47 protein-coding genes and 3 pseudogenes (1 of these 50 cut by a window edge) are annotated in these 57,671 nt (G+C 33.2%); 16 read left to right on the top strand and 34 right to left on the bottom strand.

Features of this window, described 5'->3' with window-relative positions; genetic code table 11:
• Positions 1-177: 177 nt before the first annotated feature.
• Together IGI43_RS09095 and IGI43_RS09100 are read right to left on the bottom strand one after the other, a co-directional pair.
• Positions 178-783, bottom strand: a complete 606-nt coding sequence (locus IGI43_RS09095; RefSeq protein WP_438757477.1) for a class I SAM-dependent methyltransferase — start codon at positions 781-783, stop codon at positions 178-180.
• Positions 784-793: 10 nt separating this feature from the next.
• Positions 794-1,384: a GDSL-type esterase/lipase family protein gene (locus tag IGI43_RS09100; protein WP_438757478.1), complete on the bottom strand. Its 591-nt coding sequence runs from the start codon at positions 1,382-1,384 to the stop codon at positions 794-796.
• A gap of 277 nt (positions 1,385-1,661) precedes the next feature.
• Between IGI43_RS09100 and IGI43_RS09105 the strand changes: the two genes are divergently transcribed.
• From IGI43_RS09105 to guaA, 4 genes are all read left to right on the top strand, one after another.
• Positions 1,662-1,787: a hypothetical protein gene (locus tag IGI43_RS09105; RefSeq protein ID WP_438757479.1), complete on the top strand. Its 126-nt coding sequence runs from the start codon at positions 1,662-1,664 to the stop codon at positions 1,785-1,787.
• Positions 1,788-1,853: 66 nt separating this feature from the next.
• A complete protein-coding gene (locus IGI43_RS09110) occupies positions 1,854-2,891 on the top strand; it encodes a hypothetical protein (protein WP_438757480.1) in 1,038 nt (345 codons plus the stop codon).
• Between the two features lie 106 nt (positions 2,892-2,997).
• Positions 2,998-3,921 (top strand): type I pantothenate kinase, encoded by a 924-nt coding sequence (gene coaA, locus IGI43_RS09115; protein WP_086279667.1) that lies wholly within the window; start codon positions 2,998-3,000, stop codon positions 3,919-3,921.
• 105 nt (positions 3,922-4,026) lie between these two features.
• Entirely contained in the window at positions 4,027-5,583 is a 1,557-nt protein-coding gene (gene guaA, locus IGI43_RS09120; RefSeq protein WP_438757481.1) for a glutamine-hydrolyzing GMP synthase, read from the top strand.
• Positions 5,584-5,636: 53 nt separating this feature from the next.
• On the opposite strand, the gene IGI43_RS09125 is transcribed toward guaA, so the two are convergent.
• Complete coding sequence (locus tag IGI43_RS09125) at positions 5,637-6,893, bottom strand: hypothetical protein (RefSeq protein WP_438757483.1); 1,257 nt, start codon at positions 6,891-6,893, stop codon at positions 5,637-5,639.
• The gene (locus IGI43_RS09130) at positions 6,877-7,293 is read right to left on the bottom strand and encodes a hypothetical protein (RefSeq protein ID WP_438757484.1); all 417 of its coding nucleotides are present in this window, start codon (positions 7,291-7,293) and stop codon (positions 6,877-6,879) included. Before IGI43_RS09130 ends, IGI43_RS09125 begins: the two co-directional genes overlap by 17 nt.
• Before the next feature lie 138 nt (positions 7,294-7,431).
• On the opposite strand from IGI43_RS09130, the pseudogene IGI43_RS09135 reads away from it, so the two are divergent.
• A pseudogene (locus tag IGI43_RS09135) lies at positions 7,432-7,773 on the top strand (glutamine-hydrolyzing GMP synthase); the annotation flags it as partial.
• A 115-nt stretch (positions 7,774-7,888) separates the two neighbouring features.
• On the opposite strand, the gene IGI43_RS09140 reads toward IGI43_RS09135, so the two are convergent.
• Entirely contained in the window at positions 7,889-8,734 is an 846-nt protein-coding gene (locus IGI43_RS09140) for a hypothetical protein (protein ID WP_438757485.1), read from the bottom strand.
• Between the two features lie 187 nt (positions 8,735-8,921).
• Here IGI43_RS09140 and IGI43_RS09145 point away from each other — a divergent pair, with 187 nt between their 5' ends.
• The 6 genes from IGI43_RS09145 to IGI43_RS09170 all read left to right on the top strand — a co-directional run bounded on the left by IGI43_RS09145 (position 8,922) and on the right by IGI43_RS09170 (position 12,617).
• A complete protein-coding gene (locus IGI43_RS09145) occupies positions 8,922-9,326 on the top strand; it encodes a hypothetical protein (protein WP_438757487.1) in 405 nt (134 codons plus the stop codon).
• A 671-nt stretch (positions 9,327-9,997) separates the two neighbouring features.
• On the top strand, positions 9,998-10,216 hold the full coding sequence (locus IGI43_RS09150; protein WP_438757488.1) for a helix-turn-helix domain-containing protein: 219 nt from the start codon (positions 9,998-10,000) through the stop codon (positions 10,214-10,216).
• A gap of 183 nt (positions 10,217-10,399) precedes the next feature.
• Positions 10,400-10,816: a hypothetical protein gene (locus IGI43_RS09155; RefSeq protein WP_438757489.1), complete on the top strand. Its 417-nt coding sequence runs from the start codon at positions 10,400-10,402 to the stop codon at positions 10,814-10,816.
• Entirely contained in the window at positions 10,816-12,012 is a 1,197-nt protein-coding gene (locus tag IGI43_RS09160) for a hypothetical protein (RefSeq protein ID WP_438757490.1), read from the top strand. The genes IGI43_RS09155 and IGI43_RS09160 overlap by 1 nt, the downstream gene beginning before the upstream one ends.
• A gap of 14 nt (positions 12,013-12,026) precedes the next feature.
• Positions 12,027-12,335, top strand: coding sequence for a hypothetical protein (locus IGI43_RS09165; RefSeq protein WP_438757491.1), 309 nt, complete (start codon positions 12,027-12,029; stop codon positions 12,333-12,335).
• A 12-nt stretch (positions 12,336-12,347) separates the two neighbouring features.
• Positions 12,348-12,617 (top strand): hypothetical protein, encoded by a 270-nt coding sequence (locus IGI43_RS09170; RefSeq protein ID WP_438757492.1) that lies wholly within the window; start codon positions 12,348-12,350, stop codon positions 12,615-12,617.
• A 240-nt stretch (positions 12,618-12,857) separates the two neighbouring features.
• On the opposite strand, the gene IGI43_RS09175 is transcribed toward IGI43_RS09170, so the two are convergent.
• Positions 12,858-13,313: a hypothetical protein gene (locus IGI43_RS09175; RefSeq protein ID WP_438757493.1), complete on the bottom strand. Its 456-nt coding sequence runs from the start codon at positions 13,311-13,313 to the stop codon at positions 12,858-12,860.
• A 215-nt stretch (positions 13,314-13,528) separates the two neighbouring features.
• Here IGI43_RS09175 and IGI43_RS09180 point away from each other — a divergent pair.
• Positions 13,529-13,725: pseudogene (locus tag IGI43_RS09180) on the top strand (glutamine-hydrolyzing GMP synthase); the annotation flags it as partial.
• Positions 13,726-13,940: 215 nt separating this feature from the next.
• Here the strand turns inward: IGI43_RS09180 and IGI43_RS09185 are convergent.
• The 4 genes from IGI43_RS09185 to IGI43_RS09200 form a co-directional block, all read right to left on the bottom strand.
• Complete coding sequence (locus tag IGI43_RS09185; protein WP_438757494.1) at positions 13,941-14,981, bottom strand: DNA-methyltransferase; 1,041 nt, start codon at positions 14,979-14,981, stop codon at positions 13,941-13,943.
• The gene (locus tag IGI43_RS09190) at positions 14,951-15,739 is read right to left on the bottom strand and encodes a restriction endonuclease (protein WP_438757495.1); all 789 of its coding nucleotides are present in this window, start codon (positions 15,737-15,739) and stop codon (positions 14,951-14,953) included. The genes IGI43_RS09185 and IGI43_RS09190 overlap by 31 nt, the downstream gene beginning before the upstream one ends.
• Before the next feature lie 860 nt (positions 15,740-16,599).
• The gene (locus tag IGI43_RS09195) at positions 16,600-18,039 is read right to left on the bottom strand and encodes a T7SS effector LXG polymorphic toxin (RefSeq protein WP_438757496.1); all 1,440 of its coding nucleotides are present in this window, start codon (positions 18,037-18,039) and stop codon (positions 16,600-16,602) included.
• A gap of 15 nt (positions 18,040-18,054) precedes the next feature.
• Positions 18,055-18,417: a hypothetical protein gene (locus IGI43_RS09200; RefSeq protein ID WP_438757497.1), complete on the bottom strand. Its 363-nt coding sequence runs from the start codon at positions 18,415-18,417 to the stop codon at positions 18,055-18,057.
• A 322-nt stretch (positions 18,418-18,739) separates the two neighbouring features.
• Here IGI43_RS09200 and IGI43_RS09205 point away from each other — a divergent pair, with 322 nt between their 5' ends.
• A complete protein-coding gene (locus tag IGI43_RS09205; protein ID WP_438757498.1) occupies positions 18,740-19,090 on the top strand; it encodes a hypothetical protein in 351 nt (116 codons plus the stop codon).
• 591 nt (positions 19,091-19,681) lie between these two features.
• Here the strand turns inward: IGI43_RS09205 and IGI43_RS09210 are convergent.
• The 10 genes from IGI43_RS09210 to IGI43_RS09255 all read right to left on the bottom strand — a co-directional run bounded on the left by IGI43_RS09210 (position 19,682) and on the right by IGI43_RS09255 (position 31,459).
• Entirely contained in the window at positions 19,682-20,080 is a 399-nt protein-coding gene (locus tag IGI43_RS09210; RefSeq protein ID WP_438757499.1) for an LPXTG cell wall anchor domain-containing protein, read from the bottom strand.
• Positions 20,081-20,161: 81 nt separating this feature from the next.
• A complete protein-coding gene (locus IGI43_RS09215) occupies positions 20,162-20,749 on the bottom strand; it encodes a hypothetical protein (protein WP_438757500.1) in 588 nt (195 codons plus the stop codon).
• Positions 20,742-21,710 (bottom strand): WxL protein peptidoglycan domain-containing protein, encoded by a 969-nt coding sequence (locus tag IGI43_RS09220; RefSeq protein WP_438757501.1) that lies wholly within the window; start codon positions 21,708-21,710, stop codon positions 20,742-20,744. Before IGI43_RS09220 ends, IGI43_RS09215 begins: the two co-directional genes overlap by 8 nt.
• A gap of 493 nt (positions 21,711-22,203) precedes the next feature.
• Complete coding sequence (locus IGI43_RS09225) at positions 22,204-26,325, bottom strand: hypothetical protein (protein WP_438757502.1); 4,122 nt, start codon at positions 26,323-26,325, stop codon at positions 22,204-22,206.
• Positions 26,326-26,371: 46 nt separating this feature from the next.
• Positions 26,372-27,358, bottom strand: coding sequence for a DUF916 and DUF3324 domain-containing protein (locus IGI43_RS09230; RefSeq protein ID WP_438757503.1), 987 nt, complete (start codon positions 27,356-27,358; stop codon positions 26,372-26,374).
• 206 nt (positions 27,359-27,564) lie between these two features.
• Complete coding sequence (locus IGI43_RS09235) at positions 27,565-28,308, bottom strand: WxL domain-containing protein (protein WP_438757504.1); 744 nt, start codon at positions 28,306-28,308, stop codon at positions 27,565-27,567.
• A gap of 306 nt (positions 28,309-28,614) precedes the next feature.
• Positions 28,615-28,929, bottom strand: coding sequence for a hypothetical protein (locus tag IGI43_RS09240; RefSeq protein ID WP_438757505.1), 315 nt, complete (start codon positions 28,927-28,929; stop codon positions 28,615-28,617).
• Between the two features lie 12 nt (positions 28,930-28,941).
• Entirely contained in the window at positions 28,942-30,021 is a 1,080-nt protein-coding gene (locus tag IGI43_RS09245) for a DUF916 and DUF3324 domain-containing protein (RefSeq protein WP_438757506.1), read from the bottom strand.
• A gap of 10 nt (positions 30,022-30,031) precedes the next feature.
• On the bottom strand, positions 30,032-30,706 hold the full coding sequence (locus IGI43_RS09250) for a hypothetical protein (protein WP_438757507.1): 675 nt from the start codon (positions 30,704-30,706) through the stop codon (positions 30,032-30,034).
• Between the two features lie 54 nt (positions 30,707-30,760).
• Positions 30,761-31,459, bottom strand: a complete 699-nt coding sequence (locus tag IGI43_RS09255) for a DNA-binding response regulator (RefSeq protein ID WP_438757508.1) — start codon at positions 31,457-31,459, stop codon at positions 30,761-30,763.
• A gap of 193 nt (positions 31,460-31,652) precedes the next feature.
• Here IGI43_RS09255 and IGI43_RS09260 point away from each other — a divergent pair, with 193 nt between their 5' ends.
• The 3 genes from IGI43_RS09260 to IGI43_RS09270 all read left to right on the top strand — a co-directional run bounded on the left by IGI43_RS09260 (position 31,653) and on the right by IGI43_RS09270 (position 35,104).
• Entirely contained in the window at positions 31,653-32,414 is a 762-nt protein-coding gene (locus tag IGI43_RS09260) for a LytR/AlgR family response regulator transcription factor (protein ID WP_438757509.1), read from the top strand.
• Positions 32,404-33,714: a GHKL domain-containing protein gene (locus IGI43_RS09265; RefSeq protein ID WP_438757510.1), complete on the top strand. Its 1,311-nt coding sequence runs from the start codon at positions 32,404-32,406 to the stop codon at positions 33,712-33,714. Before IGI43_RS09260 ends, IGI43_RS09265 begins: the two co-directional genes overlap by 11 nt.
• Positions 33,715-34,000: 286 nt before the next feature.
• Positions 34,001-35,104, top strand: a complete 1,104-nt coding sequence (locus IGI43_RS09270) for a hypothetical protein (protein WP_438757511.1) — start codon at positions 34,001-34,003, stop codon at positions 35,102-35,104.
• Between the two features lie 282 nt (positions 35,105-35,386).
• Here IGI43_RS09270 and IGI43_RS09275 read toward each other — a convergent pair.
• The 14 genes and pseudogenes from IGI43_RS09275 to IGI43_RS09340 all read right to left on the bottom strand — a co-directional run.
• A pseudogene (locus tag IGI43_RS09275) lies at positions 35,387-36,568 on the bottom strand (ISL3 family transposase).
• A 318-nt stretch (positions 36,569-36,886) separates the two neighbouring features.
• A complete protein-coding gene (locus tag IGI43_RS09280) occupies positions 36,887-39,064 on the bottom strand; it encodes an immunoglobulin-like domain-containing protein (RefSeq protein WP_438757512.1) in 2,178 nt (725 codons plus the stop codon).
• 605 nt (positions 39,065-39,669) lie between these two features.
• Complete coding sequence (locus tag IGI43_RS09285) at positions 39,670-44,616, bottom strand: toxin Cry1Ac domain D-VI-related protein (RefSeq protein ID WP_438757513.1); 4,947 nt, start codon at positions 44,614-44,616, stop codon at positions 39,670-39,672.
• 828 nt (positions 44,617-45,444) lie between these two features.
• Positions 45,445-46,200 carry a LytR/AlgR family response regulator transcription factor gene (locus tag IGI43_RS09290; protein WP_438757514.1) on the bottom strand — a complete coding sequence of 252 codons (756 nt, stop codon included), beginning with the start codon at positions 46,198-46,200 and terminating at the stop codon, positions 45,445-45,447.
• A gap of 309 nt (positions 46,201-46,509) precedes the next feature.
• Positions 46,510-47,484, bottom strand: a complete 975-nt coding sequence (locus IGI43_RS09295; RefSeq protein ID WP_438757515.1) for an LCP family glycopolymer transferase — start codon at positions 47,482-47,484, stop codon at positions 46,510-46,512.
• 100 nt (positions 47,485-47,584) lie between these two features.
• A complete protein-coding gene (wecB, locus tag IGI43_RS09300) occupies positions 47,585-48,748 on the bottom strand; it encodes a non-hydrolyzing UDP-N-acetylglucosamine 2-epimerase (RefSeq protein ID WP_438757516.1) in 1,164 nt (387 codons plus the stop codon).
• A 17-nt stretch (positions 48,749-48,765) separates the two neighbouring features.
• Positions 48,766-49,647: an ABC transporter ATP-binding protein gene (locus IGI43_RS09305; RefSeq protein WP_438757517.1), complete on the bottom strand. Its 882-nt coding sequence runs from the start codon at positions 49,645-49,647 to the stop codon at positions 48,766-48,768.
• A gap of 12 nt (positions 49,648-49,659) precedes the next feature.
• Positions 49,660-50,469, bottom strand: coding sequence for an ABC transporter permease (locus tag IGI43_RS09310; protein WP_438757518.1), 810 nt, complete (start codon positions 50,467-50,469; stop codon positions 49,660-49,662).
• A complete protein-coding gene (locus tag IGI43_RS09315; protein WP_438757519.1) occupies positions 50,466-51,536 on the bottom strand; it encodes an accessory Sec system protein Asp2 in 1,071 nt (356 codons plus the stop codon). The genes IGI43_RS09310 and IGI43_RS09315 overlap by 4 nt, the downstream gene beginning before the upstream one ends.
• Before the next feature lie 35 nt (positions 51,537-51,571).
• Positions 51,572-53,713, bottom strand: a complete 2,142-nt coding sequence (locus IGI43_RS09320; RefSeq protein WP_438757520.1) for a glycosyltransferase — start codon at positions 53,711-53,713, stop codon at positions 51,572-51,574.
• 14 nt (positions 53,714-53,727) lie between these two features.
• Positions 53,728-55,851 (bottom strand): CgeB family protein, encoded by a 2,124-nt coding sequence (locus tag IGI43_RS09325; protein WP_438757521.1) that lies wholly within the window; start codon positions 55,849-55,851, stop codon positions 53,728-53,730.
• A 28-nt stretch (positions 55,852-55,879) separates the two neighbouring features.
• Positions 55,880-56,254, bottom strand: coding sequence for a hypothetical protein (locus tag IGI43_RS09330; protein ID WP_438757522.1), 375 nt, complete (start codon positions 56,252-56,254; stop codon positions 55,880-55,882).
• Between the two features lie 28 nt (positions 56,255-56,282).
• Positions 56,283-57,521 carry a glycosyltransferase gene (locus IGI43_RS09335; RefSeq protein ID WP_438757523.1) on the bottom strand — a complete coding sequence of 413 codons (1,239 nt, stop codon included), beginning with the start codon at positions 57,519-57,521 and terminating at the stop codon, positions 56,283-56,285.
• Positions 57,518-57,671, bottom strand: the end of a protein-coding gene (locus IGI43_RS09340) for a glycosyltransferase family 4 protein (protein ID WP_438757524.1). It continues 1,007 nt past the right edge of the window; only the last 154 of its 1,161 coding nucleotides appear in the window; its start codon lies beyond the right edge, outside the window; it ends in the stop codon at positions 57,518-57,520. The genes IGI43_RS09335 and IGI43_RS09340 overlap by 4 nt, the downstream gene beginning before the upstream one ends.

Here is a 57,671-nt window from a genome sequence, read left to right on the forward strand (position 1 = left end):
AGATAAGAATAAACAAAATATAGATATTGCTATAGAAAATATAGATGTTTGAATCATTTGACTAAAAAGCAAGCGTATTTAATCACTTTCTTCTATAATATAATTAAGAAAAAAGCCAATTGATCAGAAAAAAAAGCGAAACAACTCGTTAATTGTCTCACTTTTTTTCTACTCTTATTAAACTTCTTTCACGCTTTTCAAAATATAGTAACCTTTGTCTTTTGTCACGATTTCTACATTTCCAAAAACTTCAGCCATTTTTTTCTCAGCACTTGGCGCACCTTGTTTCTTTTGGATCACAACAGTCAACGTTCCGCCGGCAAGTAGTCTAGGATGCGCTTCACTTAAAATTTCATGCACTACTTTTTTCCCAGCTCGGATCGGTGGATTGCTAATGATTGCAGCGTATTGCTGTTCATGGGTATCAGCGTAGATATTTGATGTGTGGATATCGACATTTTCAACATGATTTTTCTTCGCATTTTCTTGCGCTAAAGCCACCGCTCGCTGATTAACATCGATCATTTCTACCGTTCTACCACTGAATGAAGCCAATGTTAAACCGATTGGGCCATAACCGCAGCCGACATCCAACAACTTACCTTCTGGAAGATCTTCCCACTCAAACGCATCAATTAACACACGAGAACCAAAGTCCACCGTATTACGAGAAAATACCCCACTATCGGTTAAAAACTGAAACTTCTTTCCTTTTAATTCAAATGACCACTGCTCTAAATCATGAGCTAAGTCTGGATTTTCTGTATAATAATGATTATTCATTTTCTTCTTCCTAACTATTTTCTTTTGTCATCAGTCTACCTTTTATTTCCCGAACAATCAAGGCAGCGAGTAAGTCATAACCCGTTTTAGAAAAATGTAGTCCATCTGCTTGTAAAAATTCATCCGTGCCAGGGTAAACCACCATTGCTTTATATAAATCGATGACAGGAATTTCATATTTAACGCCAATCACTTTTACTCGTTCTACATATTCACGAATCCGATCATCATCCCGCGTCGGTTTTCTAGCGCAATCTACATACGGCGGTGTGAGTACCACGACTTTTTCTTTACCGATTTCAGTGATCATTGTTTCGAGGTTTTCTGCGTATTCTTCTAAAGGAACTAAGTTGTCACTATTCGTATCATTGGCACCGAAAAAGATCGTTACGATATCAGCTTGTTCTGCTAAGACTTCTTTTTCCAAACGTTTCATTGCGTCTTGCGTAGTATCTCCTGGCATCCCAGCATTTACGATCATCACTTCTTCATAATGTCGATCCGCCAGATCTTCAGCGATCAGATTTTTTAAAATCGGCGTGATGGCTTCCTCGCCGTATCCTGCTGTGATACTATCTCCAAATAAAACGATTTTTTTCATTACGTATTTTCCTTTCTCAACTCGTTTTCTTTATTTATCATACCATTGAAAAGGCCGTTTTGCCGAGGCAGAAAATTATTTTAGTGTAGTTCCACTTTAAATGAGAATTCTTAATTCTATTTATGTTTAGTAGAATTAAAAAACAGACCTTAAAGATTTGTATTTCAGACAAAAAACAAATTAAAACAACTAATTTATTTGACATGACATTCACATTATTATATAATCAAATCCAACTGATTCGCGATTAGTAAAAAATATAATAGGTGGTTAAGATATGAAAAAAAGAAATTGGTTATTTGTTGGTATCGTTATACTTTCTACACACATTTTTTCTGCTACACAAGTCCTTGCAGTTGAAGATTCTGAAATCAGTACAACTTCAGAAGTGAATACTTTATAGGAAGAAATAAATCTGGATAAAAATGCTTTAAGAAAAATAGGGCTAACCTCCCTATTTTTCTTACTTATGCTTGGCGGATGCCAAAAGACAACTGCACTAAAAACAGAAGAGTACGATCTAGCTATTATTGATTCAAAAAACATCACAACCTTTCTTGAAAAAGACAATAAACTAGAAAAAGTGGAGCAACTTAAACGAACAGATGGAAATCTAAATTTTTGGCGCAATAATTTTTGGACAATGGATAATCATTACTACACAAAAACCTCTGAAAATCCCAAACTTGACGTTTCCTTAGCAAAAATTGGTCGTAACTTAGCCATTGACCTTGTCAAAGCCGAAGGAAATGATGCCTATACTTCAAATGTAGATGGAGAATTTTTCTATACTACCGCCTGTTTTAGTGATCGAACTGAATTTTATAAATATGATAAGAACCTGAAACTACAGTTGAAAAAAGAACTCCGCAAAAAAGAAAGTATCCTAACCAATCAATTGATCCCTCTGGGAGACTATCTCTATATTTTATGTGGCTACACTAACCCTGATGACGGATCAAGTAAAAATATGTTGGTGAAAATGACAAAGGAATTTGAAGTGATTGAAGAAACAGATTTAGGTGATGAAACAAGTGCATACATGAGAATGGTTCATTTTCAAAATAAACTTTATATTACAGAAGCCAATACTGGCATGAGTGCAACTGGTGAACCAGGAGAAGCAAATCGTGTACTTGTATATGATCTAGCAACAAAAAATCAAGCGTATCTCACTTTGACTTATCCTTATCCAATGGAAATATATGTAGACGAGCCCAACGAAAACCTAATCATTCGTCACTATGAGCTCTATGTAAAAAGCTATACATGGACCGTTTATAACTTGAAAAATCAATCAGAATCGTTCATTCATTTTCCTGAATACGAAAAATTGGAACAAGAAAAACATATAAATCCTCCATTTTTCACTCAGGATAGTGGTTATTACTATTTTATGTTCGATGATCAACTCACCAAATATGATCCTAAAACGAATACACCTATCAAACTAGACTTGTCAGATTATGACTTTGAAGATACAAGTGCTTTGATTATGAATAAATAAGAATACACAACAAAACTCTACTTTAACCACTCAGTAGGGTTTTGTTGTTTTATGAAAGATGCTATAATAAGCACAGAAATAAATGTTGGCTTTGGTGGAGGAACCGATGGACGATAAAATGAATTATTACCCCATTTCACGGAAGGAATGGCAGGGCTTCTATCATAACGGCAAGGCGCCGCTGACAGAAGAAGAATTAGAAGATATTAAAGGCTTCAATGATCAAATTTCATTGCAGGATGTTCAGGACATTTACGTGCCACTGACCCACCTGATTCATTTATATATGAAAGAATTTGAGTCTTTAACTGTTAGCAAAGGGCTGTTTTTGCATGAATATGTGCCTGTTCCGCCTTTTATCATCGGAATCGCTGGTAGTGTGGCTGTTGGGAAAAGTACCACCGCTCGCTTGTTGCAGCTGATTTTATCCAGAACCTTTAAACGCCGAAATGTCCAACTGATTACGACGGACGGCTTTTTGTATCCGAATAAAGTATTAGAAGAAAAGGGCATTATGGATCGGAAAGGTTTTCCAGAGAGCTATGACATGGAAAAGTTGATCGACTTTTTAAACCAAGTCAAAAATAGCCAAGATGAAATCAAAGCACCGCTTTATTCTCATAGTGTGTATGATATTATCGAAGGCGAATATGAAGTGATCCAACAACCAGATATTCTAATCGTTGAAGGAATCAACACACTGCAATTGCCTGCCAATCAGCAAATTTACGTCAGCGACTTCTTTGACTTTTCCGTCTTTGTGGATGCTGAACCGAAGTTGATCGAAAAATGGTACCTTGAACGTTTTGGTGCCTTACTTGATACGGCCTTTCTTGATCCAGATAATTACTATTATCAATATGCGATCGGCAATCGTGACGATGCCTTTGCGATGGCTAAAGAAGTATGGAAAACGGTGAATTTGAAAAACTTAGAGGAATATATCTTGCCAACTCGAGGCAGAGCGGATATTATACTTCATAAGACTGAAAATCATATTATTGATGAGATATTTATGCGGAAGTATTAATTCGTGAAGCTAGATCTCAAAACAACACTTAACTTGATTCTAAAAAGGTCAAAAATTCTTTTTGACCTTTTATTAGATAAATCTAAATGGATAGGGGTAATAAATGTGACCAATGTTGCCGATTTGACAACTGTCGAAAAAATTATTGTTTTAGACTTTGGTAGTCAATATAACCAATTGATTACTCGACGTATTCGTGAATTTGGCGTGTTCTCAGAATTATTGAGCCACCGAATCACAGCGGATGAAATTCGTGCCATGGCACCAAAGGGAATTATTTTCTCTGGTGGCCCAAATAGTGTTTATGATGAAAATGCGTTTAGTATCGATCCTGAAATTTATGAATTAGGCATTCCAATTCTAGGGATTTGTTACGGTATGCAACTGATGATGCATAATCTTGGTGGAAAAGTTGAGCCTGCTGGCAACCGTGAATACGGCAAGTCAGAGCTATCACTTTTGATTCCTGATTCACCTATTTTTAAAGGAACACCTGAAAAACAAATCGCTTGGATGAGTCATGGTGACCTCGTCGCTGCCATCCCTGATCGCTTTGAAACGGTGGCAACTAGCGCAGATTGTCCGTTTGCAGCAGTTCAAAATACAGACCGCAACCTTTACGGTGTGCAATTCCATCCAGAAGTCCGTCATTCAGAATATGGCAACGACTTATTACGTCACTTTACGTTTGATATTTGTCATTGCGAAGGCGACTGGACAATGGGCAACTTCATCGAAATGGAAATTAACAAAATCCGCGAACAAGTCGGCGATAAAAAAGTACTTCTTGGCCTTTCAGGTGGTGTGGATTCAAGCGTTGTTGGTGTGCTTTTACAAAAAGCTATCGGCGACCAATTGACATGTATCTTTGTAGATCATGGTTTATTGCGTAAAGGTGAAGCAGAACAAGTAATGGATAGTTTAGGCGGAAAATTCGGCTTAAACATTATTAAAGTAGATGCAAAAGAACGTTTCTTAGATAAATTAGCTGGCGTTTCTGATCCAGAGAAAAAACGTAAAATTATTGGAAACGAATTCGTTTATCTTTTCGATGATGAAGCGACAAAACTTGACGGCATCGACTTCTTAGCTCAAGGAACTCTTTATACAGATATCGTGGAAAGTGGAACTGAAACAGCGCAAACGATCAAATCTCACCATAACGTGGGCGGATTGCCGGAAGATATGCAATTTGAATTGATTGAACCGTTGAATACTTTATTTAAAGATGAAGTTCGTGCATTAGGAATCGAATTAGGCATGCCTGAAGCGCTAGTTTGGCGCCAACCATTCCCTGGTCCTGGTTTAGGGATTCGTGTGCTTGGTGAAATTACTGAAGAAAAATTAGAAATCGTACGTGATTCTGATGCGATTTTACGTGAAGAGATCGCTAATGCTGGTTTAGATCGTGATATTTGGCAGTACTTTACTGTGTTACCTGGCATCCGTAGTGTGGGTGTGATGGGTGATGGCCGTACGTATGATTATACTGTGGGAATTCGTGCAGTGACTTCGATTGATGGGATGACGGCTGATTTTGCGAGAATTCCTTGGGATGTTTTGCAGAAGATTTCTGTGAGGATCGTGAATGAAGTGGATCATGTGAATCGGATTGTTTATGATATTACGAGTAAGCCACCTGCTACTGTTGAGTGGGAATAAGAAAAAAAGCTTTGGAAATCCTTATTTATAGGAACTTCCAAAGCATTTTTATTCTACCAAAAAGCTGTCATGCAAGTATTAGTCATGTTCCCTCCATGAGCTGTAAAGTTGATGTATCTTGCTCCCATAGTCCAGCCATCTGCAATTATTAAAAAGTTTGAATTAACTGTAGTCTTTTTACCAATATGATAGCCTTGTACTACAACAGAATGACCCGAACCTTTTACAACGCTATAACCAAAAATAAAATTCCTATTATTTCGCAAATAAGATTTCATTTGAGAAAAAACAGGTTTCTGAATCTGAGCAGAATTTACAGTTTTACCTTTTGATTTTGCTAAACTGTTCATCGCGGGAATAAGTTTATTATCATATGTTGATCCATAAGAAACCTTTTTACCGTATTTAACTTCTGTCTTATAAGTTGATGTCCCTGAATCTTTCCAAAGCTTATTGTAAGTCGCATTAATCGTTTTAGGATCATATGTTGCTCCTCTTGCAATACCTAGCTTTTCTGCTAGAATACTCATTGCTGTGACTGAACAAGCAAACTTACCTGCGTGGACTTCTGCATCACCTTGTGACATAGGAATAAATGCTCCAACTCCAAAAGATTCAACATAAGAATAACCCGAATTGGAAGGATAGCTTGTCATAGCATCTCCTGAATGTCCATAAGAAGCTTGATTGCTATAGCTAGTATCTTGGCTTTCTAAATCTTCAATGAAACTCTCCGAGTCTTCAATACCTGTGGCTGTACTAGCAACCACATCTTCAATATTTATGCTATATACGGTAGCTTCATTTGAAATGATAACTTTCTCTTCAACTGAAACATTATTCGTATTGATATCCGTTTCTTCATCTATTACTTCAATCAAATTATTAAATAGACTAGTCGTATTTTCATTTAAATTGAATTCTGATATATAATCATCTTTCAATCGATTATCTACTATTACATATCCATGATCTTTATTATCCACCTGCATCCGACAATCATATCCAATAAAATTTTTGTCGCCATCATAAATAGGAATCATTTCTGAAATCTTAAAAATTTTTCCTGCATCCTTACTATTAGAAAATTCGAGTGCAATTTTTGCATATGCTTCTTTATTTTCAAAATTAAGTAATGGAGAATTTTTAACATCTTGCTCTGAAATTATTTCATTAGAATATTTCTCAGCTGTATCTTCATTTAAAAACTCTTGAAATTCACTTGCTTCGACATATCCAGTTCCCATGAGCGAACAAACACCCATTAACCCTGCTACCAACAACGTTAATCTCTTATTTTTCATTTTCATCCTTAACACTCCCCCTGATTATATTTGAAATTCTACTAATTTCTATTTGCTTTTTATTACTGATTCTATCCATCGGATAAAAAATCGTAACATGTTCTCCTATTCTAAGACTGTCAATATAAAAACGAATCTCCGAATCATTTAGCACTGCATTTGATTCATCAAGAACTTCATCAGAAAATTTAACTATGATAGATGTCCCCTTCTTTAAATCTTCTACGTCTTCCAACAGCTTAATGGAGAACTCATTATTTTCTTTTTCTTGAACTACTCCTTGAATTTGTAACGGGGGTAATTCATTTCGTGAAACTTCTTTTTGTCGATTTGTACTCCAAATAAAATAGACAACAGCAAACATAATGATAGTAACTGATACTATGCAAAAATTTTTTATATTCATCTACCCTCCTCCTTGAAGTTCATTCTAAATTTAATCTTGAGACAACAACAACTTGTCCATTTAGCGAACCATAACTTACATTTTATAAAATCAGAATATTCTAAAAAATAAATCGTGTCAAGTCTTTTTTTTATGTATCTTGGTGAAATCACCGAAAATAAATTAGAAATTGTGCGTAACTCTGATGCGATTTTACGTGAAGAGATCGCCAATGCTGGTTTAGATCGTGATATTTGGCAGTACTTTACTGTGTTACCTGGCATCCGTAGTGTGGGTGTTATGGGTGATGGTCGTACGTATGATTATACTGTGGGGATTCGTGCAGTGACTTCGATTGATGGGATGACAGCTGACTTTGCTAGAATTCCTTGGGATGTGTTGCAGAAGATTTCTGTGAGGATCGTGAATGAAGTGGATCATGTGAATCGGATTGTTTATGATATTACGAGTAAGCCACCTGCTACTGTTGAGTGGGAATAAGACAAACAGCTTTGGAAATCCTTATTTATAGGGAATTCCAAGGCTTTTCTTTTGTCTGTGATAACAGTTTGTATTATCTTTATTAAACTTCACAACACTTAAAACTAAATATAAATTACTTAAAAGAGGTAAAATCTGAACAAATAGATAATATTTGTTTTTTATTTTTAACAAAAGATTCTGAAATATTATTTGGAACTTCCACATCTAAGAAATCAAAAGAGTTTATTTGTTCAAATTTTACAGGAGATTGAAAAGGAGTTGGATTAATCGTGTTTAAAATGCTATGTCCATTTCCTGATAGTTGCTGTGAAACATGAGTACCTTGCACAGTAAATAATACAACACTAGAATTATTTTGATTATCTATAGTAAGCAAATAGATATCTTTTACTTTATTTTGTTCCATTGAACCATAGGAAAGCTCTGTAGATATTTCAGCATTCGCTAATATCTTTTCGTCACTAACTCCCCTAATCGTTATATCTAGAAGAGAAAATGCATTCAAATTTGATTGAAGATTAAAATCTAGTTTATTGAAATCTGTCCTAGATATTTCTTCATTATCGTGTTTTGTATAAACTAAATACGCATATTGTAATGATCCAGAACTAATATTTAAATTTAATGTCGTACCAAACGAATATTTATACTCTTCTCCATATCCTCTTTCAAGTTCAATTTCATTCTCATATATATATTTTGCACCAAAGTCTACTTTATAAGTAATCTCTTCTTTTTTTATTTTTAACAACTCTTGAATATGATATGTAGCAGGTACGGCAAATACTAAAGTCAAAATAATTGTAAGTAGTCGTGAGAAAATTGATTTAAAAAATTTTCTAATATCCATTTTGTTATACCATCTTTGATTGATTATTCTTGTATCCTTTGAAAAACTCAACTTAATATTTACAGTTTCTTGCTTTTCCATTTTTTCATTATTTGTTTTCTCATTCATTATCTTAGCTCCCATTAAAAAATATATATTAAATATCATTATAAATGATAAAAGAATTCTCCAGAGCGTACTTACGAATAAATAGCTTGCCGAATTTATAAAATTTATTTATTATTCACTATTCTGGTATAATGTAATCACGTACTTTTAAAACATATTTTATAAACTCAAAAAGGAGGTACTCAATTTGGACAGTACTAGCATATTCACTATATTAATTAGCATTTTGAGTTCATCTATATTTACCCTTATTTTATCAAGTTTGTTTTTTGACCCCTTCAAAGATAGAAAAAAATATATATTTGAAGAAAAGCAGAGGGTTTATGAATCAATTATTACTTTCGCTCAAATTGCGCTTTATCCAAAAGAAGCTAAATTTTCTTTAGGTGTAGCAAGATACAATATACAAGAGCTTTCAGAACAAGAACGTATTGAGAACGCAGTGAACGACTTAAAGATGGCTATTCCAAAACTACAGCTCATCACTAATAATTCCAAAGTTATCACACAAACGATGAATTTCATTGAACAAATAAATGAAGAATCTTTCAATCTGATGTTAAATGTTTTGAGAAAAGATTTATTTAAGTAACTTTTTTAGATTTATAACTACCGCACTTCCGTTTGCTATACTCGATTTTTTATAAAGAAATACAGCCCATTTCTTTACAAAAAATCAAGTGCAATTGGTTTGTTTTTATTTGAACGAAAAAGAGACACTCCATATCGGAATACCCCTCATATGATTATGCAGGTTACTTTTTCTTAATGTTAATCCCTTCCGCTTTAAATGAAAGATGGTAATTAGGTACAATAAAAGTTGCTAGTACTTGAAACTAGCATTTGTGGCAACCTATATTTATAGTGTACGCTATTTATATAGGTCTTCAATTTTTGGTTGGCGCTAAAGATTGAAGTGCCACTTTTTCTATACCCTAATTTTAAAACCAACAGTTAGCATTTCTTTATATAAACAAAAAGCGGTACTGGATACACTCCAACACCGCTTTTACCTGTATTTTTTATGTTTACTGTGTGATAAAAATATCACAAATAAACCTATTAATCTAGGAAAAATGCTTTCGTTGACAGTGTACGCTGTCCTACCTACTTCATTATTTAGTTGGCGCTAAATTGATGAAGTTTTTTCTATTTAAATATAAAGATTACTAAATACGTAACTTATAGTCTGTAGACTTAAAGTATACAACGATTATATCATGAAGATAATTTATAAGTCAATATTCAGGAGGAATATCGTCGATGTCTTCATTAAGAACAACTTTTGCGAATAACGTTAGACAAATACGTCAAGAGAAAAAATTATCCCAAGAAGAGCTGGCTTTTGCTTGTAATTTACATCGTACCTATATCTCTGATATTGAACGTGGGAGAAGAAATGTTTCTATTGATAACATTGAAAAAATAGCTATTGCTTTAGAAATAATACCGTGTCAATTACTTAAGAAAAACAACCTTTGAAGCTTTGCAATTTGTTTAGCCGAGAGGTTTCTTTTTTTTATTAATATTTCATTATCAAAAATAAAGATAGAAGATAATTGGATTATCTCCGAAAAACATCAAGTATATTTTTTCTTATTTTAATGATAAAATAAAGATCATGATAACTTACTTAATAAGCAGAAAATCAAATGAGGTATGAATTTGCGAAAAAAAATATGGATACTAATAGGAATTATTATCATTATTCTAATAGGAGGTGCTAGTGTGCTTTTTAATCAAAAAGAACATGAACAGCAGAGGAACGAAAGGCAAATTTTAAGAATGGAGAAAAAGATAGCCAAACAGATAAAAAATACATTTGTAGACGTTCAAAAAATTGAATTTATTCCAGAAATGTCTGGTGTATATAATGAAAAAACTGGTTTTTGGCATTTTTCTTCTAACATAACAACACAAAATGGAACAAAAGATACTGGTAATATCATATATAAGGATAACGAGGAAAAACTTACTAGTTTCGGACCTATAGATTCTGATTTTCGAGATATTATTAAGAGTGGAATGACTAGTACTCCAGTAAAGGTTATCTATTCTGATAAAAGTGAAGGAGAAATATGATGGCTACAGATAGGGAATTGGTTGATTTAAATGATTTTGTTTATGAAGTAGATCCTAATTATGTTCGCGATGACGGAAAGAAACAGAAGCAAATTAAACCTGGAGACATTCTCCCTCTGGGGAATTTTGATTACAAAGTTCTTTCAGTCAAAAATGGGGACTACGGGTTTCAAGGCATGGCAGTGGCTCCCATAGTGAATGGTACTCCAGACTATGGACAAGTAACAGTCGTTGCAGCTGGAACCTATCCTAGTGACTCTGACGATTTAAAAGCAGCTGTAAAAGGAATGTCTCCGAATGGTTCTCCTCAAGCAGACATCGCTTTACAGTACGTGGGAGAACTCATTGACAACAATCCGAATTGGACAATTAATCAGCTATCTGGCTATTCCCAATCAGCTTATATACTAAAAGTAGGCGCTCACTTTAAAATACCAACAACAGTTTTTAGTGGCTGGTTTCAATATCGTTCCTTAACACCAGCGGAGGAAAAATTTATGAAAGAAAATCCTCACTTATTTTTGAATTATCGCCAAAAAAATGATGATGTCACACTATGGAATGACTTTAATACTCGTTTTGGAAATAGTGATGATTTTGGAACAATTGTATGGATAGATGGTAATAGTCATAAATTAAATAGTTGGACATTTGATGAAAAAACAGGACAACTAAAAATTTCAGATAGTTTGGGCAATTCTGAAGGAGCCATGATACAAGCTAGTCATTTTCTGATGCGTGGATTTTTAACTCAATTGACTATGTTGGATCAACTAAAAGCCAAACTAACTACCAGTGGTGGTGGACTATCAAAGAATGAAAAAATTTATTTAGATGACCAACAGGCGTTACTAGCAGTTAACACAGGACGAGCAGCCTATCAAAATGCGATGGCTACTGCTATAAAAGTATATCAAAACGCAATTACAGATGCTGAAGATATCTGGCAAGAAACATTACGGGAAGCCCGTTCTCAAATAGAAGTACTGTCGGATAATGAAATGAAGGATAGCTTATCAGCGATAGGAGCTACTGAACAACGAATAGTTGGTGAACCAACCGAATTTTTTCAGCAAAAAATCAATAAAGCAAGAACGATGGATGAGAAATTCGAATCGTTATCTAAAGAAATCAAAAGTAAAATCAACGAAATGGTTCAAACAGATCAACAACTAGCGCAACAATTAAAGCCTTAAAAAGGAGCTAATAGATGAAAGAGGAACAGATTACAGCCGATTATCAGCGAAAACGCCGTGAACTCGAAGAGGATGAAGATATACTAAAAAATACACAACGAAAAGGGGAACAATTGATACAAGAAACGTTATCAGATATTTATCGAATTGTTCAACAATCAGCTGCAGATAGCGAGCCTTTTGATCGTGCCAAACAATCAATTATGCAAATAGAAAATGACTATCACGAAGAGTTATCAAGAGCAAAAAAACAGCTGTATCAACAACAAGAAAAACTTGAACAAGACTACCGAAATGACCTCCAAAAAGCAAATAAAGAATAAGGAGTTGTTCTATTGGAAGAATTAGCTAAAAAATTATTGAAAGAGTTAAAAAGGAATTTAGAAAAAATACGTGTACAAGCAATTGGCTCAGCCAAGATACAGAAATCTCGTACCATGAAACAAGAAGCTAAAAAGCAAGGTGAAACAGCAATAGAAAGTGCTAACAAGGCACTGTCTTCTTCCTCTCAAACATTAGAAGGTGCTGTTAAAGGTCAGTTTGGAAAAAAAGTAACAGAAGCTTTTGAGAAGCAACAACAAACTTTAGATAAGCTATCTTCTTAGCATTCAATGATTAAATTGATAACACTTTGATAACACTCTACTAAAATTAAGTACATTTTAAACAAACTCAAATCACTTAAAATGGCGTAAACTCAACTATTACGTACCGTGTAAAACTAATTTATTTTTGAGTGGGAATAAGAAAAAAAGCTTTTGAAATCCTTATTTATAGGGGATTCCAAAGCTTTTTATTTAATTATGATACGATTAACCATGGAAAGCTCAAGTAACTGCTCTTTGCTATTCTTCTCCATTAAATAGTTCTAAACCTAATTCTGCAACTTCTTTTTCTTGAAACTTAGTTAAAAACCAAAATGACATTTCTTCATGACCAACAAACCCTAACCATGGCTTTTCATTTTGAAAAAGAACTAAGTCTTCTGGTAGCTTTGGGCCACACCAGTCATTCATTGCATTGGAATATTTCAATAATTTAGCTAAAGAATGCTCATCAAAACGATATCTATATAAGGTAGATTCATCTTCTCGAGCAATAATCAATCCAGTTACCCAACTATTAGTTGGTTTTTCAGCTATCAAAAAAGGTTCTAACTCTTTTATTAGTCGATAGGCATTTTCTGAATATTGATAAGAACCATCCTCAGAAAAATCAATATCATGTCGAATACAAAACTCAAAATAGTTACAATCATTTTTCTTCGATAGTTCAAGTACTTTTTTGTAGATTCTTCCCACAATTATATATTTTTTGAATTCATCTTCTAAACTCTTGAAATTTGTTTTAAATTCAACGTTTCTGATTGGCTAATATCGCATTTAGGAAAATGTAAATTACATTATGTTTTTAGAATATTCTAAAAATTCCATATTGTCAAGTCTATTTTTTAAAGTCCAACTGATTCGTATAACAAAAAAATTAGAAATCGTGCGTAACTCTGATGCGATTTGAAGTGAGGGGTGATGCCCGTACGTACGATTATACTGTGAGGATTCGTACAGTAACTTTGATCGATGTGATGATAGCTGATTTTGCTATAATTCCTTGGAGGAGTTGCAGAAGATTTCTGTGAGAATCGTGAATGAAATGGATCATGTGAACCAGATTGTTTATGATATTACGAGTAAGCCACCTACTACTATGAAGTGGGTAAAGAGCCAACATAATATGAGTCGGAAATGTCGTCAAATCAACGTTTTTCAACTTATGAAACGTTTGATTTTCATAAAAAAGATATAGTTTCCTACTAAAAAGCCCCTTGCTAATTATTTTGAAAAGGGGCTTTTTTATTTGAGACGACATTTTCAATATAATTTTAAGGTAACAATTGAATTGGAAAGGTTCTGCAAAAGAATGCATTCGATTTAAGTAAACAGCTCATTCTGTTCTGCTTTTGGGATTTTCTTTGTAGAATTCAAGTAAATGTTATTTAACCTAGATTTAACTTTTTTTCCTGCTGAGTCAGCTGGGAAAGTCAACTCTTGTATAAATTCAATTTCAGGTAGGGTTATTTTTTTCTCATATTTATCTAAATACTCCAGAATGAAATCCGGTAATCTATTCAAGTGTTTAGATAGAAACCAATCTAAATGATTCTGAAGATAGTCAAAACGAATATTACTGTCATTTAAGTCGTTTGGAACACGAAGTAATCTTTCATCAATTGAGTCAAATCCATTAAAAACACTAGATAACCGCTCTTTTGTCATATCCGTGTATTCCTTTTCAACTTCAAACCCAATACATCGCCTATTTAGCTGTTGACATACTCTTGCGGTTGTACCACTACCTAGAAAAGGGTCTAACACTATATCGTTTTCATTCGAACTAGCCAAAATCATTCGTTCTATTAATCCTTCAGGCTTCTGAGTAGGATGCGGTTGACGATTAGGATTAGAGTAATGAACGTGACTATATTTCCATACATTGCCAGGATTTGCACCACGCATATTGTTTCTTGACCTGTAAAACTTTTGGGGTACTCTTATATCATCAATATTGAATTGAAATTTTTCCGTTTTTGTGAACATTAATATATCATCATGCCTAGGACTAAATCCTTTTGTTTTTCCGATGCCTTGAGTATAATGCCAAGTTATCCATGAGTTGAAATGCAAGTCCAAATCTTGTTCCATTATGGAGTATAAGTATGATATAAACCTAAAACCCATAAAAATGTACATAGTTCCATTTGGCTTCAATACTCGTTTTACTTCAGATAACCAAGCCTTAGAAAAATTAATATACTCATTAAACTCCATGTTATCCTTAGTAGAGATGTAATCCTTTGACAAGTTGTAAGGAGGATCTGCAATTATCAAGTTGATACTATCATCACTTAATTTTTTTATCTCGGTCATTGCATCACCGTTAATTATCTCGATTTTTTCATTCCTTTTATCCATTTATGTTGTTCAGCCTCCCTATACCATTGATTTATATCACGACGACTGCTCGCTAAATATTTTCTATCAAGCATCTGACAAAAATCCCAAGTGGTTCTAAATTCTTGTGTCACATAGTGGATATCCCTAATTTGAAACTGCCCAGTACCAAGCGCAGGATTATAATTTAAATCATTATCGCCTAAAAACTTAAAATCATAGGCATTAAAATCAGTTATTTCCATTATTCCATCCATCAATAATGTTTCATCATTTTGCTTTGAGATAACTTGATGTTTTATGCTTAATACAATAAAATAAAAATTTGGATCTTCCACGTAAGCAGTTCTTATCCGCGAAAAAGAAGTGATATTCGGCCCTTTTCCAGAATTTTTAATATCTGCCGAAGTAGCTTTTACATCAACATTAGCCGTAATACTTCTGTTGTCTGTATCACTTTTTTCAAATTGAAGAATCACATCAGCTAACCCTAGTCTAGTTTGAGCTTCGACATTAACTAAATTATAATGATTCTCACCTTCAGTTAAAACATCTTCAAAAATTTCTTGCGCCCATGCCTCAATTAGCGGTCCTGCAATTTTATTGATATTTTCTAAAGGCAATCCTTTTCGTAAGTTGGTATTTAATACAATTCGATGTCTATTATTGGCTAGTGCGTAATCTAGCATTGCCTCCATCCGTTCAGTAATGGCCTTTGAGTTTTCAAAGTAATCCGAATCCTCGCGAGGTATCTTAAAATCAAAGTCAGTATATTCCATAGTGTCCACCTTCTAAAATAATTTAACACTCAAAATTATATCACTTTTTTTCGTAAATATCTGACTTTTTTTACTAACATATAGCCAAAGATAGTGATATTTAACTTTCAAAAATAAATTACGCAAAATATTTAATTATAATTATTTAATTTTACATAGGGCACTCATGGGACAAAAAAGTTTACTTTTTTAAACTATCTGAAGTGGCTTGTGGATACTTGACAATGAACGTCATTTAATATTCAAAATAAATTCGTCTTTTTTGTCCTTTTATATAATGCTTATTTACTATTTGAACCTCTAAATTATCTAAAAATAGAACTACATAATCATCTAGATTTCCCATCTCTTCTAGTATTTTTATTTTTCGATTGAAGATAAATTCTTTTTCCAGTATATTTACCTCTTTTTAAAAAGAATTTTAATAAATAATATATTCACTTGTGCATAATTTTATACTATATTACTAATGCAATCAATTTACAACTTTAAGGTATTCAAAAAATAGTAATACTTATGTTTTTATTTATCACTCCGTTCTACGACATTTTAAGACAAGAAAATCGGTCTCAATAGAAACCGACATTTCTTTATTATGCAGATGACTAAGGTTGCCATTCTCCCCAGCCGTATACAGATAAACTATCGATGCCTCCAAGGACCTATCCGCAATACTGCTAGATTGAGCAGGAGGTATATATGTACCCCCTTTGATTGTGTAGCCGATTGATAATTTTGTTGAGCTGTTTCGTCATATGCTTGCTGATTAGATGATTGATCAACTACATCCGCTTGGCGTTGTGCTTTAGCTATTTCAGATTGCTGATGAGGATGCGTCAGCGTTGAGAAATCATCCATTTTTACATGATTTGAATCAAAAATTTGAAAATCATAGGTTGATATTTATATTCGCTTTGAACAGCATCAGAGTCTCGAGGTACTGCTACTACAAGATCATTAAACCTTTTCAAAACCGAGTAAAAATATTGTTTCGTACCATAATTCACTTTTAAGAAAATGTCATTATTTACCTTTTTTACAATTCTCAATAATGAGCCACTGCGAATGAGAATATCATTTTTTATAAATTTCACACTAATCTTTATATTCACCTGATATTGTCTAGTATCAACATGATATCCTGAAGCCCCTCTTTTTGTCAGTTCTCCTTCAAAAACATGCTCTAGAGACTTGTCTGTAAAAATATCTGTATTTTTCAATCGTTTCAAATCATCAAGTGTTTCAACATTTCTAATTATATTACCTGTATCTTTCCCTCTATCAACAGTCTTAACAACTCCTGCCGACTTCTCAAACTCTTTCAACGCTTCCCACTCTTTAACAGTCAACTTAACTGCATCCAGCGTATAATCGCCATTTCTAAGCAACTTAGCCGACTTCAAAATATCTTTCACTCGATCGATCGGCAATACAGCTAATAACAAGAAAACACCTGAAGATGAGCGTTGCATTTTTGTAGAATCTTTCGCAAGCAGGATCTCAATATCATCAATATTGGTAAGGATTTTAAAAATCTCTGGTCCATACTCTTTAAACAATTCAACATTATGAACACGAAACAGTTCATGTAGCTCTTTTATTTTTTGAACATCCAATTTCCCATTGCGATAAATCTGATATTCGACGCCATTCGATAATTCTTTGATGACCACATCAATTCGGTCTTTCGGTTGTGCTTTGTTAAAGTCCTTTAGTGCTTTATACCATTTTTGATTTTTAAAATCAATGGTTTTATAACCATCTTTCCCACCTGAAAAATTCCCGGCACTACCTAGAAAAGCTAATCCTTCGGCAATCGAAGCAATAACTGTTTGTACATCTGAGAAATCACTGCCATGCACTGCTTCAAAAGCGCTATATTTTTCGAGGATTTCAATTTTCTTGGCTGTTCCTAGCATACTTTGTTTATTAAAAAATTGATTGACAAATGGCACATCTTCAAAGGCTTTTGCCAAAGCTTCCATGATCACATCATTTTCTGCTTGTAAACGACGTAACTCAGCTTTCAGACTTTCCATTTTAGCAGTATCTAAATCATTTTCCGCTGGTCCAACTTCTGAGGTAAAGGCGCTCAAATAAGAGGTGAGCGCATCATCAAGGGTATTTAAGGCATTGCCCACTGTCGTTGATACTTCTGAGTAGGCATCAAAGTAACTTTTGGTCGAATCCCAACCTGTACCAGATAATTTCCCTGCACTTTGAATCGCTTGTTGCGCCTCTTTAAAGGAATTTAGTTGATCTAATACTGTTAAACGTAGCGTTTGGACTTCATCTGCCATTCAGTATATCTAAATTTAGACATCTTCCTTCTCCTTTTGTGTTTGTTTCTTTTTTTGCAGCCATAGGAGGTCGTCTTCTGCTTGGATTTTTTTACGTTCTGTTTCACTGACTAATTCTGTTAACTCTTCTTTGCCCGCATCAAAGGTTCTGAACGCTTCTGTTCGTTCATCTTCTAGCATTTCTAAATCTATTCTAGCTGAACGTTCTGCTTCTGTTCCTTTGCTGTAATAGAGAAATTCTTCTAATATCTCTGCTTGTTGTTGGTAAACACGTTGTAGATCATTGAGTAGAAAATCACTTTCGGTGTCTTTTTTCTTTAACTCTATTTTTCGATCTTCATATTCTTCGATTTTCACTTGTAGTTGTTTTTCTTCCATAAAGTACCTACTTTACTGCATTTTTTTCAGCCTGTTTGATGGCTTGATGTATTTTTTCTAAGTTTCCAATGTCTTTAGACGCGTTGCTTTTAAAGGTTGATACGATGGTACTAAGAGAAGAAACACTGCTTTTCATTGCACTAGCGGCACTACTTTCAGAAAAGCTCATGCTACTTGAAATTATTCAGTATACTTGTAACTTTTTGATAAACCATGTAGACACAAAAAAGAAAAGATAGATATGAAAAATTTACAAAATTTGTAGTTTGAAGCGCAACGATTAACGGCGGAATACAATAAAATTTTAACGCAATTAGCAGAGATGCCGATTATTGGAAAATTGTTTAACGAGTTTAATCTGACAAAAGTTATGAATGATATTGAGGTAGTACAGGATTTTCAGCAATTCGTTTCGGGTCACAGCAGTGATTTTGGTTTCGTTGATGAATTATTAAATAGCATTGAAATGGGTATCACTGAGTTAGGAAGCGATGCAAGTTTTTTAGGTGCAAATGTTGGCTTTGCGATGGGTGGAAGCGAAAGAGTTATGTTAACTATCACAAAGGACGTAACACTATTCACAGATAACTTTGATGATGTTTATGATACTATCGATAATTTACAATCTTTAAAAGTCCCTACAATTGATTTAAGAGATTTAATCGTTTGGTGAATTCAAGAAAGATCACGTTTAGAAAAAATTTCGAATGATAGTGGTTTATCTGCTGATGAACTATACGCTACAAGTGATAAGACAGACTTATAAAATAGTTAAAAATAAGGATGAAAAAGATAGTTAAACTATGAATATATTAAGATTTTTTTATTACAGTTTGGGGCCTTCTCGCTATTTTAATTTCATTTGGAGTATTATGGATAACAACTAAAGCAAGTTATGATAATTTTTCTGATAACGGTGCAATTATCTATTTTCTATCCAAAAAAATATTTACACTTTTTAGTTTTGCTCTCCATAATTGTATTGCTTCCCCTTTTTTCTATTAATTTATTTTCTAAATAATTTCAAAATATAATATATAAATAATCGTCTGAAATTATAGTTACGTTAATTTCAGACGATTATTTTTTATAAAAAAATTATTATAATTTATCTAGTACTTTTTTGAAATTACAGAGATCTGTGATGCTAAAATTTTGATAACAGTCTATAAAAAAGCTCCAGTCAACACACTTCAAAAACTCTCGAATCCTTTTATATTAGATAAAATTTCTTAAGGGGTCACAAAAGAACTTTTTTACAGGATTATGTGTCTTTCCTACTCGTTATACAATTTAACTTTTTAAAATTCTTTTGCTCTCGTCTTTTCTTCAAAGAAAAGACTAATAAAACAAGTAAGAGAGTATTCCCTACAATCAAACCTACTAGTGCCGAATGCTCTCCTGTATTTGGTAATCTTCCAACTGTTTTTTTCTGATTCAGTCTACCTTCTGGTTTACCGGTCAAGTCGATTTTTTCAGTATGATGATCCTCACCAACGTCATTCTCTTTTTGATTTGGAGTAGTTATAATAATAGACGCGTTACTTTGATTAATTGTTGAAACATCATGTGTTTCTTCTGCTTGTACAATCATTGTAAACAAAGGGAAAAACGAGAAAACTAAAATGATAGAAAGAATCATTTGTTTCTTTAAATCATTCACATTATCCACTCCCTTCTCTATTTTATTGTTGCATTCAGTTCATCATTTTCTTTATTCGATTTAGATTGTTAAGACTTACTCTTACTGCACAACAGTTGGAACTGCAGTCCATGTAATAGATGTACCATAATTTCCGGCCTTTAAATCCAGTGCATTTCCTGAAACATGCAATCGAGCATTCAAATCTTTCTCAATCGGAGTTTTCTTATCTCCCGTCGCAATGATTGTATCTTGAGCTCCATTTAAGTCAAAGGGATACGCCCCTTCACTTGTGTCGGTTCCCAACGATACATACATTCCATTTTGTAAAAAATTTTTATCACCATAATTTCCTTCAGTCATCTTAGCTGTTACGTAAAAAGTAGGATCGCCTTTTATATCCATTCGTTCATCAACTACTTTTAACTGTGCTTTCGTTCCGTCTTTTTCTCCAATTCCTTTTGTTTCAATTTCTTTTAACGTTTTTTCACTTATCTCCATATCTGCAAAGGTAATATTTAATTTTTCAGGTGTGTCAAATCTTAATGAACCACTTTCTTTCGCTTTTGTCACATTCAAAGTGGCATCACTTTTACTACTTGCTTCTGTTGCTTGTGCAAGTGTTGGGGAAAAACCTCCTAATACGCATACCGCGACTAAACTTGTTACTACATTTTTACTTTTAAACATCATCATTCCTACTTTCTTTTTTTAACTTGTCTATATCTCTTTTCTTATTATTTTGTTTTGCTATATTTAGAATCGTTTTTCGCTTCCATACTATAAGCCCCACGCATAACAAGAAAAGCCCTAGAACACAAAACAAAATCATTTCCCCATACTCAGTTGTTGTATTTTTTATCTGGAAACTTTTAGTTATTTCCTTTATTTCATCATTTTTTAACGTAATAGTTTGCTTCCATGTCTCAGAAAGTGTTTTTCCATTCACAGATACTTCTACTCGATACTTGCCTGGCCGTAATACTTTTTTATCCAGATAAATAGTAGGATAAAAACTGGTATTTGGAGCCACTTGACGGTTTTTTACCGTTTTTTCTACTAATGGTTTTTGCTCTTTTTCTTCGAATATTTTCGTTGTTACGGTCAAACCAGATAATAATATAGGCTGAGGATTTTGCAGAGACGCTCTTAGTTGTGTAGCATATTTATTTTTTTTGACAAGAATTTCTTTAAACACCAGTTCTTGTTGCCCTGGTTCTTCATTCATTCTCATTTCAATTGGTAAAACGTAGGAAAATAGATTCGTCACCCCAGCAGATGCTCGCTTTTCTTCGTTACCTTCTGTCACTCTAATACCACCTAGTACTATACCTTTAAAAGGCTTTTTTGGTGTTTTTATCGTAAAAGCAAGAATCTTCGTTTGATGAGGTTCCAATTCAGCTGTTGCTGGTACCGTGACTAAATCGGTTAATTTAATAGTTAGTGTGGGATCATATTTTTTTAAATTCCCATATCCTATAGAAATGTCATCATTTGTAAAACTATTCTCCACAGTAATTGAAAATTGTTTAAAGTCCTTTGTGTTATTGACAATAGCCAATTGAACTTCTTGTGTACGATTTGGTTCTATAACTAAATCATAATACGTATTTATTTCTTCCCGTTGATTGTCAGGGAAAATAGCCTTCACATAAAATCCCTCTTGTTCAGACGATTCACTTGCCTGCATTCCTTGTGGAAAGAAAAATAATAGGAAGAGAAAAAACGTACTTCAGATATATTTTTTTTTCATACTTATCCTCCTTGGTTATGCAATCATCTGGACAAAATAACCGATTTAGCTTAGAAAATAAATCTATCTATTCCCTTATTCATTTATCTCTGTTCCTTTGTCTTTTACATCGGTACTTTTGATTAGCAACCTAATCTCAGAAAAAACTGCTAAGCTTTTCATCCTATTGTATTAAAGTCTAACTTGTATATCGACAACTATAGTTTATTCTTTCTCAAAATAAAATAAAACACCATGTATACGCTTAATCTTCCCAACCCTATTTTTTGATTTAAAATAGTTGTGATTTTCCACACCATTTGTAAAAAAAGTAAAAGACAAGAAGGTTACACTTTATTTTATAGTAAAAAGTACTCCTTCTTGTCTTCTCTCCATTCATTTATAAACTACTTTATGGCGTATTTGCTACTTGCCATAAAATCTTTGCCATATAACCACCTGCAGTTACAATTTCATTTGTAGGAATTTCTATCCTAAATCCTGTTTTTCCTGATTTCCAATCTTCACTCAACGTGTACTCATTTTTAATTCCTTCACTTGTTCGTTCTGCTAGTATTTCTGCATCTCCTTGCCTAAACTTAACTATACTGTCGTTATCTTTTTTGTAGCCTAATACGTCGTCAGGTAGTGTTTGTGCTGAATCTCTAACATTTGTAAATGGTGTTTGAAGCGTTGCTGTGACCTTCCAGTTTTTACTTTTCTTTCTACTATCCCAAATAACTAAAGGTTTATCGAATTCAGCGTTGTTTACTTTAATAAAATGAATCCCTTTTTGAATTTTTTGCTCTCCAAAAGACATAGTTGATGGTGCTGATTCAATGAACAGTTTCCCATCAAATGTATACGTCACTGTTTGTGGACTTTCACTGATCGTTAGTTTGTCTTCTGGCTGGTCTACAAGCTGATAATGTTCCGCCTTGATCGCATTAAGTACTTTGATCACTTGCTTATTTTTCGAAAGTTCTATTTCAGTACCAATAGTCTCTTCAATTACGATTGGCTTAACTGAAGGATCAAGGTCTTCCTTATCCGTTGTTTTAAATTGAACCGTTAATTTTTGTTTTTTCTTATTCAGAATCAATCGAATCGTATTATTCTCGGTGCTACCGATTGTATATTTAGGATAACTTGTTATCTCTTTGCCCTGCGTATCTGTTGCGCCACTCACCTCATATTGTTTACTTAGCTCCGCTAGTTTTGATTTAATTCCTGTTTCCTTCGTCAAATCACTTATTTCTGAATCTTCTGCTCCAGAAAACGTCGTCGTTGCGATTGGTGTGCTTTCTTTCCCTTTTTCCACGAACTGTACTGTCGTTGTAAGGCTGGGCTTAGTAATTGTGATATTAATCATCTTTTCAGCAGATTTAGTTGACCCTTTAGTGGCAATCAGGCCTACTTTATAGTTACCCGGAAGTGAACTGGCACTAAAACCGTTCAATGAATTGACATTGACATCAACTCCTTCAATAGAACCTGTCGTTCTATCCACACCAACAGCGTTAGATTTATCTAGAATCCATTCTTTAAGTTCTTTCATTGATTTTCCTTGAATTTCACTTGGATTCGCTCTAATATCTGACGCAACGACGTCCAAGCCACTTGTTGGTGGTGCATCAGTGTAGACAATAAATGGGATGGGGATTATTGTTTCCACATTTTCCGCAGTATCCGTAATTTTAACTGGTACTTTGAATATCCCATCTTTAGTAGTATCTGGTAAATTTTCTTTATCTACGTATTCATACGTTATTTTATTTTCTGGCGTACTTGGTAATTTATTTAACCTTTCAATGTACTCTTTAGGATTAGAGCCCCAACTAAAGGCAGTCCCTAGTTTCTTTTGTACAAATTTAGGAATTGCTGCAAAGTTATAGACTGTCATTTCTGAATAAGCATCATTAGAAGGCTGCCCTAGTTTTCCCAAATTTTGAAACGTTTCATCAACAGCTATCGAACTTATCGTAAATTTAGTACTATCCATTTTTTCTGGATTAAGTTCACTTGGATCTACGAACCCCTTATTTGGTACATTGAGAATAATCCCAGCTGTTTTATTTTCATTGACATTAGCCTCAAAAGGTTGCTCCGAAACTGTCCCATTCGGATACGTTACATAAAGTGTTCCTTTGCCACCTCCACCTATATCTGGAATGTCTCCTAAAGTATAGGCCATATTCAACTGAAAATTGCCTTGGCGATAGTATTCGCTGTATTGACTTGTATACATATCAATATTGGAACCTATCTTAGGCGCTGTGAATTGGGTTTCCAATTTCATCTTTGGAATTTCAGAGCCATAAAAGAGTTCATATCCCACTCTTAGTCGTTCCATTGGACTAACTAATTTAGCCGGAGCGCCCAATTCATAACTCGAATCATACCTTCCAGGATGTTCAGTATCAATACCAAAAATCCAATCACCTTCTTTTAAATCAAGAGCTTCTTGACCCTTTCGCTCAGCAAAACTATCGCCAAAATAATTCATTCCATACTTTGTACTGAGAGGACTATTCATATCATAGACGTTCCATTTTTTATAACCTGACAGCCAACGTCCTTGATTATCTTTTAACTTTATTGATAATGTTTCACCATCTTTTTCCATCTTAAAGCCAGAGCCATCTCTTAGTGCATAGACAGGAACTCCGTCACTCTTATTAAAGTATAAATCAACACTTTCTAACATAGTAAAGGTTTTATCAATATTAGAAATATTATACATATCTAGTGTATAGTTGAAGTTTAGGTTTCGAGTAAACCCACCATTATATACATAAAGAACATTATTAACATCATCAAGAATTATTTGTTTGATTTTATTTTCTTTTCTTAAGTTCTCCAATACTTTTGTTGGTTTCGCTGTGTTTTCGTTTCCATCCCAACCAAGTCCTGCAAATCGATTCCATTTTCCTTCATTGAACGGGAGAGGATATTCAGATCCAATCGCTTGATTATCATATAGTGGCTTAAAATTAACAGATGGAATTTGTGAAATTAGTGGCGGATAAGCATATCCATTCCAAATATAGCTCTTTTTCTGACTATCTCTAAATAATAATCCGATTTCAGGCTTTTTAACATTAGAACCCATAAGCTCTGTGATTTTTGTATCGCCAAAATTTGAAAAACCTAACATAGAGCCGTTAAACCCATTGACAAGAGTGCCCGGATTACTTGCATCAGCTGTCAACCAATTGTCTCGGCTATCCTCTTCAAACACTCCATCTGGATAAACAATGGCTCGAGCAGTGTATTTCAGCTTCTTATTTTCATAAGGAAATGCAAATTCAATGTCTCGAGCATCTATTTTAGTATCTGCTTTTTTTATACTCATAATCTCTGGCTTTACTGAATCCCCAGACGCGATATCCCAAGCTTTAACCGCTATTTTCTGATTAAGTTCCTGAATAACTTGTTCCTCTGATTTATCTTTCACGTCACTTTCGGTTAAAGTTAATGGTGTGTCAAAATTGACTCCTATCTTGTTCTCTAACGCAAAAGAACTGCTCTCTAATCCAAGGTTACTGATCACTTTTTTTGATTTAGCTTTATTCTTTGCTTCTGGTTTTTCAATAACTGAAACGGGGACTTTCACAATGGTCGCAATGGACTTATCACCTTTATCAGTAAGCTTTACGTACCCCCATTGAAAACCAATTTGACTTGTGTCAAAATCTTTAGATATTCCGTTCTCATCAACTACCTGATATTGGATATCCGAAGCTTTTGATGATTTTACTGATTGCACAGTAGAAAAGACCTTCTTTAAACTCTCTTCTAAATTAAAATCTTGATTCTGATTCAATATAACAGGCTTTTGAAGTATAGCTCCAAACACGATGATGTCCTTTTTCACAGTCGCAATGAGTTCCTTATTAGTGCTTAACTGAAATTCTGCTGTATACTTTCCAACAGAACGATTAGAAATCGTCGTATTGTTAACCGTTACTTGAACTTCAGACCCATTCAACGTATTCCATGCACGAGCATTAGCTTTTTTCTCTACTAACTGTTGTAACTCTTCCGCTGATTTATTTGCTGTCTCTTCTGGGTATAAAATAATCTGACCATTTTTCCCATCAAGCTGTATCGCCACCTGATTATCTAATACGAAAGAGGTATTCTCATTTGTGACGGTTACCGGTACAACGATACGATTATTGGGATCTGTATTATCAGTTGTTTCAATATAAACTTGTTGAAATCCAACAGTTTCGCTTGTTGGTTTCTGTTCATTTCCTTGTGCATCAACATATCTGTAATGCTCATTCTCTTTTGACTCAGAGACACCTAAAGACATGAACAACTTGTCTAATTCAGTTCCATTTTCAAGGTCTGGAAAAGCCTCATTTTGTTTCAAAATAAGTTCCTTCACGTCAGTCACAGCTTGTTTCTTTTGTTCCGCGAATACTGGTACAGCCTGTATAACAACCAATAGAATCATAATACAAATGGTCAAAATAATATCAAAATAATATTTTGTCTTCTTTTTTTGAATAATCCTCTTTTTCATTTTCCAGCTCTCCTTTAATAATTATACACGATTTGTTTTTATTTTATTATGTCCATTTTTTTACATTTCTTCTATGTCTTTTATACCAAACAAATAATAGAATAGTGGAACCAACAATTATCACTACTACTAAAAGAATGATGAAAAAAGTATTCGATTCATTGCTCATTTTGGTCAGTTGAGTATTCAATTTAGGAATGTCTTTTTCACTTATGTCAAAATCCTGTTCCCATGACCAAGATTCGCCACCTTTGAGCGTGACATGTGTCTGCATCGTATAAACACCTGGTGTCTTTAGTTTATATTGGAGTGGAATTGGAACATTGATTTGTGTGTTAGGTGCCATGCGCATTCTATTCCTATTCAGTTCAAAAATAACACGATCATCTGACTTCTTTCTTACTGCAACGGCTAAACTCATCCCTTCCGCAAAAACGGGTTGTTTGTTTGAAAAATTTAAGATAAGTTGGGCATTTTTCCCATTTGTATCGACAGAGATAGAATGAAATTCCAACTCTGGCTTAATCTTATTGACATCGCTCTCACTGAGCAGCACCCCTATTAAAAAAGCAAACTCATTGATGACAACGTCGCTCCCTTTTTCATTCTTTTCCGCTACGTTATCAAGGGGTTTCACTTGAATTCCGCCTACTATGTATCCTTCAAATGGTTCAATTGGAGGATGAATCATTAGCGTCACTACTTTACTATTATTAGCATCAATTTCTACTTTATCTGGTCCAGTCACAATCTCAGAAAAATCATACGTTAAAGAAGGATCTTTAAAAAAATTGTTTGGTCCATATTCAATCACCCCACTGCCATTGGTTTTGGCACTATTAAATTTTAAGGTTAACGTCATTTTATGAGTGGATAAATTATTCAATTTTAGTTGAATTGTTTCGTTTTTCCCGGGCTGTACCAGAAGGTCATAATAGCCTACCTCTTTATTTCGCTGATTTTTCGGAAAAATAACTTCATAGGAGAAATCTTTTAACGTATTGACATTTTCCTTTTCCCCATAACTTATCATTGGATGAACTCCTATAAAACAAACGAATAGAACTAAATAAATGAACCATTTTTTCATGTATATCTCCTTTATATGAACTAAAACTAAAAGATAGAGACTCTATCATCCTTAATTAGCAGTCATAGATACTCTATCTTTGAATATGAACGATTTACAACAATAACTGTTAACTAACCCATCTATAATTTTTTCATATTATTTTATTATTAGTTGATACCTGTACCTGTGAATGTATCCTCTAAACTCCATGTAAGTTTTGCAGAAAATGTTTTTCCTGCTTGACCTTGAGGTAAAGCTACTCGCAATTTTCTGTTTTGAATTTCAGTTGCATATGCACCTTTTTCTTTATTTGGTGCCGCTTTTGCTAAAACAGGAACAGCCTCTCCACCAGCAGCTACTTTTATAACAGTACCTTTAGCCACAGTAGCGATATCATTCCCTACATGGTTTTCCAATACACCTGCAGTTGATGGGTCTGGAGCACCAATAATATTATCTTCATCATCTTTTTCAAGCTTATAATTTTTTACGCCATCAGTAGTAAATTCTAGTTGAGCATCTGCTAATTTTTCTGCATTTGCTTCTGTACTACCAGCAACTGTAAAGTCGCTAAGTTTTACTACTGTACGCCATTTTCCTAAATCACCTGCATTTGGATCTCTATCATCACTCACAGCTAAAAAAGTAGGTTTGTTTAATGTATCTTCATATAAGCTAACAACACCTGCACCTTTACCAGTGTTCTTTTGCTCTCCAAAATTCATACTAGCCGGAATCCAAGCAATAGCCAAGTCGCCTTGTAATGGTTTTTCCCCTTCATTGTTTCCACCATCTTTCTTGATGGTAATTTCTAAATCTGTTTGATCTGCAGCGTGTGCGTTTGTTGGAACTAGTCCCAAAGAAAGAACCCCCGTTGATACTAGTAATGTTGCTAATAACCCTTTTTTCATTTATTTCTCACCCTTCTTTTATTATAGACAGGTTAGTAACAGTTATTGTTGTAAATCGTTCATCGTTTGTTGTTAGCCTAGTAATTTAATTTGTTCTTTTAATAATACAAATAAATAGATAACCAAAATTAAACTAATCAATGTAATAAGTAATAAGCTAAAATTGATCACTAAACTTGATTTGTTCAACTTTAGTCTTCTCACTAAAAAGATATCTCTTGAAAAAGACATTAAAAAATACACTAGTGTTATAAAGGAAATTGCTCCTAATATATACATCCATAAATAATCAATCATTTTCTACTCCTATATACTATAATAAATTTTTTTGAAACTAATCACGCCACAAAAGACAATCAAACAGGCGATTCCCGATAATAAGAGAATAAACGAGGTAATCATCTGACCTAGATGGGGCAAAGTGCCAGTTTTAGGTCCACTTGTATTTGGAAACTTTGGTGTCGGTTTTCCCACTATTTCTTTATCGATTGTTTTATCATCATCTGGTTTAATTTGTATGACTAAATCATTTGAGTCTTCATTTCCCGCTGCCAACACTGTATGTATCGGAAAGAAGGAGAAAATGGCTACCAAAAAAACCACATGTAAAATCTTTTTCATTGTCCGTACCCCCTATTTTTTATTCTTATTTTTTCCTTTCTTTTTCTTTTTCTTAGCGATTCTCAATCGTTTCCACGCCTTCTCCCATTTCTTTCTTCTATAGAAGAGCGTCCCCATCAATACCAAACTTGTAATGACCATCACGATACTGACTGCTTTTAACCAAGTGGGTGTCTCAATCTTAAAGACACTTAATGCATTGATTTCTTTGGCTTCTTCATTCGTGATCTTAAAGTCTTTCGACAAATGCCATTCTTCATTAGCATTTTTTGCATCCATCTTTAAGGTATAGGTTCCTGAAGGTAAATCATTGATCCCCCAATCCAATTCAAAATCAAAGTGACTATTAGGCGCTAATTTGTAATTTTGAACTGTTTTTTCTTTAATGACTTTTCCAGACTCTTTCTCTATCATCGTTGTTACAATGTTTAGATCATCTATTACTTTAGGTTCTGGATTTTGTAAACTGGCTAACACCATCTTTTTGCCATGGAGAATCGCTGCTTTGGCTGTATTTAGTTTTAGTGTTTTCCCGTCGGTAAACTCATCTCCATTTTCTGCTGTAATCAAGCCTATTTTATAATTGTATTCTGTTGACATCCCTTTTTGCTTCTCTTTATCCGGGACTAATGCAACTACAATTGCGCCCATTTTTACACCTTCATAGGGTTCCTTTGGTGCGGTTACTTGAACCTCAACCGTTTTTTCTTCAAAATTGCCCACAGTAATTTCCGGTGTCCCTACTTTTAATAAACTAGTGACAGGTTCTTTCAACGTTTCATCTATTTTGGCTAAATCTTCTGTATAATCAATCGTCCCATTATTTGAGGTAATCGCATTAACACCATAAATTTTCAGATGAACCTCTTCCTTTTTCGTACTTGCGACACGTAATTGTAGTGTTTGTGTTTCGCCTGGAACTGTTTTTATATAGAAGTAGCTTTTTTCTAAATCAATTTGTGTACTAGGTTGGAGTGGTGTCACCACATACCCTAAATTGTTCTCGTCTTCCGCAAAAACTTCTCTCGTTGACACTAGACTCACAAATACACAACTTACTAAAATGAGTGCACTATAAATTCTCTTTTTCAAAAAAATTCTCCTAACTTAATGAATTGGATTCGTTTTGACTCTCTGAAGTATAAATTTCAACTAGATATCCTTCATCTTGGTGTTTGATTTCATGTACTAATTTGAATGATTGCTTTTTAAAATAAGGCGTCCAGTAAGCAATAAACTCGTTTGAATACGTTTCAGCTTCCTCTAGTTGAGTAAACGGACCTGCTTCTTTTACACATTCCTTGTCTGTATAATGTTCTTGATTATCCTCATACAAATACTTAGTAATCGCATAAGTGATATAGACAATCACAAAGGAAGTTATCAAAATCGCTAGGAAATATGGCCAACAAAGGGTGCTAAGTAATGAGATAGAACAAAATAACGGAACGATCCCAAAACATACCATTGTCACTAACGTTCTTTTCCCAAAATCAACTTCCTTGATATTTTTGAAGAAGAAGAAGAAAAGTAAGAATAAACTGATCATCAATAATAAAAAGTACAGTATGGTGTATACCATGATTTCCGTTAGATAGAAACTTGAGATAAATATCAACTGAACCACATACCTCACATTCTTATCCACCCAAAAATTCATTTCATGATAAAACTTCCAAAAAAACACTGAATAGACAAGCCAACTAATGATGATTGCTCCTCCAATCAGATAATACCTTTTATACTTTTGAAAATAATTACCTAATGATTTAGTCACACTACTTACCTTCCATTTCTTCTAAAATAATCGTTCACCTTATTGCTTTTCAAATTACTTATAGTTACTATTGAATAAATATCCATTAGATCTGACTGTTTTGACAAACTTTGGCGCTCTTACATCTTTTTCTAATTTTGATCTCAAGTGAAAAATGATATTTGCTATTCGATAATTTTTCTCATCATAAGGCAAACCCCATATTTCTTCATATAGTTCCTTATAGGATACTGCTCTTGGAGACGCCGAATAAAGAAGCGAAAGAGTTTTATATTCTTTTTTTGTCAAATAGATTGGTGGTTTATCACCGAGATGCACACAAAGATTTTCACTGATCAATTTAAATTGCTCTTCATTATTTCTTTTAATGGTTTCTTTGTTCTTATCCTCTACGTTTTTTTGTATCAGTGTCAAACCATTATGTATTGCTTTTATAATTTCATCTTGATGCATTTCTTCACTAAAAACACTAATTGCACCTATGTTATATAACAATAGTCGATCATTTGCATTACACTTTTCTTTGTATATCCAGACTGGACAAAAATTATTCTGCACACTCTTCATATAAGCATTGCATATATCAGCAAGCTGTGAAGCTCCTCCTACAATAAAATAGGCATCATAGCTATCCTGTTCACTATTTTCAGTAAGCTCATCTAGTCGACTCGTTTCAATGTCAGAATAGGATTGTAATTTGTGATACCAATTTTCTTTTTCACCATTTAATGTTATAAAACCTAATTTAACCATTGTTATCCTCCCCATTTAAATTTCATTCAAATAATTTGTTTTTTATCTTACTAAATATAGTTTATTCTTTTTTAGAATAGAAACAAACGACATGGAAGCGTTACCAAATGCTAACCGTAGGAAAAATTTGTCTTTATTTTTTAAAAAATTAGTGTTACTATCATTCATATAATAAAATATTAAGGAGAAATAAATGATTATATACGTTATTGAAGATGATAATCAGCAAAGAAAACAAATTATTCATTATTTAAATGAATGTAAAAAATGTTTTTTTGATTTAGAGTTGTCAAAGTTTTCTAATCATTTAACGTTTATGGAAGAAATTTCTAAATTAACAATTAAGGATAATGATGTTTTTTTCTTAGATATTGATTTAAAGACTACCTATACCGGTATTGATTTAGCCTTAGAGATTCGAAAATATAATACAAAATGTTCTATTATTTTTTTGACGAGTTTAGAAGATAAAGCCATCAGTGTATTAAATAATAATATCTTTCCTTTAGGATATCTCATTAAAAATTTAGAAAATCCTTCAGAGACAAAACAAATAATTACTGAGATGATTAAAAAAAGTCAAATAACTTCTAAAAATTTTTGGCGTTTTAAACAAGATAAAGTTGAATTTTCTAGCGGTTCTGAAACATTATTTTTTAATGCTCGTGATATTTGTTATATTCACACATTAAAAAAATTTCATGGTCGAATCCTAATCAAAACGTTAAATGAAGAAACCATTATTGAAGCAAAAATCGGAAAACTAAAGAAGCAATTACAGCAGGAGTATATGATGACTTCTTTGCAATCCTATATTCTTAATCTTGAAAATATCATTTCTATTGATAGAAAAAATGAACACATTTTATTTGCCGGACATCAATTACTTTCAATTGGAGCCAAGAGCATTGATAAGGTTAAAAAAGCGTTACGGGTGTATAGCGATGATCGATAATGTTTATTTTGTCTTTTTACTATCGTTTAATTATATTCTAGCTATTTGGATGATTGCCTATAAACAGTTTTTATCCATTAAAGAGTCGCTTGCTTTAACATCTTTATTAGTCGTTCAGGGAATTATCAGTATTTGGCTTAATAACACATACTTTACATTATTCCTGATGCTTTTCTTCCTGGCTCAATTTATTTTTGTAATAAAAAAATTAAATGATTGGTTGATTCCTTCTTTATTATTAGTTTTTGAAGATGCACTCATCTTGATTTCTTGGCTGCCAACAATCGACTTATGGAATATACTTCTACTCAAAAAAGTTGTTTCTCCAGAAACTTATATGAATTATCTTTTCTTCCTTGTCGTTGCTCAGCAACTTTTATTAGCTCTATTGTTTTTTCTTACACGATCCATCTTGAAAAAAACAGCTTTACTGAATGCTTTAGCCCTTCTACCTAAAAAGCATCGTGGTCTGTCACTGGCTATTCTTTTTTGCTTGTTTCTTTCAATTGGATTACAGCAATTAGGCGTTTTTAGAGGGTATTCTGTTGCTTACTTTTATAGTACATTTATCGTCATAGGATTTACCGTGTTCTTTTCTTGGAATATTTTTTTACTTACCAAATACTACAAAGAAAAACAGTACTCTGTACTCTTAGCTGAAATGTATGCAGGAGAAAAACAGAAGATTGAACTAGCGACAAAATTTAGAGAGACATATAAAGAATTACTTGTTGATCTTACAGCTGATTTAAAAATGAATGATTTAGATCACGCTTCTCGACAACTTAGCAACATAATTGATTATTCAGATTCATTTCTTACGCCTAATCTTTATAGGAAAATTGCTATCGTCAATACGTCGTCTATTCAAGGGCTTTTAACTAATTTTATTAAAAAATGTGATAACGCTTCGATTGATTTAACGCTTCAAGTGACACAGGATCTAAGTTCTAGCGCGATGAATCTTGTTGATTTTATTCGTTGTTTTTCGATTCTTTTAGATAATGCCTATGATGCAGCTCTTCTCAGCCAAGAAAAGTCGATTTCTATTGAAATTGAGGGAGATCCTGACTATATAATGATCACAATTAAAAATACTTACGTTGAAAACCCTGAAATCGCCTTACAAGATTTCTTCCAAAATAACTTTTCTACTAAAGAAAATCATCAAGGCAAAGGTTTACACATCTTTTCCAAAATCGTTGCTTCCTATAAAAAAGCAACATATAGAAGTTCAAAGAAAGACCATTTTTTTGTTATCGTATTTTCTGTACCAAAAATAAAAAATTCAAACGTATAGAACTGCATGAAAATATCTATACGTTTGGATGAAAATGAGGTGAATAGTACAATTGGAATCACAAATCTATTTTTATTTTTTTTTTACTCTAGGCTTTTTACAACTGACCTGGTTTTTAGGTTATAACAAATACACTAGTAAAAAACAAACCATTATTCTTACCTTACTTCTAATCATTGAAATCATTTCAACTATTTTTCAGATAGGAAATAGTGATTTGTTTTTACTACTATTTTTTATACTTCAACCCATTTTTGTATTCCGACATTTAAATAGTTGGATTCTAATGACATTATTTATGTTTTTAAATAACTCGTTTTTAATTCTTTCTTGGCTATTTAGCTATGATTTTTTAAAGCTCTTATTTGAAATTCATTTTATAAGTTTACAACAGTTTCATCAGTATATAACCCTATCAATACTATCTCAGCAATTGTTACTGTTTCTTTTTATTCAAGGCTTTAATCACTTTGATAAACAATTTTTGATTTTTGATTCTATTTCTCGAATCCATAAAAAATACAAAGTCCAATCTATTATAGGTATCATTTTTTTAATTATTTTAGGAAGTGCCAGAAGGATAATCGTCAATGGTCATTTTACAGAATCGTTTTTTTATATTACAGTCGTGTTGTTGATTTTAAATATAACGGTTCATCTGACTGCCTATGTCTACAGCCAGTACTATCAACAGACGTTAGAGAAAAATATTCTTTCTCGACAATTTAATCAAGAAATGGAGAAAATCACCTTATCCGATGAGTTTCGGCATGATTATCGGAATATTTTATTGAGTCTAAATAGCTATATTCAAAATGGAGAAACTGAAGAAGCATTAGACTTTATTTCCTCCATAGTCAATTATTCACAACCACTGTTAGAAGACTCGCCTTATGAGCAATTAACTTATATAGAGATCCCAGCAATCCAGGGGTTATTGATTAAATTTCTTGATCTTGCACAACGTAAGGGAATCACGTTTAAATTATCAATTCCTACCCCAATTCACGAAACGGATAGTTCAATACAACTTGCAGATTTTATTCAGTGCTTATCGGTTTCACTTTCATATGCTTTGAATGGTCATGAAGATATTCTGCTACTTATAAAAAAAGAAAAAAAACAAATTTCAATCATATTAAATAACAACAAAGAAAATAATGATAGTCCGAATAATTCATTTGAAACTCTAAATAATAAGCATAAGCAACAACATGGAAAAAAATCTGAGTTATATCTAGTCAAAAAAACACTAAGTAAATATAAAAATACGTCTTTTCAGTTTTACGCAACTCCTCAACATTTTTTACTTCAATTTGATTTTCCAGTACATGATTCTAGTTTATCTAGTAAAAGAATTAATCTCTATAACCTATATCCTAGAACCTAAAGTTGACGTTGTAAAAATATAATACTATGCGTCCCACACTATTTAATCAAAAATGACCACCCAAATGAAACCTGACTATTCTAAATTTAGGATCGGTCAGTTAATATCATATTAATTTTTGAAGAATTAAAGGCATCAATACATTTCGTTGCTTACCTTCGATTCACAAGAAGGTAAGCAACGAAGTAATATATAGTTTCATGTCTAAACTAAGCTGTCCATATTTGTATAAAATAGGCTCTTTGTCAGCAAATGTTGGTGAAGAAAATCCAAAGAATTAAATCAATTAGTATGATTTCTAGAGGAACATTCCTCTAGTTTTTTTTCTTTAAAAAGAATGGTGTCAAAACACAAAGAAATTCTCAATTTGAAATTGTAAACGTTACGAAACCCGTAAGTATTTCTCTTTAACACTTTAATATGATTATTTAAACATTCTAATGGTTTATTAGAATAAGGCAATTCTAACCCATGATTAATTTCATTTTGAACCTTCTTAAAAGTATCAATAGGCGATTGATAGTAGATATGAAGACAGCGGAAATCTTCGTCTAATAGTGCATAAAACCGAGCGAAATCTCTTGTCTGTACGGCATAAAGAAAGTCCTGATAACAGGCGTTGCCCCTTTTCAACTCGTCATCATACGTAAGTAATCGATCAATGACTTCTGTTTCAGTTAAATAGATACGAAATGAAGAACGCCAAAGACGTTTTTCAAAATCAAGCTTCGATTGATTTTTTTTGAAGAAGTTTCCAGTATTTCTTCAAATGTCGATACTTTTTCGCTTCTGTATTTCCCTGATGAAGAAACCTGTTCATTCGCTGAATACAGAGTTTTAAAAAGGCTCGACTAATGTGTTGTACGTTAGGAGAGCGATCAAGAATAATCTGAGCTGTTGGAAATAGCTTTTTGACTGAAGAGAAATAAGGGCGTACATATCGCAAAAAATAGACTTTACTTTTTTACGAACAGACTAAGGAAATCATGAAAAATAACGCTCTAGAAAAGGGAGCTGATGGTTTTTAACGACATCAATTAACTGCTTTGTTTGAGCATCCATCATGATGAAGCTCATAGAAGCCGCGACTTGCCTAACTGAGTTGAATTCATCGAAGCAGAGGACTTCAGGCAATATGAGTTGATTGATTTTTTAGGTTCATAAAATCGTTTCAAGACACGATACACAAGGGAAACGGAGACCTATTTTTGACGTGAAAATTCACTTATCGAGGTGACTTTTCTGAGTCGATCGGCAATGGACAGCTTCACTATAGTTGAAATCGAACAATGTTTTTCAATCAGTAAAATCAGACAAGTGGTATAACCTCAACATACAATCGCCTCCTTTTCTTCTTTCTCAGTGGGGACAAATATGAGCTGAATAATCAAGCCTACCAGAGAAGACCTGACAAACTCTTTCTTTGATTCATTCCTTTTTTAAGCAACTTTCATTAAAAGTGATGTTTCAGTCTAAAATATCTAAGGTGTCTTTGATAAGAGTTGTATAGGACATCTTGATTTCCTCCTTTTTGAATGGTTTTAGACGACTTAATTCTAAAGGATATCAGGGTATCTTTTCTATTATATTGCATAAAAAAAGATGCTGGTGATTTCTCACCAACATCAGAATGTATAGAGCCCTCTTTAGATCTTTTTCACCAACATTAGTTGACAAAGAGCCTAAATAAAAGAAATGGGACAAAACCTGACGATTATCCCACTTATTTAAAATGAATTGGATTCAGCAGCTTCATAAAGATCGCTTCACCAATTTTTTGACTTATTTTGTAATTACTACTATTTTCATATCTAATACGTTATTACTAGAATCTAGTCCTTCAACCTTTGCATAATCATACTTTTTTGTTATCAGGTTACGAGCATAGTATTGAAATTTATTATTTGAAACAGGAATTACTCGTTGAGCAATACCATTGACAGACACTCGAACTTTCACAATGCCTCCAATATACGTTCCAGTAATATAAGGAGCATTTAGCTTATAACTAATGAACGCTAACATCCCAGGAGTGCCTAACATTTTTAATGGTGTCCGTTGAATTTCTGCTCTATTTCCATCCAACAAAATAATATTGACCTTATCGTCTACAAAATTTATTTTGCCTTTAGCGTAATATTTCAGTACCCCATTGGTGATCCCGATCGTTTGTAGCATACGACCATTCACTTCAATGGCCATATATTTGGCATCTCCAGTATAGGTTCCTTGAATATAGCCTTCACCTAATTTATACAAATTCACTTTCATGGAAGCAATAACATCACTAACTTTCACTGCTTTGCTAGCAATCTCTTTACCCAATTCGTCAATTGCTACAAGTTCTACTTTTGATGAAGATTTTAGTATTTTGCCTTTTGCATAATATTTAATGACGCCATCTTTTACAGCAATCTTTTGTGTCAATACTCCATCAATTCTTAAAGCGACTGTTTTAACGTTTCCTTCGTAAGTCCCCGTAATATAGTTATCTTTTCCGATAACAAACGCAGAAACTGTCAAGTTTACTGTTGACTCAGCAGGAATAATGTTGACTTTAGTTCTGTTGATTTCATTTCCAGACGTATCTAAGCCAATAACAAATACTTGATCTTTTTCAGTCATAATTTGACCTACTGCCCAATATTGGAAAGGTCCTGTAGATGCATTGATAGCTTTTTTCAGTTTCCCATTGATTTCTAAAGCAACTTTCTTGATGGCTTTTCCTGAGATTGTCCCTTTAACATATCGGCTACTTCCCATTTCGTAATTATCCACGTCAATTTTAGAATCATTTACTAATCCTAATAGAGCTTGTGCTTTTTTGATTTCAGCGGTTAATTGCGTTTTCACTTCACCTGTCGGTAAGGCATCTACTAATTTTTTCGCTGCATCGATTGTTGCTTGTGTTGTTGTGTCTTTCAACGCTGTGTGTGCGTCAGTTGTAAAGAGATTGTTGACTGCTTCTTTTACTGGTTTATTTTCAGCATCTAATAGACGTTGTGCATGCCCAAGTATTGGCTGCTGTAAAAAGGTACGCCATAAATCATTCACAACATCTAGTGTTTTTGCGCTTAAACTATCAATCATCTCTTGTGTTACATTAGGTTTCAATTTAGTATTTGTCAAAAATAAATTCATAACACTAGCTTCTAATTCTTTATTATAGTTGTACTGTCTTCTTGCTTCAGCAAGCTTTTTAGAGAGTTCTGCTTTTTTCGTTGTATCTTTTTGTATTTTCTCTATATATTTTTCGACTTCTGTAAAACTTTTTTCCGAAATTGCCTGACTAACGCCATCTTTTAGCACATAGTCTAAAAACTCTGTAGCCTTTCCAATCCAATAGGCATCATTTTCTGTCTCTGGATCTGTACTTGTACCTGCTGACAATATGTCCAGCGCTTTTTTGATTTCAGCCGCTAATTGCGTTTTCACTTCACCTGTTGGTAATGCTTGCACTAATTTTTCCGTAAAATGAATTGATGCTTCTGTTGTTTCATCTTTCAACGCTGTGTGACTTTCATTTGTAAATAAATTATCAACGGCTTCTTTTGCTGCTTGTTCTTCTATTTTTTCGCTATTGTTCTTGTCTAATAAATCTTGCGCTTTTTTGATTTCAGCCATTAATTTCGTTTTCGCTTCACCTATTGGTAATGCTTCCACTACTGTTTTCGCTGCATCTATTACTACTTGACTTGTTTTATCATCCAATAATGTGTGCATTTCGTCTCTAAATAAATTGTCGACTGCGGCTTTTGCTGCTGTATCATCATCTATAGCCCCAGCATCAGTTTGAATTTGAGTCTCACTTGTATTCGTATCGCTCTCTACTTTAGCTTCAACAGCTTGGGTATTCTCTACAGATTGTGTTTCTTCTGCTCTCACTTGCATGACAGGTAACAGTGATTGTGAAATCAACGTAGTTGTTAATAAGGTGGTAAATAATTTTTTTACTTTCATCTTTTACTTCCTCTCTTTTAACAAACTAATTCTATTTATTCTAAGTGCTAATGAATGTTTGAATGCTTCTTTGCAGCAGTCAAAATAGTTAGTTTGTTTTTCTTGCTAAAATAACTTTTTCCATCTAAAAACTATTAGACCCCCTTTGCGTAGTAAACAATAGATTATTTTAGCTTCTATAAATATGATATCTTTTTTAAAAAATCACACATGTTTTTTAAAGCGCTTTTATGATGTTTTATGACATATTTTTTTGTTTTAGGCTATTTTAAAATCATTTTCTACGAACAAACACACAGAAAATTTTAAAGAAAGATAAAATGAGTCCTATCCAATCAATTGACTCTTCCTTAATGCTCCATCGTAATCGAAATAGATGTCACGTAAAATAAATAGTCAAGCCTAACATTCCACTTTTTCATTCTTCTAAAATCGACTAGTCACCAAATCATTTAACACAGGATTGAGTTTCTTTGTCCCTTTCAATAAAAGAAGTGGGACAAAAATCAGAATTTCTTCTGACGATCGTCCCACTCATTTACTAAAAACTTGAATTACATAGTAGTCATTAATGAATTAGATTAAGCAGATTCACAATAAGTAGCTCACATTTTTAATGGTGTCCGTTGAATTTCTGTTTTATTTCCATCCAACAAAATAATATTGACCTTATCGTCTACAGAATTTATTTTGCCTTTGGCATAATATTTCAGTACCCCATTGGTGATCCCGATCGTTTGTAGCATACGCCCGTTCACTTCAATGGCCATATATTTGGCATCTCCAGTATAGGTTCCTTGAATATAGCCTTCACCTAATTTATACAAATTCACTTTCATGGAAGCAATAACATCACTAACTTTCACTGCTTTGCTAGCAATCTCTTTGCCTAATACGTCAATTGCTACAAGTTCTACTTTTGATGAAGATTTTAGTATTTTGCCTTTGGCATAATATTTAATGACGCCATCTTTTACAGCAATCTTTTGTGTCAATACTCCATCAATTTTTAAAGCGACTGTTTTAACATTTCCTTCGTAAGTCCCCGTAATATAGTTATCTTTTCCGATAACAAACGCAGAAACTGTCAAGTTTACTGTTGACTCAGCAGGAATAATGTTGACTTTAGTTCTTTTGATTTCATTTCCATAAGTATCTAAACCAATAACAAATACTTGATCTTTTTCAGTCATAATTTGACCTACTGCCCAATATTGGAAAGGTCCTGTAGATGCATTGATAGCTTTTTTCAATTCCCCATTGATTTCTAAAGCAACTTTCTTGATGGCTTTTCCTGAGATTGTCCCTTTAACATATCGGCTACTTCCCATTTCGTAATTATCCACGTCAATTTTAGAATCATTTACTAATCCTAATAGAGCTTGTGCTTTTTTGATTTCAGCGGTTAATTGCGTTTTCACTTCACCTGTCGGTAAAGCATCTACTAATTTTTTCGCTGCATCAATGGTTGCTTGGGTTGTTTTGCTATTTAATGCTTTGTGGGTCTCATTTGTAAAGAGCTTATCAACTGCTTCTTTCGCCGCTTTTTCAGCTGCTAATGCTTGATTTTTCTTATCTAATAACTCTTGCGCTTTTTGGAGTTCATCCATTAATTGCGTTTTCACTTCACCCGCTGGTAAGGTATTCACTAATTTTTTCGTTTCATCGATAGTTGCTTGGGTTGTTGTCTCTTTCAACGCTGTGTGTGCATCATTTGCAAATAGATCGTTGACTTCTTCTTTTACTGCATTTTCTCTTGATTCTTCTTCATTTTTCTTATCTAACAACTCTTGTGCTTTTTTGATTTCAGCCGTTAATTGTGTTTTCACTTCACCTGTTGGCAAGGCATCTACTAATTTTTTCGCTGCATCGATTGTTGCTTGGGTTGTTGTCTCTTTCAACGCTGTGTGTGCGTCATCTGTAAAGAGATTGTTGACCGCATCTTTTGCTGCTTTTTCTGCTGCTGCTTGATTCTTTTTATCTAATAATTCTTGTGCTTTTTTGATTTCAGCGGTTAATTGCGTTTTCACTTCACCTGTTGGCAAGGCGTCTACTAATTTTTTCGCTGCATCGATGGTTGCTTGAGTTGTTGTCTCTTTCAACGCTGTGTGTGCGTCATCTGTAAAGAGATTGTTGACCGCTTCTTTTGCTGCTTGTTCAGCTGCTGATGCTTGATTCTTTTTATCTAATAATTCTTGTGCTTTTTTGATTTCAGCGGTTAATTGCGTTTTCACTTCACCTGATGGTAAGGCGTCTACTAATTTTTTCGCTGCATCGATGGTTGCTTGGGTGGTTGTCTCTTTCAACGCTGTATGTGCGTCAGTTGTAAAGAGATTGTTGACCGCATCTTTTGCTGCTTTTTCTGCTGCTGATGCTTGATTCTTTTTGTCTAATAATTCTTGTGCTTTTTTGATTTCAGCGGTTAATTGGGTTTTCACTTCACCTGTTGGCAAGGCGTCTACTAATTTTTTCGCTGCATCGATGGTTGCTTGGGTTGTTGTCTCTTTCAACGCTGTGTGTGCGTCATCTGTAAAGAGATTGTTGACCGCATCTTTTGCTGCTTTTTCTGCTGATGCTTGATTCCTTTTATCTAATAATTCTTGTGCTTTTTTGATTTCAGCGGTTAATTGCGTTTTCACTTCACCTGATGGTAAGGCGTCTACTAATTCTTTCACTCCATCGATTATTGCTTGCGTTGTTGTGTCTTTCAACGCTGTGTGTGAGGCATCTGTGAATAGATAGTTGACGGCTATTTTTGCTGCTTGTTCAGCTGCTGATTCTTTATCCTTATCTAATATGCGCTGTGCTTTGTTAAGATATGAAGTTAGATTACTACGCCATATGTCATTCACAACACCTGATAATTTTGCTTTTAAGATATCAATCGTCGCTTGTGTTACACCCAATTTTAACTTAGTATCATTCATAACATCATTATTCAAAAATAAATTAATGATACTAGTTTCTAACCCATCATTATAGTTGTACTGTCTTCTTGCTTCAGCGGCTAATTTAGAGAGCTCTGCTTTTTTCGTTGTGTTTTTTTGGATTTTCCCTATATATTCTTCAGCTTCTGTAATAGATGCCGGCGACATTGCCTGAGCAACTCCCTCATTTAGTAGATAGTTTAAGACGTCAATAGCTTTAGCAATCCAATAGTCGTCATTCGTTGTACCCAATAGATCTTGCGCTTTTTTGATTTCAGCCGTTAATTGTGTTTTCACTTCACCTGTTGGCAAGGCGTCTACTAATTTTTTCGCTGCATCGATGGTTGCTTGGGTTGTTGTCTCTTTCAACGCTGTGTGTGCGTCATCTGTAAAGAGATTGTTGACGGCTTCTTTTGCTGCTTTTTCTGCTGCTGATGCTTGATTCTTTTTATCTAATAATTCTTGTGCTTTTTTGATTTCAGCGGTTAATTGCGTTTTCACTTCACCTGTTGGTAAGGCATCTACTAATTTTTTCGCTGCATCGATTGTTGCTTGGGTTGTTGTGTCTTTTAACGCTGTGTGTGCGTCAGTTGTAAAGAGATTGTTGACCGCTTCTTTTGCTGCTTTTTCTGCTGCTGCTGCTTGATTCTTTTTATCTAACAACTCTTGTGCTTTTTTGATTTCAGCCGTTAATTGTGTTTTCACTTCACCTGTTGGTAAGGCGTCTACTAATTTTTTCGCTGCATCGATTGTTGCTTGAGTTGTTGTGTCTTTTAACGCTGTATGTGCGTCAGTTGTAAAGAGATTGTTGACCGCATCTTTTGCTGCTTTTTCAGCTGCTGCTGCTTGATTCTTTTTATCTAACAACTCTTGTGCTTTTTTGATTTCAGCCGTTAATTGTGTTTTCACTTCACCTGTTGGCAAGGCGTCTACTAATTTTTTCGCTGCATCGATGGTTGCTTGAGTTGTTGTCTCTTTCAACGCTGTATGTGAGCTATCTGTAAAGAGATTGTTGACCGCATCTTTTGCTGCTTTTTCTGCTGTGGCTTCTTGATTCTTTTTATCTAATAAAAGCTGTGCAGTTCCAATATCTTGTGATATCGCGTTACGCCATGATTTATTCACAACATCTGGTAATTTTGCTCTTAAGCTATCAATCGTCCCTTGCGTTACATTAGGATTTAACGTACTACTATTTAAAAATAAATTATTAACACTAGCTTCTAATTCTTTATTATAGTTGAACTGTCTTCTTGCTTCAACAGCTAATTTAGAAAGCTCTGCTTTTTTCGTTGTATTTTTTTGAATTTTCTCTATATAGTTTTCGGCTTCTTTCAAACTTTTTTCCGAATTATTTTGGCCAACTCCATCTTTTAGTATATAGTCTAAGATTTCTGTTGCCTTTGCAATCCAATAGTCATCATTTTCTTGCCCTGGATTTGTACCAGCTGACAATAAATCTTGCGCTTTTTTGATTTCAGCGGTTAATTGCGTTTTCACTTCACCTGTTGGCAAGGCGTCTACTAATTTTTTCGCTGCATCGATGGTTGCTTGCGTTGTTGTCTCTTTCAACGCTGTATGTGAGCTATCTGTAAAGAGATCGTTGACGGCTTCTTTCGCTGCTTGTTCAGCTGGTGTTGACTGATTCTTATTATCTAATAAATCTTGCGCTTTTTTGATTTCAGCGGTTAATTGCGTTTTCACTTCACCTGTTGGCAAGGCGTCTACTAATTTTTTCGCTGCATCGATGGTTGCTTGCGTTGTTGTCTCTTTCAACGCTGTATGTGAGCTATCTGTAAAGAGATTGTTGACGGCTTCTTTCGCTGCTTGTTCAGCTGGTGTTGACTGATTCTTATTATCTAATAAATCTTGCGCTTTTTTGATTTCAGCCGTTAATTGGTTTTTCAATCCGCCTGGTATCACTTCATTGACTAATTTTTTCGCTGCATCAATTGTTGCTTGCGTTGTTGTATCTTTCAACGCTGTATGCGAACTATCTGTAAATAAATTATTGACCGCATCTTTTGCATTTTTTTCTACTTTATCACCGGTAAAATCGCTATTATATGAACGCCATGCTGCATCAAGAACAGCGGCTATCTGGTCACGCCATAGTTTGTTCACAACACCTGGTAATTTTGCTCTTAAGTCATCAAATATATATCGATTTAGACCCGCTTTTACTGCACCTCTACCATTATAAAATAAATCATTAACACTAGCTTCCAGATCTCTATTATAATAAAATTGTCTTTTTAGTTCTTCAAAAGAACTAATCAGAGCTTTTTTTTCATCTGGACTATTTTTAATGTGGTCTAAGGCGTCTTGAATAGATACTACAGCTTTATCTGACATAGTAGAATTAACCCCGTCTTTAAGGAAATATTCTATGGTCGACTTAGCATATGCGATCCATTGTTCATCTGATTGTTCAGAAGGATCTGGTTTTTCAATTGTTCGAGATTGAGGCGCACTCGCAACAGTCCCATCCTCTGCTTTAGCTCCAACTGTTTGGCCATTCTCTGCATATTGTGTTTCTTCTGCCCTTACTTGCATGATCGGTAAGAGTGATTGCGAAATCAACGTAGTGGTTAATAACGTGGTAAATATTTTTTTTACTTTCATCTATAATTCCTTTCTCTTATCAAACTAATTCTATTTATTCTAACGTGCTGAGGAAGGTTTGAATGCTTCTTTTCAGATGTCGATTGTTGACAGTCTACTTCTTCTAACTTAGCAGTCAAAATAGTTAGTTTGTTTTTCTTGCCAAAATAACTTTTTTCATCTAACTAAACCAGTAAACCTCCTTTACTTATTAAAAAATAGATTATTTCAGCTAGTATACATATGATAACTTTTTTTTTATTATTATACCGTTTTTTGAAAGCGGATTAATTTTCTTTTACGACATGATTTTACTTTTTAGACAGTTTAGAATATTCCTATAAAAAAATGATGAACAAAAGAATGAGAGGATCGTTCTCTATGAGCAAACACAAAAAAAATTTTAAAGAAATGATGGTTGAATCAAACAAAATAGTACATTCTGTTCGAGACTTAGCAAAAAATACGACTTATTTGAAATAACGTTATTCTATTCTAAAAGAAATAATCCTGCCTAGCAATTTCGGAAACCAATACACTGTTTTTAGAGTAAATAAAAAAGGCATTCCTTTAATTGTAAAGGAACCCCTTATAATAATTCTTCGTTGAAAAAATACGATTCATTTCAATCTTACTTAGCTCTATTGAAGGATTTTACATTATTTAGTTTCATGATTGTTTGAAACAATCATTTAAGCAAAAATATCAACTATATTGAGAGCAAAAATGAAGACTAACGGTTTTAGTAAACAGTATACTAAAAAAGAGTCGTCTCTCTATGTATACAAAAATATGGACTAGCAAAATGAAATAAAAAAGCTGTTATGTAGCTCAACGAATCATTCACTATTACGCTTTTCCTTTCTGAAAATCCTCTATTTTCTTTACCGCTTGTTTTCCGATATACAGATCAAAATCATTTCTAAATATAACGATTCCCTCAGTCCTATTTATCGTTTTTATAGCCTCAAAATTAATAATAAACGACTTTAAATTTAAAATAAATGGCGGGGACGTGAGGTCTTTTTTTATATTCGATAAGGTGTCTGTAAATAGAATCTCTTGCACATTGCTTTGCAATAACAAACCATTTCGTATCCCAGGAACAACGGCTATATAAAGAATTTCTTTGTAAGCAACTAAATTTTTTTGAGAACCAGAGGTAATTAATAATTGTTTGTCCGTATTGGTGTAATCAATTATTATCTTTTTTAGTTGCTGAACGACTTGAAAAAGCATAGTATCAAGATTTGTAGACTTTACAACATATCCTTCTGGATGAATTTTTTCGTTGATAATGTCTATTGCTTTGTTTTCAAAACCAGTTAAGTAAATAATTTTACACGAGTTACTTTTTGTTCTGATTTTTTTGCCTAGCATAATACCATCAAAGTAGGTATTTAAATCAATGTCAATGATAAAGATATCTACAGATGAAAAATCATGATCCTGTATATTATTGTAAAAATCAATGACATTGAGAATAGAAACAATGTTGAATTGTATATAACCCAAAGATTCCCTTACCTTTTCACGTAAACCTGAATTTAAATTTCTTTGAAAACTTAAACTATCTTCAATAATATAAATCGTGATCTTAACCATGCGAACGTATACTAGCCTCCAAAAATAAATTTTATTCTATTCATTACCTATAAATCTCTTACTCACTAAAGAAAACGTAGACTGATTGATCAACTGCTCTTAAGAAATATGTTTTTTCGTACGTAGAGTTACTTGGTAGACTAGGATTACTAATGGATCAATCAACAGATTTTCACACTAAATTTAGTCTATTCGTTCGTATCTTATTATAACATCTTATTTACTTTCAGTGCTATTTTTATAGTCTAAAAGAAATAGTAGCAATAGACAGTACTCATCATTTCCTACCTCGGATATTCTCTTTTGTCTTTAGTTTAATAGAGCCTTTAGTTCACTCTGCACACGTATCAATTCATTCTGATCAATTCGTTGATAAGAGATACCGTCTTGCATGAATCCTTCACCTTTCATTTGGTCCGACTTGATTGTTTCAAAGGCAGCACGATAATCTCCTACCAATGTTTGTATATTTTGAAAAGATAGGTCTGTTTTTACCTGCTTACTCATGACTTCTAGAATTGATTTATAATTTGTTACGCCTTTCATACTCAACATCTGGTGCGCGATTCCCGTTATGATTTGACGTTGGCGCGCTTGTCTACCATAGTCACCATTGGGGTCGTCATAACGCATGCGTGCATACTTTAGTGCTAGTTTGCCATCCAACTGTTGTTTGCCTTTTACGAAAGTCGTTTTTTGATAATTAAACTCAAATGGATTATTCACTTCGATTCCGTCAACAATATCAACTAAAGACATGATCCCTTCCATGTTGATCGTCACGTAATGATCGATTGGGATATCCAAGAGTTTTTCTACCGTATCCATTGACATTCCTGCTCCACCAAATGCATATGCATGATTTATTTTATCTTGCGTGTTGTGTCCAACAATCTCTGTATAGGTATCACGGGGCAAACTTAGCAACAGCGATTGCTTCGTTGACGGATTTACCGTTGCCACAATCATTGTATCCGATCGGCCTTGCTCCGTACGACCAAGTGCGCCAGTATCCACTCCTAAAAGAAGAATACTAAAAGGTTCAGATCCAGACATACGTTCAGAATGCCCTTCAGATCGACTAATTGGGGGGTTAATGATATTTTTTTTACGTTCTGCCACTTCGTAGGTATCATTCATTGCTGATTCTATATTGTAGTATGCTCTAACGACAATACCAAATAGAGCAAATATAGTCATTAATAAGAATACGATTATAATTAGTCCTATTTTTTTTGATTGCTTTATATGTTTGACTCTTTGTTTTTTTTTTGTTTTAGACATTTAATTCCACTCTCTTGTTAGATGGTTTTGCTTAATGACTTAATGCAAAAGTTCATCCTATGTGATTTCATTCCACTTCTTGCTAAAGCAAATTTTTTTCTTAATAAGATAATCTTAGTTTTTCATAGGCCTCCTCATTTATTATCTCAGTTTGTGTATATTTTTCTTGAAGAATAGTCAAAATTTGTCTTGATGCGGTTCCATCTCCATATGGATTCTCTACGTTGCACATTTTCTTATGCTTTTCCACATCGTTTAACAATTCTTCCATTGCTTGTTTCACATTTGATTTTTTAGTTCCGATAAGTTTTAATATTCCTGATTTGACTCCTTCTGGTCGCTCAGTCGTTTCTCTCAACACCAATACTGGAACTTTTAACGCAGAGGCTTCTTCTTGTACACCGCCTGAATCGCTAAGAATGAAGTAACACTTGGAAGCAATGTTATGAAAATCGATAACATCCATCGGGTCAACTAAGTGTATTCTGTCGTGAAAACCTAATACTTGTTTCGCTAACTTCTGTATCTTAGGATTTAAATGTACAGGAAAGATAACTTCTACATTCTTATTACTTTCTACAACTTCCAAAACAGATTCAAAAACGTCTTGCATAGGTTGACCTAGATTTTCCCTGCGATGCATCGTAAAAAGTATTTTTTTTGATGTTTGAGTCAATTTGTCCAAAATAGGATGTTGATAATCCTCTTTAACCGTATAATTTAGTGCATCTACAACAGTATTTCCTGTGATATAAATATTTTTAGCATCATGGTTTTCTTTCAACAAATTTTCAGCTGCATCCATAGTAGGCGCAAAATAGTAGTCCGCTAATACATCTGTAACTTGTCTGTTTATTTCTTCTGGAAACGGCGAGAGTTTATTAAATGTACGTAGCCCCGCTTCAACATGCCCAATTGGAACTTTATTATAGAATGCCGAAATACTTGCTGCAAACGTCGTTGTTGTGTCACCATGAACTAAAAGAATATCTGGCTTTTCTTTCTTAAAAATTAAATCTAATCCATTGATCACATCAGTAGTTATTTTTGTTAATGTTTGATTTTCTTTCATAATATTCAAGTCATAGTCTGCTTTAATGTCGAAAAAAGCCAATACCTGATCTAGCATTTGTCTGTGCTGTGCAGTCGTTACGACAATTGATTCAAAAATTTCTTTTTGTTTATTCAGTTCAATAATTATTGGTGCCATTTTAATCGCTTCAGGTCGAGTACCAAAAATGGTCATTACTTTAATTTTCCTCATATAATTACACTCTTTTCTCATCTTAAAATTATATACACATTGTAAATGAACGCTAAAATGATAATCGAAATATACACAACCGAATACCATTTGCAATTCAATTTTCTTTTCAGAATTTGTTTCTTACTTAAAAAACGTTTTTTTTCATTTTTTTTCTTATATTTTCTTTTTTTTATCTCTGATAATTCATTAAAATTCTTAATAAATAACTGGAATTCTTCAAGAACTTCCTCGGTTGCACCAAATTTCATTAATTTTCCTTGATCTAACCATAGTACTTTATTACATAAGCTTCTCACTTGAGACATAGAATGACTGACAAAAATAATTGTTACACCTACTTTGTTCTTCTCTAAGAGTTTATCTAAGCATTTTTGATAAAATGTTTGATCTCCTACAGCCAAAGCTTCATCTATCACTAAAATATCTGTATTCAAATGAATCGCTATGCTAAACCCAAGTTTCGCCTTCATACCACTCGAGTATAATTTGATTGGTTGATTGATAAACTGATTAAGTTCTGAAAACTTTATAATTTTGGGAATGATTTTTTCTATTTCCTTTTCTTTTATCCCGTGATATAAACACTTTAATTTTATATTGTCGACTCCAGATAAGTTTGGTTTCAATCCGGCATTGATTGCTAGTAAAGAAGTACTTCCCTGATGGAAAACTTTTCCATACGTTGGTTTACTCATTTCAGCAATCAAATCAGACAGTGTTGATTTTCCTGATCCATTTAGTCCAACTAATCCAACGATATCTCCTTTTTTGATTTCAAAAGAAACATTGTCGACGGCCTTTAAAATTATTTTTTGTTTTCGATCGAATAAACTATATGACTCAATTTTTTTTAAAGAAAAATGTTTGGTAACATTTCTAAATTCAACGACAGTCAACGTTAACCTCCATTAAATATAATTATTGTATTTATACCTATATCTAGTATGAATAAAAGCACCGATAGAATAGATGATCAGAACAAAATTCCAAAAATATAAGTGATTCACTTCTTTGATGCCGGCTTGTCCTATGCCAAACATGCCAAAACGAAATCCTTGAATTAAAAACATAATCGGGTTTAATTGTAGGACTTTATATAATAAACGCTCGTTACTTAAATTAAATTGAACAATAACACCTGAAACAAAAATCAATAATCTCATCGCTGAATTTAACATTAGTTTGAAATCCTTAAAGATTATAGTAATTGTTGATGTTAAAATATTCAGGGAAAAAACAAAAATAATCATCGCTATCGTATAATAGACCAACCAAAAAAATTGGATATAGAGCAGATAATTAGAAAGAAAAGAAAACAGCAACAGCAACGATCCCATAATAATAAAATTGGGCATATTATTGACAAGAACAACTGTAGGTATAATCGCAGTTGGCATGTTTGTCTTAGATATGATAGATAATTGGCTATAAATTGAATTCGCTCCTTGTGTTATATTACTACTGATATAAAACCATGGAATAATTCCAGCTAGAAGCCAAAGAATATAAGGGATATTATGCTCTGAAACGGTCCCTTTATTCATAGCAACACCAAAAATCAAATAATAGATAGCCACTTGAATACACGGATTCAAAATCTCCCAAAATCGGCCAATTTTGTATGAAGCATAGTTCGCTTTTCTTTCAAATCTAGAAATTCTTATAATCAAACGCCAGTTTACTAACTGAGCATGAATCACTTCAATAGATGATCTCATTTTTTTCCTCTCTTTTTATTAAGAATATCTGTAAGTGTTTTTCTCAAAAAAGGAGAAAAGAAACTCCCTGTTTGTGAATGGTCTGAGTAGCTTTGAATATCTAAATTATAGGCAACATTAACTGAATCACAGTAATTTAAGTAGGGTAATAAATGCTCCTTATAATGATAGTCTTGATCGCCAATATGAAAAAATAATTCTGGTCTTTTTTTGTTACAAGCCATCCTCATATAAAGTATAGTATTATAGTACTCAGACATTGCTTGCTCATTTTCTCCGTGTAGAAATGTATAGACCTTTCTCATATACTTGTTCTTACAAACGCTCTTTAAAAAATCACTGATTTTGATTTGGGGTGCACCAACAATTGCCTGTCCGTAATTATAAGTCAGTGCATAATACAATGCTGCTGACCCACCCTTACTTGAACCTGTAGATATAATATTTTGGCTTGCTATTTCTAATTCATTTGCTTTCGTTGTAATCAACGAATTAATCGCACGTTCAAACTCTCTATTCCCTTTTTCTCCAAGATAATAGCAAAATTTATTTTGAAAATCATCAAGGATATATAAGCGGTGAATTGGCAAACCATCAAGCGTTTTTATATAATTATAAACTGGGGGTCCTCCTTTAAATTCTTTCGAAGAAATACCCGAAAAACAAATAACGAGAATATCTGATTTGATTGGACTTTCTTTAAAAACATAACGAACAGGAACGTCATTAAAATAAACTTGTTCATTGTAGTAGGTTGTTTTCATTATTTTTTTATTCGTCAGATCGATTGGGCAAATATCAGTATTCTTATTTATAATTAGTTTTTTCTTTTTTTTGATAAATACTTGGCATTTGTAATTTCCACTCTCAGTGACGTTATAGCTAATGGTCAATGCTTTTTTAACTATTTTTTTGTAAGGAAACCGCTGAATAATGCCGCCTTCTTTCCATATATAATAGGCATATTCATAATTTTGTCCTGTCTCAAGCTTAACTAGGTCAAATGTCCATACAGCATTAGTATGCGCCATTTCTTGCTTTAAAAATATTAATTCTTCTGTAATCATTCCTCCCTCCCCTTTCTAAAATCAATTACTATTATCTAATTTTCAGATATATTAATAATCATTTTTTTTAGTTTTTTGATAATAATAGTGGAATTGAAATATTTTTTAGGATAATTAGCTAGTCCTTCTCGATCTATGTCTACATATTCATTTAATTTTAGTATCATTTGAACCATCTCATCAGTATTCTGTCTGATGAATGTCGTGGGATAAATAGTTTGTGCCCCTTCCCAATTTATAACACATGGCACTGACCCTGCCGCCATTCCTTCCATTGGCCCTAAATGAAAGCTCTCATTATCACTTGTGGAAAGAACGACGCCGATCTTCTCAAACCATTTGTTCATATCAGAGCCATGTTTATCAAAATACACATGTTTTTTTAAATGGCTATTTTCTATGCGCTCAAATTGTTTGGTATAATAGTTTAATTCTTCCGGTCTATTCTTCATCCAGTCCAGATCTTTAGGTAATTTACTCTTGATAAATAATTTGTAGCGATTATCTATTTCTATTAGTTTTTCAATGATGTCCAACGCTCTATCTATTCTTTTTAGTTCAGGTAAAATACCGACCATTCCAATATGATATTGGGCGTTTTTATCTTTGTTTGTTGTATAATCGCTAGTGTCAATCATATTGTAAATCGTTGTGAGTTTCTCTTTTGGTAATTGACATTCATCATGAAACTTTTCATACATCAAAGGCGAAATAACAATAAATTGATCAATGTTTTTTAAGAGATAGTCTTTTGGGTACACAGTCTTAACTTCTTGAGCATGTAAGCGGACAATTAATTTTTGATGTTGCTTTTTATAGGTTGAATACCATACCGCATTTCCTAAGCCCCATTCACAAAAAATAATATCTGCCCATTCTAACAATTCTTTACTCTCTTTTTCATTATGTTTATTATGACCTTGCCAATGATCAATCTTAACATCAAACTTTCTATCATTTTTCCAAGCGGTGATTGCTGAATCTAAAAACTTCAAATCATGTCCAGCTACTAATAGCTTAATAGGTTTTTTATAGAAAGACCACAAGACAGAATTTAATCGCTGATAGCTATTTTCGAATGTAAAAGGTTGTACCGCATCAAAACACTGTTTACTTACTTCATGATAAAATTCAATATCGTTAAATAATCTTCTGATTTTTTCAATACATTCCTTTTCATTCGACACAAATAGAGGATAGTCTTTTCCTAAAAGCTTTTGGTGTATCCGAGTAGGTCTACAAATAACTGGTTTACCTAATCGACCGTATTCTAGCAACTTTGTTGATAGTTCAACACTATCGTAGCTGTCAATAGTATCAGAACGATAACTAAAGCCGACATCTGAACTTGCAATGATTTCTTGACTTTCTTGTCTGGAAACAGCGCCATACCAAGTTAGGTTATAACTTGTTTCGAGTCGCTTTATAATTTCTTCTTTTTTGTTTATTAATTCCCCTTGAAATTTATCTCCAGCAATTGCTAAATGAGCGCCATCTTCATACTCCTTTAGTTTTTCAAATATATCTAATAACTCTTCTATATACCAGTCTGCAGCAAATTTACCAGTATACACAATTTGGCTATTTTTATTTCTAAATACAGGGGTTTTCGTGATATTGGGAATCATAGGATATAAGAGTGCAACTTTTTTAGGTTTCTGTTCAATAATCATGCTAAACGACCTCCTCATTTCAGGTGTTTGCATGAAAATTCTAGGAAATCGTTGATAAATTTCTTGCAATACTCTTTTTTCTTTCATTGATATTTTAGAAGCGTCATGTTCAAAATTAGTAATATAAGGAATCGTTTTTTTGCTTAACACCTCATTGTCTTTTAGTTCATTCACTAAGTCCAATCCTCTAACGATAATCACGTGGTAGTGATTCTTCTCATCTAACTTTTGGATGATTTCGACAGCTTCTCTAACATTCATACGAAGTCCATTTTCAAATGAATAATTTGGAAATAGACTTCGTGGGTCGATTATTTTAGTATTTTTTACATTAGACATTTCATCCACTAACAAACGATGTTTCATTTTCGATTTTAACAAGACATCCGTTAAAATATTTTCTCCTTCTGCTAACATTTTAATCATTGATGTCAGCCACACCGACGAACCATCAATATAGTTTAAATCTACGTCACCATAAACTAATACGCTTAATTTTCTCAATGACTATTTCTCCTTTATATGTCAAACCTCTGCTGATCTTTCGCTAATAAAATCCTACCGTTCTTGATAAAATTAGCATTATCAATACTAAAAATCCGCTTTCCAGAACGAAACTCATAATCTAAAGAGGCTTCTTCTTTCATCCTATTTATAAATTCTATCGCATTATCTGTTGTTGAATAATTTGTTCTCACTAACGAACAGCTCCAGTTGCCTTGATTTGAATAGCTAAATTCTTGTCCTTCACCAACTTCTAAAATCTTGTATTCCTCATATTCGTAATAATTATTTTTCGTCACAATATCTGCCTTGCTATAGATCGATCCTGCTATTAAATCTTCAATAAAATGTTTTCCATAGAAATGTCTAGAGTCCATAAAAATGAAATATTTAGTCTTGATCAACTGCGTCATTTTCTTACAAGCATTTACTTTAGTCTTTATAATAACTTCAATATTTTTTTGTTTGTTCAACTCTAAAAAATCGATATTTTTAGGATTAATAGTGGACAAAATCAATAGTTTTTTATTTGAATACATTTGATTATTGTAAATCGATCTTATTTCCTCAAGCTCTTCAGTTGTATCAGCTTCAGCAATGATTGTCACATCTTCGGCTAAATCAAATTTGATATTCAAATTTTTTAAGATAAATTGGAGTCGGTTAGAATACGTATGATTTAACATAACTTCTCGAATTCCTTGCAATTTTTTTCGCTTATAGGATTCTTTATCCTCTATAATCTTTGCAAATTTTTCTTTTAAGCTTTCGTCTTTGTCGCCGATTATAACAATATCACCAAACATTTTTTTTATACCTTCAGAATAACTACTAATGATCGGCGTTCCACTCGCTAAGCCTTCAAAAACTCTTCTTGAAAACATAGTAGGAGAGTACTTGATACTATTAACGTTGGCTATAAAATTGTATCCTTTATATGCTAGCGCAATTTCACTATAAGCTAAGCTTCCTTTTACATTCGTTCGAAACCTTTCCGGAAAAGAAAAATCAGTAATCCCTTGCTGGCTTTTTTCGAAGTTACGATCATAAATGTCCAATCCTAAAGAAGAAGCAACATCTAAGACCTCTTCCATATCGTTTTTCCTATCAATATGTCTGTTCGCATAATAAGAGCCTGCAAATGAGACTTTATTTTTACGGCCTTCACGTATATCTATAGGATTATGAAATTGAGGCTGTGCAGAGAATGGTAAAGCGTAAACCTGATCGTGTTTGCATCTTTCCTTATACGTTTCAATTAAATTTGAATCGGTTGTATAGATATAATCAAATTTTTTGGCTGCGTCAATAAATTTATCAAAGTGAATCGGATCTTCTTTATTCCAGAAAATTGTCGGTATCGCTCTTTTTTTACACCAATCTAATAAATTCGCTAATTCTGACCCATCCTCATTTGCATACTTACCAATTTTGTATTCCCAGGAACCTTGATTTCCTTTCCAAGCACTTTCAACAAATAAAAAATCTGGTTTGTTTTCATCCAAAACCTTTTCAAAATCAGCTGGAGTAAACGTAATTAAGCTAACTTCTTCTTTATAGCAACTTGTTGTAAATTCATCAAAAATAGCTGCAACATTCAACTGTTTTAAGTGAGTGATTTTTTTATTTTTTTTCTTTATTGGTTGAGATTGATAGGAAATAGTTGGCTTATCTTCAAGGTCAGTATAACGATTAATAGTACCATTCTTTAAACTGGCGATCCCTTTGCCACTAATTTTTACAGCTATCCGTACTGAATAGGTTTGATCAGACATCTTATGGACAAAGGAACTTTTACATGAATATAATGTAGATTTTAGTTTTTTCAAATGGCTATACTCGATAATCGCTATGTGTACGGTTAATTTCCCTACAATATCAAAATTCATTTCGCACTTTATTTTTTCATTTGGATATACCTCTAGTTTTTGTTTGGGCAAACTATTAAAATATGTATTTTTTTCGATTAATGAGACATAATTTGACTGATCTGAGGCATTCACAAATACAATTTCATTTTCTTGTGCTTGGATGTTTATTTCAGGATTGGAACAAAACCAGTTATCAGATGTCATTAGCTGTTTTTCCTGTAAAATTGTTGGATTTATTATTGATAATAGATTTTCACGCATTTGCATGATCTCAGTTGAAATATTGCTCATCCTACTAAACACCTCTTTTTCTATTTAAAAATTTCCAATATTTTCTAGTTGCTTTGATTATCTTAGTGTTGTTTAATTTAATTGTTTCATTTTCAAAATAGTCTTTTTCGCTCTTTACTTTTTTATATTTTCCCTTTAAATCTTCTAGTTCTTTTGTAATCTCTGTCATTTTTTCAATTATTTGATATTTTTCTTGTTCACTATCAGAAATTTCTTTAGATGCCTTGTCTAATAATAGGATCATTTCTTTTAATCTTATCTCTGATTCCTTTTTTTTATCATTAGTATTAGACTTTTTTTCATGTTCGATTTTATAATTTTCTAAATCATGAAGTGCTTGATTTCTTTCTTCTTTTAGCTGTGCCATTTCTTCTATCAAATTACTAAGTTCCAAGTCTTTTCACCTTTTATCTCAATAAATTTTTATAAACGTTAAGTAAAATATGTTTTTCATTTTCCCAATTAAAGTGTTGTTTTGCTCGTTTACAATTTTCTTTCATTTGACAATAGTCTTCTTGATTGTTGATCAGATTGTTGACAGCCTTTGCAATGGATTGGCTTGAATGAGAGTTTACCAAAACACCTACCTTCCATTCAGAAATGACTTTTCTCATTTCTGGAAAATCACAGGCAACGACAGGTATCTCTGCCATAATATATTCAAATAGTTTATTTGAAGAAGCAGAATAGTGATTGAAACAAACATTATTTAATACCTGAAATCCTACGAATGCTTGTTGTGTATATTGATGTAAGCTATTTAAAGGAACTTTATCAATGAAATGGACACGATGCTCTAACGCTAATGTCGCTACTAGCTGCTTTAAGTCACTTTTAATTTTCCCATCACCTATTAATATCAGTACTCCTTTAGAAATCTTAGGCATTGCTTGAATCAAGACATCTAATCCTCTACCTTCTTGAATTCCTCCTTGGTAAAGAAGGATAGGTTCCTCAGATCTGATATTTAATTTTTCTCTTAGATCATCGTGTATTTCTTCTTTCATCTTCTTGGTTGGATAATTATGCATGACTTCTGGATTTATCTGATATAACTCACGTATATAAGCTGCTCGAGTCTCATTTTCATGGATTACCGTATCCGCAAATTTAATAAGATAACGTTCAATTTTTTCATACATTTTACTGTCATATCCAGTACGACTACTATGAACTTCATGTGAATCATACACTAATGGAACACGTTTGATTTTCTTTAAAATAATCCCTTGAAGTAAGGTATTTAAATCATTGCTATGAATTATAGTACATGGTCTACTTATTCCTTGCTTGATCATCCCCATGAAAACCCAACCAATTCGAATAAATTTTCTTTTTTTGTATAAAGGTATCATCATGCATAGACATACTAAAAGTGCTACATAATAATGGTAATATAAGAAAAGAATTGGTATAATAAAAACTAAATATTTAATAAATCCGACTTTTGGAATCGAGCTGGACGTCCGATAGACAAAAAATGACTTCGACATTTCTTCACTTTTTGGTAGCTTTTTTTTATTATCTTGAATACTGATTAATTGAACATGATAGCCTGACTCAGCCAACGTATTACAGCTACGCATGACACGTGCATCGTTAGTGAAATGATTCCAAACAAACATTGTTACGAACTGATTGTTCAATGAAATAGCTCCTTTAACTTGTGTTTATTTTCTTCCCAACTAAAATACCTTTTGGCATATTCTAAACCACTTGTACTCATTTTTTGTCTGATTTCATCATGATTTTTCATTTTTCTTATAAAATCAATGACTCCTGCTACATCTTGGTTA

The sequence above is a fragment of the Enterococcus sp. AZ126 genome (assembly GCF_051714545.1).
Classification (GTDB): Bacteria; Bacillota; Bacilli; order Lactobacillales; family Enterococcaceae; genus Enterococcus_L.

Coding starts and splice junctions, on each gene's coding strand:
- IGI43_RS09240 (WP_438757505.1), bottom strand. CDS start 28,929: ATGAAAAAGATTTTACATGTGGTTTTTTTGGTAGCCATTTTCTCCTTC.
- IGI43_RS09285 (WP_438757513.1), bottom strand. CDS start 44,616: ATGAAAGTAAAAAAAATATTTACCACGTTATTAACCACTACGTTGATT.
- IGI43_RS09130 (WP_438757484.1), bottom strand. CDS start 7,293: ATGAATATAAAAAATTTTTGCATAGTATCAGTTACTATCATTATGTTT.
- IGI43_RS09205 (WP_438757498.1), top strand. CDS start 18,740: ATGCCGATTATTGGAAAATTGTTTAACGAGTTTAATCTGACAAAAGTT.
- IGI43_RS09265 (WP_438757510.1), top strand. CDS start 32,404: ATGATCGATAATGTTTATTTTGTCTTTTTACTATCGTTTAATTATATT.
- IGI43_RS09235 (WP_438757504.1), bottom strand. CDS start 28,308: ATGAAAAAAGGGTTATTAGCAACATTACTAGTATCAACGGGGGTTCTT.
- IGI43_RS09140 (WP_438757485.1), bottom strand. CDS start 8,734: ATGAATGAGAAAACAAATAATGAAAAAATGGAAAAGCAAGAAACTGTA.
- IGI43_RS09095 (WP_438757477.1), bottom strand. CDS start 783: ATGAATAATCATTATTATACAGAAAATCCAGACTTAGCTCATGATTTA.
- IGI43_RS09280 (WP_438757512.1), bottom strand. CDS start 39,064: ATGAAAGTAAAAAAATTATTTACCACCTTATTAACAACTACGTTGATT.
- IGI43_RS09290 (WP_438757514.1), bottom strand. CDS start 46,200: ATGGTTAAGATCACGATTTATATTATTGAAGATAGTTTAAGTTTTCAA.
- IGI43_RS09150 (WP_438757488.1), top strand. CDS start 9,998: ATGTCTTCATTAAGAACAACTTTTGCGAATAACGTTAGACAAATACGT.
- IGI43_RS09225 (WP_438757502.1), bottom strand. CDS start 26,325: ATGAAAAAGAGGATTATTCAAAAAAAGAAGACAAAATATTATTTTGAT.
- IGI43_RS09165 (WP_438757491.1), top strand. CDS start 12,027: ATGAAAGAGGAACAGATTACAGCCGATTATCAGCGAAAACGCCGTGAA.
- IGI43_RS09110 (WP_438757480.1), top strand. CDS start 1,854: ATGCTTGGCGGATGCCAAAAGACAACTGCACTAAAAACAGAAGAGTAC.
- IGI43_RS09125 (WP_438757483.1), bottom strand. CDS start 6,893: ATGAAAATGAAAAATAAGAGATTAACGTTGTTGGTAGCAGGGTTAATG.
- IGI43_RS09260 (WP_438757509.1), top strand. CDS start 31,653: ATGATTATATACGTTATTGAAGATGATAATCAGCAAAGAAAACAAATT.
- wecB (WP_438757516.1), bottom strand. CDS start 48,748: ATGAGGAAAATTAAAGTAATGACCATTTTTGGTACTCGACCTGAAGCG.
- IGI43_RS09185 (WP_438757494.1), bottom strand. CDS start 14,981: ATGGATAAAAGGAATGAAAAAATCGAGATAATTAACGGTGATGCAATG.
- IGI43_RS09230 (WP_438757503.1), bottom strand. CDS start 27,358: ATGATAAGTTATGGGGAAAAGGAAAATGTCAATACGTTAAAAGATTTC.
- IGI43_RS09160 (WP_438757490.1), top strand. CDS start 10,816: ATGGCTACAGATAGGGAATTGGTTGATTTAAATGATTTTGTTTATGAA.
- IGI43_RS09190 (WP_438757495.1), bottom strand. CDS start 15,739: ATGGAATATACTGACTTTGATTTTAAGATACCTCGCGAGGATTCGGAT.
- coaA (WP_086279667.1), top strand. CDS start 2,998: ATGGACGATAAAATGAATTATTACCCCATTTCACGGAAGGAATGGCAG.
- IGI43_RS09255 (WP_438757508.1), bottom strand. CDS start 31,459: ATGGTTAAATTAGGTTTTATAACATTAAATGGTGAAAAAGAAAATTGG.
- IGI43_RS09270 (WP_438757511.1), top strand. CDS start 34,001: ATGACATTATTTATGTTTTTAAATAACTCGTTTTTAATTCTTTCTTGG.
- IGI43_RS09325 (WP_438757521.1), bottom strand. CDS start 55,851: ATGCAAATGCGTGAAAATCTATTATCAATAATAAATCCAACAATTTTA.
- IGI43_RS09295 (WP_438757515.1), bottom strand. CDS start 47,484: ATGTCTAAAACAAAAAAAAAACAAAGAGTCAAACATATAAAGCAATCA.
- IGI43_RS09100 (WP_438757478.1), bottom strand. CDS start 1,384: ATGAAAAAAATCGTTTTATTTGGAGATAGTATCACAGCAGGATACGGC.
- IGI43_RS09105 (WP_438757479.1), top strand. CDS start 1,662: ATGAAAAAAAGAAATTGGTTATTTGTTGGTATCGTTATACTTTCTACA.
- IGI43_RS09215 (WP_438757500.1), bottom strand. CDS start 20,749: ATGTTTAAAAGTAAAAATGTAGTAACAAGTTTAGTCGCGGTATGCGTA.
- IGI43_RS09310 (WP_438757518.1), bottom strand. CDS start 50,469: ATGAGATCATCTATTGAAGTGATTCATGCTCAGTTAGTAAACTGGCGT.
- IGI43_RS09315 (WP_438757519.1), bottom strand. CDS start 51,536: ATGATTACAGAAGAATTAATATTTTTAAAGCAAGAAATGGCGCATACT.
- IGI43_RS09195 (WP_438757496.1), bottom strand. CDS start 18,039: ATGGCAGATGAAGTCCAAACGCTACGTTTAACAGTATTAGATCAACTA.
- IGI43_RS09200 (WP_438757497.1), bottom strand. CDS start 18,417: ATGGAAGAAAAACAACTACAAGTGAAAATCGAAGAATATGAAGATCGA.